This is a genomic window from Amycolatopsis sp. NPDC058986 (assembly GCF_042741125.1).
In the GTDB taxonomy this organism is placed as follows: Bacteria; Actinomycetota; Actinomycetes; order Mycobacteriales; family Pseudonocardiaceae; genus Amycolatopsis.
Genome location: NZ_JBHYJW010000067.1, coordinates 1 through 48,965 on the forward strand (window position 1 = coordinate 1; position 48,965 = coordinate 48,965).

Annotated in this window: 41 protein-coding genes; 26 read left to right on the top strand and 15 right to left on the bottom strand. The window is 69.9% G+C overall.

The features are described from left to right. Window positions 1–210 precede the first annotated feature (210 nt). Window positions 211–963 carry an SDR family NAD(P)-dependent oxidoreductase gene (locus ACFW0G_RS38360; protein WP_378330420.1) on the top strand — a complete coding sequence of 251 codons (753 nt, stop codon included), beginning with the start codon at window positions 211–213 and terminating at the stop codon, window positions 961–963. Here ACFW0G_RS38360 and ACFW0G_RS38365 read toward each other — a convergent pair. Then, window positions 960–2,558, bottom strand: coding sequence for a transposase (locus tag ACFW0G_RS38365; RefSeq protein WP_378330458.1), 1,599 nt, complete (start codon window positions 2,556–2,558; stop codon window positions 960–962). The genes ACFW0G_RS38360 and ACFW0G_RS38365 overlap by 4 nt on opposite strands. Window positions 2,559–2,711: 153 nt before the next feature. Between ACFW0G_RS38365 and ACFW0G_RS38370 the strand changes: the two genes are divergently transcribed. The 3 genes from ACFW0G_RS38370 to ACFW0G_RS38380 all read left to right on the top strand — a co-directional run bounded on the left by ACFW0G_RS38370 (window position 2,712) and on the right by ACFW0G_RS38380 (window position 8,272). Beyond that, entirely contained in the window at window positions 2,712–5,309 is a 2,598-nt protein-coding gene (locus ACFW0G_RS38370; RefSeq protein ID WP_378330421.1) for a bifunctional FO biosynthesis protein CofGH, read from the top strand. 202 nt (window positions 5,310–5,511) lie between these two features. Then, the gene (locus ACFW0G_RS38375; RefSeq protein WP_378330422.1) at window positions 5,512–6,372 is read left to right on the top strand and encodes an arpA protein; all 861 of its coding nucleotides are present in this window, start codon (window positions 5,512–5,514) and stop codon (window positions 6,370–6,372) included. A 112-nt stretch (window positions 6,373–6,484) separates the two neighbouring features. Next, window positions 6,485–8,272, top strand: a complete 1,788-nt coding sequence (locus ACFW0G_RS38380; RefSeq protein ID WP_378330423.1) for a choline/carnitine O-acyltransferase — start codon at window positions 6,485–6,487, stop codon at window positions 8,270–8,272. A 3-nt stretch (window positions 8,273–8,275) separates the two neighbouring features. Here the strand turns inward: ACFW0G_RS38380 and ACFW0G_RS38385 are convergent, their stop codons facing one another. Beyond that, entirely contained in the window at window positions 8,276–9,061 is a 786-nt protein-coding gene (locus tag ACFW0G_RS38385) for a class I SAM-dependent methyltransferase (RefSeq protein WP_378330424.1), read from the bottom strand. A gap of 41 nt (window positions 9,062–9,102) precedes the next feature. Beyond that, the gene (locus tag ACFW0G_RS38390; RefSeq protein ID WP_378330425.1) at window positions 9,103–10,437 is read right to left on the bottom strand and encodes an LVIVD repeat-containing protein; all 1,335 of its coding nucleotides are present in this window, start codon (window positions 10,435–10,437) and stop codon (window positions 9,103–9,105) included. A gap of 94 nt (window positions 10,438–10,531) precedes the next feature. Between ACFW0G_RS38390 and ACFW0G_RS38395 the strand changes: the two genes are divergently transcribed. Next, window positions 10,532–11,992, top strand: a complete 1,461-nt coding sequence (locus ACFW0G_RS38395) for an ABC transporter substrate-binding protein (protein WP_378330426.1) — start codon at window positions 10,532–10,534, stop codon at window positions 11,990–11,992. A 12-nt stretch (window positions 11,993–12,004) separates the two neighbouring features. Here the strand turns inward: ACFW0G_RS38395 and ACFW0G_RS38400 are convergent, their stop codons facing one another. Further along, complete coding sequence (locus tag ACFW0G_RS38400; RefSeq protein WP_378330427.1) at window positions 12,005–12,883, bottom strand: LysR family transcriptional regulator; 879 nt, start codon at window positions 12,881–12,883, stop codon at window positions 12,005–12,007. 70 nt (window positions 12,884–12,953) lie between these two features. Here ACFW0G_RS38400 and ACFW0G_RS38405 point away from each other — a divergent pair, with 70 nt between their 5' ends. After that, window positions 12,954–14,006 (top strand): SDR family oxidoreductase, encoded by a 1,053-nt coding sequence (locus ACFW0G_RS38405; protein WP_378330428.1) that lies wholly within the window; start codon window positions 12,954–12,956, stop codon window positions 14,004–14,006. A gap of 21 nt (window positions 14,007–14,027) precedes the next feature. Here ACFW0G_RS38405 and ACFW0G_RS38410 read toward each other — a convergent pair whose 3' ends face one another. Then, window positions 14,028–14,759, bottom strand: a complete 732-nt coding sequence (locus tag ACFW0G_RS38410) for an SDR family oxidoreductase (RefSeq protein WP_378330429.1) — start codon at window positions 14,757–14,759, stop codon at window positions 14,028–14,030. Between the two features lie 270 nt (window positions 14,760–15,029). On the opposite strand from ACFW0G_RS38410, the gene ACFW0G_RS38415 reads away from it, so the two are divergent. Further along, on the top strand, window positions 15,030–15,443 hold the full coding sequence (locus tag ACFW0G_RS38415) for a DUF1508 domain-containing protein (RefSeq protein ID WP_378330430.1): 414 nt from the start codon (window positions 15,030–15,032) through the stop codon (window positions 15,441–15,443). A 155-nt stretch (window positions 15,444–15,598) separates the two neighbouring features. Beyond that, complete coding sequence (locus tag ACFW0G_RS38420) at window positions 15,599–16,693, top strand: substrate-binding domain-containing protein (protein WP_378330431.1); 1,095 nt, start codon at window positions 15,599–15,601, stop codon at window positions 16,691–16,693. A 109-nt stretch (window positions 16,694–16,802) separates the two neighbouring features. On the opposite strand, the gene ACFW0G_RS38425 is transcribed toward ACFW0G_RS38420, so the two are convergent. The 3 genes from ACFW0G_RS38425 to ACFW0G_RS38435 form a co-directional block, all read right to left on the bottom strand. Beyond that, entirely contained in the window at window positions 16,803–18,707 is a 1,905-nt protein-coding gene (locus ACFW0G_RS38425) for a S8 family serine peptidase (protein WP_378330432.1), read from the bottom strand. A 204-nt stretch (window positions 18,708–18,911) separates the two neighbouring features. After that, window positions 18,912–19,799 carry a sortase gene (locus ACFW0G_RS38430; RefSeq protein ID WP_378330433.1) on the bottom strand — a complete coding sequence of 296 codons (888 nt, stop codon included), beginning with the start codon at window positions 19,797–19,799 and terminating at the stop codon, window positions 18,912–18,914. Further along, window positions 19,796–22,114, bottom strand: coding sequence for a hypothetical protein (locus ACFW0G_RS38435; RefSeq protein ID WP_378330434.1), 2,319 nt, complete (start codon window positions 22,112–22,114; stop codon window positions 19,796–19,798). The genes ACFW0G_RS38430 and ACFW0G_RS38435 overlap by 4 nt, the downstream gene beginning before the upstream one ends. Window positions 22,115–22,372: 258 nt before the next feature. Between ACFW0G_RS38435 and pstC the strand changes: the two genes are divergently transcribed. Genes pstC through ACFW0G_RS38455 form a run of 4 tightly spaced genes read left to right on the top strand, consistent with a single transcriptional unit; the run spans window position 22,373 to window position 26,941 of the window. Then, window positions 22,373–23,347: a phosphate ABC transporter permease subunit PstC gene (gene pstC, locus ACFW0G_RS38440; protein ID WP_378330435.1), complete on the top strand. Its 975-nt coding sequence runs from the start codon at window positions 22,373–22,375 to the stop codon at window positions 23,345–23,347. Beyond that, complete coding sequence (gene pstA / locus ACFW0G_RS38445) at window positions 23,344–24,504, top strand: phosphate ABC transporter permease PstA (protein ID WP_378330436.1); 1,161 nt, start codon at window positions 23,344–23,346, stop codon at window positions 24,502–24,504. The genes pstC and pstA overlap by 4 nt, the downstream gene beginning before the upstream one ends. Before the next feature lie 29 nt (window positions 24,505–24,533). Continuing rightward, the gene (locus ACFW0G_RS38450; protein ID WP_378330459.1) at window positions 24,534–25,364 is read left to right on the top strand and encodes a phosphate ABC transporter ATP-binding protein; all 831 of its coding nucleotides are present in this window, start codon (window positions 24,534–24,536) and stop codon (window positions 25,362–25,364) included. Beyond that, window positions 25,361–26,941: a substrate-binding domain-containing protein gene (locus tag ACFW0G_RS38455; protein ID WP_378330437.1), complete on the top strand. Its 1,581-nt coding sequence runs from the start codon at window positions 25,361–25,363 to the stop codon at window positions 26,939–26,941. The genes ACFW0G_RS38450 and ACFW0G_RS38455 overlap by 4 nt, the downstream gene beginning before the upstream one ends. On the opposite strand, the gene ACFW0G_RS38460 is transcribed toward ACFW0G_RS38455, so the two are convergent. After that, window positions 26,925–27,839: an NADP-dependent oxidoreductase gene (locus tag ACFW0G_RS38460; protein ID WP_378330438.1), complete on the bottom strand. Its 915-nt coding sequence runs from the start codon at window positions 27,837–27,839 to the stop codon at window positions 26,925–26,927. The genes ACFW0G_RS38455 and ACFW0G_RS38460 overlap by 17 nt on opposite strands. A 233-nt stretch (window positions 27,840–28,072) precedes the next feature. Here ACFW0G_RS38460 and ACFW0G_RS38465 point away from each other — a divergent pair, with 233 nt between their 5' ends. Next, complete coding sequence (locus ACFW0G_RS38465) at window positions 28,073–29,344, top strand: DUF222 domain-containing protein (protein WP_378330439.1); 1,272 nt, start codon at window positions 28,073–28,075, stop codon at window positions 29,342–29,344. Between the two features lie 86 nt (window positions 29,345–29,430). Continuing rightward, window positions 29,431–29,961: a GNAT family N-acetyltransferase gene (locus tag ACFW0G_RS38470; RefSeq protein WP_378330440.1), complete on the top strand. Its 531-nt coding sequence runs from the start codon at window positions 29,431–29,433 to the stop codon at window positions 29,959–29,961. Window positions 29,962–30,033: 72 nt separating this feature from the next. Here the strand turns inward: ACFW0G_RS38470 and lpdA are convergent, their stop codons facing one another. The 4 genes from lpdA to pip form a co-directional block, all read right to left on the bottom strand. Continuing rightward, window positions 30,034–31,419, bottom strand: a complete 1,386-nt coding sequence (gene lpdA, locus ACFW0G_RS38475; protein ID WP_378330441.1) for a dihydrolipoyl dehydrogenase — start codon at window positions 31,417–31,419, stop codon at window positions 30,034–30,036. A 64-nt stretch (window positions 31,420–31,483) separates the two neighbouring features. Then, complete coding sequence (locus ACFW0G_RS38480; protein ID WP_378330442.1) at window positions 31,484–32,284, bottom strand: lysophospholipid acyltransferase family protein; 801 nt, start codon at window positions 32,282–32,284, stop codon at window positions 31,484–31,486. A gap of 87 nt (window positions 32,285–32,371) precedes the next feature. Continuing rightward, a complete protein-coding gene (locus ACFW0G_RS38485; RefSeq protein ID WP_378330443.1) occupies window positions 32,372–32,776 on the bottom strand; it encodes a nitroreductase family deazaflavin-dependent oxidoreductase in 405 nt (134 codons plus the stop codon). Window positions 32,777–32,779: 3 nt separating this feature from the next. Further along, window positions 32,780–33,901: a prolyl aminopeptidase gene (gene pip / locus ACFW0G_RS38490; RefSeq protein WP_378330444.1), complete on the bottom strand. Its 1,122-nt coding sequence runs from the start codon at window positions 33,899–33,901 to the stop codon at window positions 32,780–32,782. Between pip and ACFW0G_RS38495 the strand changes: the two genes are divergently transcribed. From ACFW0G_RS38495 to ACFW0G_RS38535, 9 genes are all read left to right on the top strand, one after another. Beyond that, a complete protein-coding gene (locus tag ACFW0G_RS38495) occupies window positions 33,900–34,940 on the top strand; it encodes a LacI family DNA-binding transcriptional regulator (protein ID WP_378330445.1) in 1,041 nt (346 codons plus the stop codon). The two genes, pip and ACFW0G_RS38495, sit on opposite strands and share 2 nt — an antisense overlap. Before the next feature lie 119 nt (window positions 34,941–35,059). Next, window positions 35,060–36,220 (top strand): DUF993 family protein, encoded by a 1,161-nt coding sequence (locus ACFW0G_RS38500; protein ID WP_378330446.1) that lies wholly within the window; start codon window positions 35,060–35,062, stop codon window positions 36,218–36,220. A gap of 5 nt (window positions 36,221–36,225) precedes the next feature. After that, on the top strand, window positions 36,226–37,035 hold the full coding sequence (locus ACFW0G_RS38505; protein WP_378330447.1) for a sugar phosphate isomerase/epimerase family protein: 810 nt from the start codon (window positions 36,226–36,228) through the stop codon (window positions 37,033–37,035). Between the two features lie 377 nt (window positions 37,036–37,412). Then, window positions 37,413–38,132, top strand: a complete 720-nt coding sequence (locus ACFW0G_RS38510) for a response regulator transcription factor (RefSeq protein ID WP_378330448.1) — start codon at window positions 37,413–37,415, stop codon at window positions 38,130–38,132. Window positions 38,133–38,135: 3 nt separating this feature from the next. After that, window positions 38,136–39,452 (top strand): sensor histidine kinase, encoded by a 1,317-nt coding sequence (locus tag ACFW0G_RS38515; RefSeq protein WP_378330449.1) that lies wholly within the window; start codon window positions 38,136–38,138, stop codon window positions 39,450–39,452. A gap of 171 nt (window positions 39,453–39,623) precedes the next feature. Next, the gene (locus tag ACFW0G_RS38520) at window positions 39,624–41,006 is read left to right on the top strand and encodes an amino acid permease (RefSeq protein ID WP_378330460.1); all 1,383 of its coding nucleotides are present in this window, start codon (window positions 39,624–39,626) and stop codon (window positions 41,004–41,006) included. Then, window positions 41,003–41,803, top strand: a complete 801-nt coding sequence (locus ACFW0G_RS38525) for a carbon-nitrogen hydrolase family protein (protein ID WP_378330450.1) — start codon at window positions 41,003–41,005, stop codon at window positions 41,801–41,803. The genes ACFW0G_RS38520 and ACFW0G_RS38525 overlap by 4 nt, the downstream gene beginning before the upstream one ends. Further along, window positions 41,800–43,494 carry a flavin monoamine oxidase family protein gene (locus tag ACFW0G_RS38530; protein ID WP_378330451.1) on the top strand — a complete coding sequence of 565 codons (1,695 nt, stop codon included), beginning with the start codon at window positions 41,800–41,802 and terminating at the stop codon, window positions 43,492–43,494. Before ACFW0G_RS38525 ends, ACFW0G_RS38530 begins: the two co-directional genes overlap by 4 nt. A 121-nt stretch (window positions 43,495–43,615) precedes the next feature. After that, window positions 43,616–44,260 (top strand): TetR/AcrR family transcriptional regulator, encoded by a 645-nt coding sequence (locus ACFW0G_RS38535; protein WP_378330452.1) that lies wholly within the window; start codon window positions 43,616–43,618, stop codon window positions 44,258–44,260. A gap of 94 nt (window positions 44,261–44,354) precedes the next feature. Here ACFW0G_RS38535 and ACFW0G_RS38540 read toward each other — a convergent pair whose 3' ends face one another. Beyond that, the gene (locus ACFW0G_RS38540; RefSeq protein WP_378330453.1) at window positions 44,355–45,098 is read right to left on the bottom strand and encodes a TetR/AcrR family transcriptional regulator; all 744 of its coding nucleotides are present in this window, start codon (window positions 45,096–45,098) and stop codon (window positions 44,355–44,357) included. A 79-nt stretch (window positions 45,099–45,177) separates the two neighbouring features. Here ACFW0G_RS38540 and ACFW0G_RS38545 point away from each other — a divergent pair, with 79 nt between their 5' ends. After that, window positions 45,178–46,053, top strand: a complete 876-nt coding sequence (locus tag ACFW0G_RS38545) for an alpha/beta fold hydrolase (RefSeq protein ID WP_378330454.1) — start codon at window positions 45,178–45,180, stop codon at window positions 46,051–46,053. Window positions 46,054–46,164: 111 nt separating this feature from the next. Further along, window positions 46,165–46,626, top strand: coding sequence for a hypothetical protein (locus tag ACFW0G_RS38550; protein WP_378330455.1), 462 nt, complete (start codon window positions 46,165–46,167; stop codon window positions 46,624–46,626). Here ACFW0G_RS38550 and ACFW0G_RS38555 read toward each other — a convergent pair. Next, complete coding sequence (locus tag ACFW0G_RS38555; RefSeq protein WP_378330456.1) at window positions 46,524–47,813, bottom strand: PucR family transcriptional regulator; 1,290 nt, start codon at window positions 47,811–47,813, stop codon at window positions 46,524–46,526. The genes ACFW0G_RS38550 and ACFW0G_RS38555 overlap by 103 nt on opposite strands. Window positions 47,814–47,931: 118 nt before the next feature. On the opposite strand from ACFW0G_RS38555, the gene ACFW0G_RS38560 reads away from it, so the two are divergent. After that, window positions 47,932–48,792 carry an SGNH/GDSL hydrolase family protein gene (locus ACFW0G_RS38560; RefSeq protein WP_378330457.1) on the top strand — a complete coding sequence of 287 codons (861 nt, stop codon included), beginning with the start codon at window positions 47,932–47,934 and terminating at the stop codon, window positions 48,790–48,792. Window positions 48,793–48,965: the final 173 nt, after the last annotated feature.

Here is a 48,965-nt window from a genome sequence, read left to right on the forward strand (position 1 = left end):
GTCATTCCTAGCAGTTTTTGGTGGAACACCCACTCAATCGCCCTAGGCGAGAGCTTGGTTCGTGTCCCGGTCGGCCGCCCGGTCTCCCTGGCGACGAAGAGAACATTACACGCCCGAAAACAGCCCGGAACAGGGGGGTGCCTTAACAAGATCACCGCAGGTCAGCGGGTATGAAACGACGGACGAGGCCCGGTCGCCTAGCCTGGCGGCATGTCTCAGACCGCATTCGTGACCGGCGCGAGCGCCGGGTTCGGCGCCGCCATCGCGCGCCGGTTCGTCAAAGAGGGCTTCCGGGTCGTCGCGGCCGCCCGGAGCGAGGACAAGCTGACCGCGCTCAAGGCCGAACTCGGCGACGCGGTCCTGCCGGTCGTACTGGACGTGCAGGACCCGGACGCCGTCGAGACGGTGGTCGCGGGACTTCCCGAGGGCTGGCGGGAGATCGACGTCCTGGTCAACAACGCCGGGCTGGCCAAGGGGCTCGAGCCCGCGCACCGGGCCAAGCTCGCCGACTGGGACCAGATGATCGACACGAACATCACGGGGCTTGTCCACCTCACCCGCGCGGTCCTGCCCGGGATGGTCGACCGCGGACGCGGGCACGTGATCAACGTCGGCTCGGTCGCGGGGAAGTACCCCTACCCCGGCGGCAACGTCTACGGCGCGACCAAGGCGTTCGTGCACCAGTTCAGCCTGAACCTGCGCAGTGACCTGCACGGGACCGGCGTGCGGGTCACCGTCGTCGAGCCCGGCCTTGCCGGTGGCACCGACTTCTCGAAGGTCCGGTTCGACGGGGACCAGGGCAAGGCGGACGCCGTGTACGAGGGCACGACTCCGCTGACCGCCGACGACGTGGCCGAGTCCGTGTACTGGGCCTCGGCGCAGCCGGCGCACGTCAACGTCAACGTGATCGAGCTGATGCCGGTGGTCCAGAGCTTCTCCGCGCTCCAGGTCCACCGCGACTAGACGGCGTCGCCGAGTCCGAAGATCTCCCACAGCCGCTGTTGCGCCGGATCCCGGTCGGTCAGGATCCGGCGCGTCCGCGGCCGTCCCCCGGTCGACGGATACCGCAGCACGGTCTCGCCGATCCCGCCGAGCTGCTCCAGCAGTTCCCGCACCGAGAGGTTCATCCCGGCGAGGTCGGCCTCGCGGCGCATGAGGTGGGTGACCGTGGCGGTGAGGACGGAGACGAGCGTGTGCACGGCGATACGCCCGGGCGTCCACTCCCAGCGCGGGGTCGGCCCGGTCACCGCGGGCCCGGTCAGCCAGCGGAACGTCGATTCCAGGTGGGTCCTGGCGCGGTAGGCGGTGACGACCTCGGCGACCGGCCAGTCGTGGTCGGTGACCAGGACCTGCTTGCCGAAGTACTCCTCCTCCAGCCGGGCCACGGCGGCGTCGTCAATGCGCCAGGTCAGCCGGATCTCGCCGGACTTCGACCCGGTCAGCGTCGTCGACAGCGCGCGTTCGACCCGGCGTCCCCTGGTGATCCGGCCGACCTCGGCGTGGATCTGGGACCGGTCGCCGCGATGCGTGCCCGCGGCGAGGGCGGCCGCGAGCCCGTCGAGTTCGCGGGTGGCGGTGCTCAGCTCGTCCGCGAACGCCCGGGACTGCGCGGCGTGCAGGGTCGCGGAGTGGGTCAGGATCACCCTGCGGCGGACGCCGTCGACGACGGCCAGGGTGTCCAATGCGGTCAGTCCGGCGAAGCGTTCGGGGTCGACACGTTTGCGCGCGGAAGCGGGCTGCGCCAGCAGGTCGGAATGTGCTGCCAGCGGCAGGGATCCGACGAAACCGCTACGCGCGCCGAGGTCCAGCTGTGCGGCCTGGCCGGCGTGGAACACGAGCGTGACGTCGGCGGCCGGATACCGCGAGCGGAGGTTTTCGACCAGGTCCGCGAACGTCGGCGTCGCACCGCCGTCCCGGCGATATCCCCGTGACGCCAACGGAATCGCGCCGTCGCGGGTGACGACGAGGCCGAGCCCGGCGAGCGCGTCCTGGCAGGCCGAGGGCAGGGTGCAGTCGGCCGCGGTGAACGAGGCGAACTGCGCGACGTCGACGGCGAGCGCGGCGGTGCCGTCGCCGAGGAGGCCGAGCACGGCTTCGGCGATCGTGCTTTCGACGGCGGTGACGCGCTCCGGCGTCAGTCGCCCCAGTGCCTTCCAGTGCGCCGTCGTGGTCAGCGCCGACCTCGGTGGACGCGGCCGGACGAGGTCTTCCGCCGCCGAGCCCGCCCACCATTCGCCGAGTGGGGCGGCCGGAGCGGTCGCCTGGTGCAGGACGGCGATCGCGAGCCGCGTGCCGAGCGTGGTCTTCGCGCGCTGAGGCCCGAAAACGGCGTCCACCCGGCGAACGAAGTCGAGCCGTCGCAGCGTGGCCCACACCGCGGCGACGTCTCCATAGGAGCGATGCCGTGCGCTGTCCGGGGCGGCGTCACCCGGCACGGCGCGGGCGATCTCCTCGGCCGTGCCGAGGTAACGCTGGGTCACCACACGCGGTGCGCCGTCGACGCGGGCGGACTCCGCGAGGTAGTAGTACGTCCGCCCGCCGATGCGCTTGCCGATCACCGAAGCCACACTTTAGGTAATACCGCCCGGATCGGAGATCGACAACCTTTGCAGGCCCCTGAGCTGGAAAAACGGTGCGGCATCACGTTCGGGTGAGACACCAGGCGATTACGGACTGGCCGGTCGTGGCCCGGCGCTCCTAGCGTGACGGGAATGGCACCCGATGCTGACGTGAACACCCCCACCGCCACGGCGATGCGCCGCGCGCTCGCCCGGGCGCGGGACGGCAAGACCCTCGACGCCGCCGAAGCCACCGTGCTGCTGCACGCGCGCGGCGACGACCTCGTGACGCTGTCCGAGCACGCCTCCCGTGTCCGCGACGCCGGACTCGCCCAGGCCGGCCGCCCCGGCGTCGTCACCTACAGCAAGTCGGTCTTCATCCCGCTGACCCGGCTGTGCCGGGACCGGTGCGGCTACTGCACTTTCGCGACCGTTCCGGGCCGCGTCGAGTCGCCGTTCCTGTCACCGGACGAGGTACTGGACATCGCCCGCAAGGGCGCCGAGCTGGGCGTCAAGGAGGCGCTGTTCACCCTCGGCGATCGCCCCGAAGACCGGTGGAAGGCCGCCAAGGACTGGCTCGACGCGCACGGCTACGACGACACGCTGTCCTACGTCCGCGCGATGGCGATCCGGGTGCTGGAGGAGACCGGCGTGCTGCCGCACCTCAACCCCGGTGTGCTCGGCTGGCAGGACTTCCAGCGGCTCAAGCCGGTTTCCGCGTCGATGGGCATGATGCTGGAGACCACGTCGAAGCGGCTGTTCACCGAGAAGGGCCAGCCGCACTACGGTTCGCCGGACAAGGATCCCGAGGTCCGGCTGCGGGTGCTGGAGGACGCGGGCCGCAGCTCGGTGCCCTTCACGACCGGCATCCTCATCGGCATCGGCGAGACGCACGAGGAGCGCGCCGACGCGTTGTTCGCGATCCGCAAGGTCGCGCGGACCTATGGCAGCGTCCAGGAAGTCATCGTGCAGAACTTCCGCGCCAAGCCGGACACGAAGATGCGCGCCACCCCGGACGCGGACCTCGACGAGCTGGCCGCCACCATCGCGGTCGCGCGGCTGGTGCTCGGGCCGAAGATGCGCATCCAGGCGCCGCCGAACCTGATCGGCCGCCAGTACGAGAAGATGCTGAAGGCCGGGATCGACGACTGGGGCGGGGTGTCGCCGCTGACCCCGGACCACGTAAACCCGGAGATGGCCTGGCCCGGTGTCGACGAGCTGCGCCGGCACACCGAGGAGCTCGGGTTCACGCTGCGCGAACGGTTGCCGGTGTACCCGGAGTACGTCAAGACCGGCGAGCCGTGGCTGGACCCGCGGATCGGCGAGCACCTGGCCGCGCTGACCGAGCCGGAAACCGGGCTCGCACTCGAAGAGGCCATCCCGAAGGGCATCCCCTGGCAGGAACCCGACGGCGGCTGGGAGCAGGCCGGCCGCACCGACCTGCACACCGAAATCGACACGACCGGGCGCACCGAAGACCGTCGAAGCGACTTCGACTCGGTGTACGGCGACTGGAAGGAGATCGGCGCGAACATCAAGTCCGCGCCGGAACGCTTCGACGTCGACGTCCGGGATGCCTTGCGCAGCGCGGAAAAGAACCCGGCCGGGCTGTCCGACGACGAAGCGCTGGCGCTGCTGCACACGGACGGCGCCGAACTCGACGCGTTCGCGAAGATCGCCGACGACCTGCGCCGCGAGACCGTCGGCGACGACGTCACGTTCGTCGTCACACGGAACATCAACTTCACCAACGTCTGCTACACCGGCTGCCGGTTCTGCGCGTTCGCCCAGCGCCGCACCGACGCCGACGCGTACACGCTTTCGCTGGAGCAGGTCGGCGACCGCGTCGACGAGGCGTGGGCCGCGGGCGCGACGGAAATCTGCATGCAGGGCGGGATCCACCCCGATCTGCCCGGCACCGCGTACTTCGACCTGGCGGCCGAGGTGAAGCGTCGGCAGCCGGGCATCCACCTGCACTCCTACAGCCCGATGGAGGTCGTCAACGGCGCCTCGCGGACCAATCTGTCCCTGAAGGACTGGCTGATCCGCGCGAAGGAGGCCGGGGTCGACTCGCTGCCGGGCACGGCGGCGGAAATCCTCGACGACGACGTCCGCTGGGTGCTGACCAAGGGCAAGCTGCCGACGTCGGAGTGGATCAAGGTCGTGACGACCGCGCACGAGGTCGGCCTGCCGACGACGTCGACGATGATGTACGGCCACGTCGACACGCCCGCGCACTGGGTCGCGCACCTGAAGCTGCTGGCGCGGCTGCAGCGCGAAGGCCTGGAGAAACACGGCAAGCGCGGGTTCAGCGAGTTCGTGCTGCTGCCGTTCATCCACCAGAGTTCGCCGATCTACCTCGCCGGGCTCGCTCGCGCGGGTGCGACGCCGCGGGAGAACCGCGCGGTGCACGCGCTGGCCCGGGTACTGCTGCACGGGATGATCGACAACATCCAGTCCTCGTGGGTGAAACTCGGCGAAGAGGGCAGCCGGGCGGTGCTGCAGGGCGGCGTCAACGACATCGGCGGGACGCTGATGGAGGAGACGATCAGCCGGATGGCCGGTGCCGCGAACGGTTCGTACAAGACGATCAGCGACATGCGCGCGATGGTCGAGCCGCTGGGCCGTCCGCTGCGGCAGCGCACCACGGACTACGGCGTCCCCTCGGACGAGAGGATCGCCGCCGCGGCCGCGTCGGACGGGGTGGCGACGGCGGTGCGCAAACCGTTGCTGCCGCTGCTGACGCCGTAAACCTCGGCGCCACCAAGGGCTCCGAAGGCCACCATGAGGGAACTCAAGTCCCTCATGGTGGCCTTCGGAGCTTTCTTGTCACCTCGCGCACACGACGCTGTGTCACCGATCACAAACGACTTCGTGGCCGCGATTCGCCGACATTTTCTGTGCTAAACCCTTCCGAGGTTCACGACAGGTCCCACCCGTCGAGAGGACATCGATGAGCACATCGGAAGCCGTGGCCGCAGCCCAGGTGGTCGACACCGCCCGCTACCCCCTCTCGGACCAGGGGAGCAGAGCCTGGCAGGACATCGTTTCCCGCACCCGCGCCGAACTTCGCGAAACCGGGTGCAGTGTGCTCACCGATTTCATCCGGCCCGAGCTGCGCGCGGTTCTCGAATCCGAATGCGCCCAGATCGCCCCATTGGCGTATTCCCGGGTCGAACTCGTGAACGCTTACAACATCGCCACCGACTCCCCGCTGCCGGACGGACATCCGGGGGCCACGATCATGGAGCGGGGGAACGCTTTCGTCGCCCGCGACCAGATCCCGGTGACCTCGATCATCCAGCAGCTCTACACCAGCCATGAGTTCCAGCGGTTCGTCGCGGACTGCTTCGCGCTGCCGGAACTGCACGAACTGGCCGATCCGCTGTCCGGGCTGACGCTCAACGTGATCGCGCCGGGCCGCGCGCATCCGTGGCATTTCGACGTCAACGAATACACCGTCAGCATGCTCACCCAGGAAGCGGCCGAGGGCGGCGTCTTCGAGTACTGCCCGAACATCCGGTCCGCGACGGAGGAGAACTTCGACGACGTGCGCGCCGTGCTGGCCGGCGAAGGCGAGCGCCTCGTCCGCAGGCTGACCCTGCGCCCCGGTGATCTGCAGCTGTTCCGGGGCCGGTTCTCCTTGCACCGCGTGGGAACCGTGCGCGGGAACGTCGCCCGGCATTCGGCGATCTTCGCCTACAGCGAACGTCCCGGCGTGATCGGCAGCCCGGAACGGACGCGCCAGCTGTTCGGCCGGGTCCTGCCCGAGCACCTCGGCCAGGCCGTCCGGGGCGACCGGCTGCTCGACTGAGCCCCCGTGCTTTCTCCTGTCCAGAGCCGAATGCGGCACTTTGTCGTACGCGACCGCTAGCATCGGCGACGTGTTCGGCGACACACCCTGACCCGCCCCATCGAGATCGAGGATGATCGTGAGCAGCAGTCCGGAATGGTCCACGCGTACCTTCGGCAACGAGGACCGCCTCCCCCGCGTCCCCGTGCCCACGCTGGAAGACAGCTGCCGCGGGTTCCTCGAATGGTGCGCGCCGCTGCTGACTTCCGAGGAGCTGGCGGAGACCGAGGCCGCGGTGCGCGCGTACCTCGCCGAGGACAGTCCGGCGCACGAACTCCAGTCGTTGCTGGAGGCCTACGACTCGGCCGAAGGCGTGCGCAGCTGGCTCGACACGTTCTGGCCGTACCGGTACCTCGGCCGCCGCGACCGGATCGCGCTCAACGCCAACTTCTTCTTCCTGTTCGCCGAATCCGGGCTCGGGCAGGTGGAACGCGCGGCCGAGCTCGTCGCCTCGGCCGTCGACTACAAGCTGCGGCTGGACGACGAGTCGATCCCGCCGATCATCGTGCGCGGACAGCCGCAGTCGATGGTGCAGCACAAGTTCCTGTTCTCCGCCACGCGGATCCCCGGTGCCGAGCTGGACACCGCGCGCACGCCGTACCGCGAAGACTGGCCAGGCCCGTCCACCGCGCGGCACATCGTCGTGTTCCACCAGGACACGCCGTTCCGCTTGGACGTGCTCGCGCCGGACGGCCGCCCGTACGACACCGACCAGCTGATCGCCGGACTGCACACGATCATGAAGACCGGCCGGGCGATCGACGAACCGGCCACCGCCGCCGGGCATTTCACCACCAAGGCCCGCGCGGAGTGGGCGGCGACCCGGCAGGCGCTGATCGACGCCGGGAACGCCGAGGCGCTGGACACGATCGAGACCGCGTTGTTCTGTGTGTGCCTGGAAGATCTCACGCCGAAGGACACGCAGGAAGCGTGTGACCAGCTGCTGCACGGCGACAGCGGTAACCGGTGGTTCGACAAGGCGGTCTCGCTGATCGTGTTCGCCGACGGCACCGCGGGCATCAACGTCGAGCACTGCGAGCTGGACGGGACCACGATCCTCGGCTTCACCGACGCGTTGCTCGCCGGGGAACGCGTGGCGCGGCCGGGCGCCGACGGGGTACCGGCGTTCGAGCGGATCGAGTTCGTCCTCGACGAGGCGCTGCGTGCGGACGCCCGCGCCGCGGCCGCGTCGTTCCAGGCGTACGCCGACGCCACGGCGACGAAGATCCTGTCGTTCGAGGATTTCGGTGCGAGCAGGGCGAAACAGCTCGGGATGTCGCCGGACGGCTTCGCGCAGATGGCGTACCAGCTCGCGCACAAACGAGCCAAGGGGCTGACCGGCGCGACCTACGAGTCGATAGCCACGCGGCAGTTCCAGAACGGCCGCACCGAGGCGATGCGCGTCGTCACGCCGGAGGTGCTGCGGTTCGTCGCGGTGATGGAGGACGAGAACGCCTCCCGCGAGGAACGTCGCGCGGCGTTTCGGGCCGCTGCGGCGAAGCATGTGGCCCGTGCGAAGGAATGTCAGGCCGGTGACGCGCCCGAGCAGCACCTGTGGGAACTGCAGCTGATCCAGAAACGGCGTGGCGGAGACATCGGCCTTCCGCTGTATTCGTCGCCGGGCTGGGTCAAGATGCGCGACGACTACCTGAGCACGAGTTCCGCGCCGTCGGTCAACATCCAGTACTTCGGCTTCGGTTCGACGAGCCCGCAGTGCATCGGCGTCGCGTACGTGCTGCTCCCCGACCGGCTCAACATCTACCTGTGCACGCCGCGGCACGTGGCGCACGAAATGACGCTGTTCGCGGAGGAACTCACCACGGCCGTCCGGGAACTCGAGGAGCTGCTGGCCTCGGAGTAACGATCAGCTCCCCGCCGGGCGGGACACGATCAGCACCAGCGAGCCGTCGAATTCCGCCTGCTCGCGAAGACCGCCGTAGCGCCGTTCCCAGGTGCCGTTGGCGAGATCGCGGCGGAGTTCGGCGGCGAACCGGGCGTGCACCTCGTCGTCGACGAAACTCCACGCCGAACAGGACAGCCGTGCGTCCGGATCGAGCAGCCGTTCCGGCCGGGCGTAGTAGGCCTCGTTGAACCCGTCCGTGCAGTCGATCGGCACCGGGACGCCGATGACCTGGGTGTCACCGCCCAGCCCGTCGGCGATGTCCTCGACCGGCGGGTAGCGCCGTGCCTCGGTGCCGATGACCTCGGGCGCGTAGTCGGCGAGCCAGAACCTGCGCAGCAGCAACGGATCGCAGGTCAGCACCGCGACCGGGCCGCGGGTGACCCGGCGCAGCTCGGCCAGTCCCGCGCCCAGGTCCTTCCACTGGTGCACGCTGAACGTCGTCATCGCGCCCTCGAACGACCGATCGCCGAACGGCAGCTTCTCGGCGACCGCGTCGACCGCGGGCGGAAGGTGCGCGGGACGTTTCTCGCGCATCGACGCGGACGGCTCGACGGCGGTGACCTCGCGATCGGCCGGTTCGTACGCGCCGGCTCCGGCGCCGACGTTGAGCACGGTCCGCGCGTCGCCCAGCGCGTCCAGGATGTGCGCGCCGATCCTCGGGTCCGGCTTGCGGTAGTCGGTGTAGACACCACCGATCGCGGCGTAGTCCGCATCCCCCGCGCTGCCGTCGGCGCGTCGCTGCATCATGCCGTCACCGTACCGACGGCGCCGCAGCGATGGGGGCGGGTTTACTGAGCCGTCAGCTTCAGGATGTCGATCCCCCGCTTGTTGTCGGCGACGTAGACGTGGCCGCGGTGCCAGTAGGGCGCCCACGACGCCGCGTCGGCGGGCCGGAAGTAGGCGATCTGCTTCGGGTTCGTCGGGTCGCTGATGTCCAGGAACCGGGTGCCCTGCGCGTAGAACGACTGGACGAGCACCTTGTCCTGGATGTCGAAGTAGTGCGCGGAGCAGTCGTCGGACTTCGGGTCGCTGCCCTCCTGCCCCGCCACGCCCCAGGTACCGACGGTGCGCAGGCGGAACGGCTTGTCCGGGCTCGACTTCCAGCCCTCGCCGCCGTACGAGCCTTCGAGTGAGGAAATCGTCAGCACGCCGTCACCGGCACAGCCGTCGACGAAGCTTTCCTCGGTGGCGTAGACGAGATCGTGGCCACGCCAAGCGCCGTCGTCGTGGCGGTTCGCCGGGTGGAAGCTGTTGTGCATGAACTTCGACGGCGCCGCCGTTTCGGCGACCCCGCCGCCCGCGTAGGGCACCGGCGCGTACGCGGTGGCGCGCCGCATCTTGCCCTGCACCGGATCGCGGTGCACGCCGTCGGTCCAGTACCCGCGGACACCGCCGCGGCCGGACACCCACGCGACGTCGTTCTTGTCGACCTGGACGTCGTGCACATAGTCGGTCTTGCCGTCGTTGCGGGCAAGTTCGATCGGCTGCGGGGAAACCTTCGGGTTACGCGGATCGCGGACGTCGGTGACCCAGATCGGCCTGCCGCCCCAGTCGGCGGGCTGGTTGTCGGCCTTGGCGGGACCGCCGGTCCACAGGTAGCGGCAGTCGTTGATGCAGCTGGTGGTGTGCCCCGCCGGGACCTTGACGTAGCTCAGCTGCACCGGTTTCTCCGGTGTCGACACGTCGACCACGTAGATGCCGGACTCACCGTTGTGCGTGTTCCCGCCGAAAGCACGCGGGTCACGCGAGAGGAACACCAGCTTGCGCACGGGATCGACCTCGGTGTCCTCGGTCTCCCACAGACCGGGCATGTTCAGCTGCCCGACCAGTTTCGGCGCGGCCGGATTTTCGGTGAGGTCGTAGAGCTTCAGGCCGAACTGGCCCGACACGGCCATCACGTCCCGGTGACCGTACGGCAGGAAGGCGAGGGAGATCGCGCCCTGCGCGTCCGGGAGGTTGCCCACGGAACGGACGTTCTTCACCGCGCCCGGCTCGCCGGTGACGTGGGCCGCGGCGGCGGGCTTGTCGTCTTCGCCGCAGGCGGCGGCGGGCAGGGCCGTGGCGGCGAGCGTCGCGGCGACGGTGGTGACGGCCAGGCACGAACGGACCCACCAGTTACGCACAGAGACCTCCCAGTGAACGTACTCCCGAACTCTATGACCGCCCCAACCCGGACACAACCGTCTTTCGTCCGGTTCCTGACTGGTAGGAAGAGGCATGCGCTCGCGTGTCCTCCTCGTCCTGTTCGCCGTCTTCGGGCTCGTCGCGGCGGGCTGTTCCGGCTCCGATACCCCGGCAGCACCCGGCGTACTCAGCGTCGGCCTGCACGAACCCGCGACGCTGCTGCCCGCCGACGTGCAGGAACAGTCGGGGCGGCTGGTGACCAGCGCCCTGTGGACCCCGCTCGCCGACTACGACGCGGCGAGCGGCAAGGTCACCGAACGCGCGGCGGAGTCCATCACCAGCACCGACCGGAAGCAGTGGACCGTCCGGCTGCGGCCCGCGCGGTTCCACGACGGCACCCCGGTCACCGCTCAGTCCTATGTGGACACCTGGCGGGTGGTCGCCGGGCAGCCGTGGGCGGCGGCCCCGGTACTGAACCGGCTGCTGCGCGCCACCTCCATCACCGCGCCCGACGACGCCACCATCCGGATCGACCTGGACCGCCCCGCCGGTCAGGTCCCGGTCTGGCTGTCCGCGCCGGGACTCGTGCCGCTGCCACGCTCGGTCCTCGACTCGCGTGACTGGAACGCCTTCGCGCGGGCACCGATCGGCAACGGGCCGTTCCGGCTGGACGGCCCGTGGCGGCCGGGCAGCGGCGGGAAGCTGGTGCGGGTCACCGACGCGCCCGGCAAGGCCAGGGAAATCGACCTGCGGGTCGGTGAACCGGCCGCACACTACGACGCGGTGAAGGCGGGCAAGCTCGACCTCGCCGCCGAGGTTCCCGGTGACCGGCACGAATCCATGCACCACGACTTCGCCGACCGGCACCTGTCCTGGCCACTGCCCGAAGCCGGGTACCTCACCTTTCCCATGGCGGACAAGCGGTTCTCCGATCCGACCGTGCGACACGCCTTCGCCTTCGGCGTCGACAGGGCCGCGCTGGAGGCCGGTCCGCTGCAACATCAGGTCGATCCGGCGAAGGCGCTCCTGCCGCCCTCCGACGCCCCTGGCGAGCGATCCGGCATCTGCCGTGCCTGCGCGTTCGACGCCGCGGCCGGGAAAGCACTGCTCGCCCAGGCCTCGTTCGCCGGGCCGGTGACCGTCTACTCCGGACCCCGGTCGGAAAGCTGGACCAAGCCGCTGGCCGACGGCCTCGCGAGCGCGCTCGGGGTCCAGACCACCTCGAAGCCGTTGCCCGCCACCGGATCGCCGGACGGCCCGGCCACCCTGCTCGTCAAGCTCGGCACCGCGAGCCCCGGCGAACTGCTGACCGGCCTCGCCGAGGCGGCCGGGTACACCGACGACGTGTTCAAGCAGAACCTCGCGGACGCGGAGGCGGCGGCGACCCCGCAGGAGGCGGGCGAGTTGTACCGGCTCGTGGAGAACCAGTTGCTGCGAGACCTCCCCGTGGCACCGCTGTGGACCACGCACGGCCACTCGGTGTGGGGCAGCCGCGCGCACGACGTCAAGGCGACCCCGTTCGCCGGCGTCGACCTCGCCGCCGTCGCGATGTGACGGGGGCGCAGGTCAGACCCTGGCGTGCTTCACCAGGACGTCGATGAACGCGGCGGTCAGCGGGTCGGGGCTGGTGCGGCAGTAGGCGGTGAGCGTGCGGCGGATCGCCGGGTCGGGTCGCAGCACCCGGCCGTCGAAGCGGGCGGGCAGGACGTTGGCCGGGACCAGAGCCGGGCCGAGACCGGCGGCGGCGAGGATCGGGGCCGCGGCGGTCTGCTCGGTCCGGACCGCCGCTCGGGGCCGGAACCCGGCGGCGCCGCAGGCGCGGTCGACCAGCTCGGCGAGCCCGTTGCCCGGCGCGTAGTGCACCCACGCGCAGTCGGCGAGAGTGCTCAGGTCGACGCGCCCAGATCCGGTGTCCTCCCTCGCGCCGTCGACGGGCAGGACGACCACGAAGTCTTCGACACCCAGCGGACGCACCGGGCCGCTCCAGCCCTCGGGCGCGGGCCCGATCGCGACATCGGCCTCGCCCGCGCTCATCGCGTCGCGCAGTTCGTCGGCGTGCCGGTATTCGGACAGCTGGACGTCGACGTCCGGCCGTTCGCGCCGCCACACCCGCAGCGCCGGCGGCAGCGCCCCGAGACTCACCGAGTACACCGTGGCCACCTGCAGCTCCCCCGCCTCCAGCCCGGACGCCTGGCGCGCGGCGCAGCGGGCGCGTTCCGCGTCGGCCAGCGCGGCCCGCGCGTGCGGCAGCATCGCCCGGCCCATTGGTGTCAGCCGCACCGAGCGTGGCAGCCGTTCCAGCAGCGGCCCGCCGACCGCGTGCTCCAGCGCCCGCATCTGGTGCGACAGCGCGGGTTGCGTCACGTGCAGTGCCTCGGCAGCACGGGTGAAGGAACCGGTGTCGACCACGGTGACCAGGTACTCCAGCTGCCGCAGACTCGTCATGAACACAGCTTATGCCTGCGGTGATTCTTATGCCTTGGATTTATCCTTTGGCGCCGGACAGGATCGAAGCATGAGCACAGCACGCAACCTCGCCCTGGTCGCCGGAGCGAACGGGATCATCGGCCGGACCCTCGTCGACCACCTCGCGCGGCAGGAGGGATGGGACGTCGTCGGCCTGTCCCGCCGTCCGGGCGACGGGAACACCCGCCACATCGCCGTCGACCTCCTCGACCCCGCCGACACGCGGGCCAAGCTCGGCGGGCTCACCGACGTCACGCACGTGTTCTACGCGGCGTACCAGGACAAGCCGACCTGGGCCGAACTCGTGCCGCCCAACCTCGGGATGCTGACCAACCTCGTCGACGCCGTCGAGCCCGCCGCCCCCGGCCTACGGCACGTCAGCCTGATGCAGGGCTACAAGGTCTACGGCGCGCATCTCGGCCCGTTCAAGACCCCGGCGAGGGAGACCGACGCCGGGCACATGCCGCCCGAGTTCAATGTGGACCAGCAGCAGTTCCTGGAACGCCGCCAGGCGGGCAAGGCGTGGATGTGGTCGGCGATCCGGCCCTCGGTGGTCGGCGGGACGGCGCTGGGCAACCCGATGAACCTGGCGCTGGTCATCGCGGTCTACGCGTCGATCTCGAAGGAACTCGGCCTGCCGCTGCGTTTTCCCGGGAAGCCCGGCGCCTACGACAGCCTGCTGGAGGTGACCGATTCCGGTCTGCTCGCGAAGGCGACGGTGTGGGCGGCCACCGACGACCGGACGGGCAACGAGGCGTTCAACATCGCCAACGGCGACCTGTTCCGCTGGAGCGAGCTGTGGCCGAAGATCGCGGGCTACTTCGGCCTCGAAACCGCGCCGCCGCTGCCGATGTCGCTCGACGTCGTGATGGCGGACAAGGCTCCATTGTGGACTTCGATGGCGGAAAAGCACGGGCTCGAAGTGTCCTATGCGGACGTTTCGGCTTCGTGGCGGTTCGCCGACTTCGTGTTCTCGTGGGACTACGACGTCTTCGCGGACACCTCGAAATCCCGCCGCCACGGATTCCACGAGTACGTCTCCACCGAGGAGATGTTCTTCCGGCTGTTCGACCAGTTCCGCAAGGACGGCGTCATCCCGTGACGCCCGGCGGTCCCCGCGGGCTCAGCCGCGGCCGACGAACGGCATCGTGGTCGCGGTGATGGTCAGGAACTGCACGTTCGCGTCCAGCGGCAGCGCGGCCATGTAGCGGACGGCGTCGGCGACGTGCCGCGCGTCGAAGGTGGGCTCGGCGGCGATCCGGCCGTCGGCCTGCGGGATCCCCGCCGCCATCCGCTCCGTCATCTCGGTGGCCGCGTTGCCGATGTCGATCTGTCCACACGCGACGTTCCAGGCCCGGCCGTCCAGCGAGATCGACCGGGTCAGCCCGGTGATCGCGTGCTTGGTCGCCGTGTAGGCCACGCTGGCCGGACGCGGCGAATGCGCCGAGATGGAGCCGTTGTTGATGATCCGGCCACCGCGGGGATCCTGCGCCTTCATCAGCCGCACCGCCTGCTGCGCGCACAGGAACATCCCGGTGAGGTTGGTGTCCACGCTGCGGCGCCAGTCCTCGACGGACAGCTCGTCGACGGCGCCGCCGAGCGACACGCCCGCGTTGTTCACCAGCAGGTCCAGCCTGCCCCAGCGGTCACGGACGGCGTCGAACAAGGCGGCGACCGACGCGGGATCGGCGACGTCGGTGGGCACGGCCAGCGCCGAGTCGTGCCCACCGGCGGTCTCGTCCAGCGCGCCCGCCCGGCGCCCGGCGAGCGCGACCTGGTACCCGTCGGCCAGCAGCGCGCGGGCGATCTCCCGCCCCAGCCCGGAGCCCGCCCCGGTGACCACCGCGATCCCCATCCGTCGTCCTCCTTGCCGATCACCTGCCGCGCACCGGATTCGTCGGCACGCACGCGCGGCACCACCGTATCCGGCGACATCGCGAGGCGGGACGACCGGGCCGGTCAGGGCAACGCTGGGAAAGCGCTTGCTGACAGCGTGCCGTTCTTCGCCGGTTACCCGCGGCCGTTCGGAGTAGCGTGTCCAGTCCCGAACGCGATGTTCACCGCCACGCCGTCGGGCCTTCACCGGATTCGGTAACCCCCTCGGTTATTCGCCGATCACCAAGGTGTGTCCCGGGGGAAGAAACCACGATTCCAACTCGTCCAGACCGGTTCCGAAACACTCCGCTGGCGGCTGCTGGGCGGCAACAACACCTCGCTCGGCACGAGCGCGCTCGATTACCACCGAACGGAGGAGTGTCTCGCCTCCATTTCCTGGCTCGGCGTCCATCTGGACGAACTGACCGCGGAATTCGGCCACGCGGGCGGCGGCCGGTGGCGCTGGCGACTGCGCAGCGGCACGGAAGCCGTCGCCGTGGCAGCACACGCTTATGGCCGCAGAATCGAGGCACAACGCGGTCTCGATCGATTTCGCGCGGCGACGGGGGAAGCGATGACCGACGGTCGAATAGAGACGGTCACCGACTGGCGCAAGAAGTACCGCATGAATTCCCAGGAGAATTCCGAACGCCGGAATCGGTGATCGGCAATCACGGAAAGTACGTTTCCCGCCGGTTAACCACCAAGCCGTCGGGCGGGAACGCTGAGCACCCGAGCCGGTCAGTCCGATACGAGGAGATGAGACCTGTCACGGGATCCCGTGACGTCATGGGGACTAGCAGAAAGAGTGCTGACACAATGCGTGCTCGTATTACCCGGCTTCTCGGCGTGACCGCGGCCGCGGCAGGCGCCTGTCTGGTCATGACCGGGACGGCCGCCGCCGTCCCGCCCGCCAACGGCATCGCGGAGGTCATTCCCGCCGCGGGCTCGGACACCATCTTCGACGTCACCAACGCGGTGTTCGCCGACGCGAACGCGGCGAGCGGCACCTGGAACACCGACCCCGACAACTACGTGAACATCCCGCCGGTGCTCAAGGGGACCGCGTCCTTCACCGTGCCCGCCGACCCGTGGTCGCCCGGCGCCACCTACAACGCGAGCAACCCGCCGCCGGACGGTTCGTCCGCCGGCAAGGCCGCCCTCAACGCCTCCGCGGCCGCGGGTGACGGCAAGTTCGAGATCGCGCGCTCCTCCTCCGGCCGCGGCAGCAGCGACCCGGCGTCGTTCCGGTACTTCGGTTTCGCCCGTGACGGCGTCACCTGGTCCTCGTCGGCCACCGGCGCGGGCGCGGGGCTGTCCCTCACGCTGGCGCAGCTGCGCGGTGTCTACGACGGCTCGATCACCAACTGGAACCAGGTCGGCGGTGCCAACGCGGCCATCAAGGTGTACCTGCCGCAGGTCGGTTCGGGCACCCTGAGCTTCTTCACCGGCACGGTGCTCGGCTTCGACCCGACCACCAAGCCGGTCACCATCAACCGCTTCCAGGAAAACGACGCCACGTCGATCCAGGCGGCCGACCAGAACGCCGCGATCGCGCCGTTCTCGATCGCCCAGTGGGTCGCCCAGGGCAACGGCGTCACCGCCGACAAGCGGGCCGGCTTCACCGTCAACACGCTCACCGGTGCGGGCTCCGACGGCGCTCCCGTCACCGGTTCCGCCGGGTCCTACGCCCCGGCGTTCGCGGACTCGTTCCTCGGTTCGCGTGTCGTGTACTACGTCCTCGACACCCGCACCCCGCGCTACGACCAGGCCCGGCGTGCCGTGGGCTTCGACTCCGGCGACACCGCCGCGACCGCCAGCCCGCTGTGCGGTGGCAAGCTCGCCGGCACCATCACGAAGTACGGCTTCAAGACGGTCGCCGGTACCGGCGGCCTGACCTGCGTCACGGCCTGACCCCCGAGCCGCGACAGCCACGAAACACCGCCAAGAAACGACGACGGCCCGGCGCGTGGGTACGCCGGGCCGTCGCCCTTCGGATCTTCGGTGTTCTCGCGCTGCCTGGTTACTTCGCCGGGACGCCGAGCGCGGCCAGCGCCGGGCCCGCCATGATGACGCCCTTGCCGGTGACCGCGTCGAACCCGGGCGCACCGAGGTCGATCGCGCTGGATTCCAGCGCGGTCCGGATCTCCGCCGGGGTGGCGGTCGGCTTGCCGGACAGCAGCAGCGCCGCGATGGCCGCCGCGTGCGGGGCCGCCGCCGAGGTGCCGTAGAACGGCTGGAACCCGCTCACGGACGTCGCGACGCCGTCGGCGGCGGTGATGTCCGGCTTGGCGCGGGTGGTGCCGCCGGTCGAGGACACGTTGCCCGGGGTGACCGCGGTGCCGTCGGCGTTGTAGAACTGGTGCCGCTGACCGTCGGAGCTGAACCGCTCCCACTTGCTGCTCGCGGTGAACAGGCCGGGGTACGGGCCCGCCGGGTTGGCCGGGTCGCCCTGTTCGAGCGGGCGGCCGAACGCGGTGGCCGCCGGGGCCGCCGCCACGCTGAACGCGTCCTTGGCGGCCGAGTGCCCCGAGGTGACACCCGCGGTGCTGAACGCCTTGAGCGAACCGGAATCGACGAACCGGCCGCGGATCACGTTGAGCGCGATGAACCGGTCCTCACCGGAGTACTTGACCACGGCGACCTTGTAGCCGGAGCCGCTGCTCGGCACCGAGGCGATCTCGTACGGGTTCTGCGTGCCGTTCTGCGGGTTCTCGCTGGAGGCGACGACACTGCCGGAGGAGTTCAGGATGAACAGGTCGTAGTCGCTGGTCGCCTTGCCCCACGGGTCGGACCAGAACAACGTCACCGGCTTGCCGAGCGAGCCCGCCGAGAGCGCGTCGAAGACCTGCGTGCCGTTCGGGTCGAAGTTGTGCGGGGTACCGGTGATGCCGGGGATGGTGGTCGAGGCGCCGCGGAAGTCGCCCTCGTAGTAGCCGCTCGTGCCGTCGGTCAGGTTGCCCGAGTTCCCGGCGGAGGAGAAGTACAGCGCGCCCGCCGCGGTCACGTCGTTGACGGCCTGCGCGACCGGGCCGTCCTGGAACGGCGACTCGTCGAAGTAGGAGACGTCGTCGACGATCACGGTGCACTTGCCGGTGTTCCGCAGCGCGCGGATGTTGTCGGCGAAGCTCTGCTCGCTGGTGAACGCGGTGGCGAAGCCGAGCGTCGCGTTCGGCGCGAGGTCGTGGACGATCTCGAGCATCGCGGTGCCCTCGTCGCCGCTGCCCTTCTGGCCCGCCAGGACATCGACGGTGGGCAGCTCACCCGCGGTCTGCGACTTCGACAGCGAGTCGACGCCGTCCGAGAGCACGCACACCTTGATGCCGGAGCCGTCGACCCCGTACTTCGTGCGGGCCGTGTCGGCGCCGTGCGTCTTGTCCCCCTCGGACACCTGCGTCGCGGCGACCGCCTTGGTGGCCAGCTGCCTGCGGGCCGGGCTGGCGGTGTCGCTGTTTTCCTTCCACGTCATCGCCTGCGCGGCGGGCTTGACCGAGCTGACGTCCGCGCGGCCGGCGATCGCGTCGACCGCGGCCAGCGGCAGGTCCGCGCGGACGGCGCCACCCGAGGCGTAGCGCACGGTGCCGCCCGCGGCCCGCACCGCGTCGGCCACCTTCTGGTCCTTGCCCCAGATGTCGACCGCAACGGCGCCCTTGTCGTTCACGGCGACGCCGGAGCGGTAGTCGGGCAGCTTCGCGGCGAGGCCCTTGTCGGCGCGTAGCCGCTTTTCGACCACGAGCTGGCTGGCCTGCTTGGCCTCTGCGGCGGTGAGCGACTTCTTGATGCTCTGCAGCGCGCTGATCCCCGCCTGGGTCCGTGCGGTGGCGGTATCGGCGGCCGAGGGCTGCGCGACCGCCGCGGCGCCGGACAGCAGGAGCGCGCCGACCGTCACCGGAACCGAGTATGCGGCGACCCGGTTGAATCTCACCATGGATTTCTCCCTGTCGTAGCGCGCCCCGACGCACGCTGATGAGGACGTGACACCCGAAGTGGCCGTTAAAGAGACTAACTCGAACGGATGACCCCTGACCGGGTGTAGTGAAGAGAATCTAAGGAGCGACCGGCCGCCGTGCCACCCACCAAAGTCGGGAACGCCGGTGCGTCCACTTGGCGGAACGAGAGGTACGCGCCCCGTTCACGCCCAGGCCGGGAACAACCGCCACAACGCGAGCGCGGCCAGCGCGGACAACGTCACCAGCACCGGGCCGGTGATCACATACGTGGACACGGGCCGCCATCGCCGATAAAGGACCGTCGCGCCCGCGGCCGCCACCACGAATCCGCCGAACGCCAGCACCAGACCGGTCCACGCGCCGCTGTCGCCGGTCCGGCCGTCCTGCGCGTCCGCCCTGCCGTTCTGCGGTACCGGACGGAACGGCTTCCCTTCCAGCACGGCGGTCACCACCGTCGCGTTCCGCGAAGCCAGCGGCCACCATGAGGAGGACGTCACGAGGGTGAGCCGGTCGTTGTCCGTCTTGCCGTAGTCCGCCGCCTCGTCGAGTGGCCGCGCGGCGGTTTCGGTGACCCGGTAGACCGACCGGCCCTGAGTCGTCGCGACCACGATCTCGTCGCCGTTCACGAGTGTGGACAACGATCCGAACGGCGCTCCATAGCCCGAGTACCGGCCCACGATCGCGGCGTTCCCCGGCTGTCCCAGCCCCGCGGTCCCCGGCACGTGCCCCGGACCGGACGCGGTCTCACCGCTGGCGACGCCCTCCAGGACGACCTGCTGGAGTTTCAGTTTCGGGATCTCCAGTACCGCGACCGGGGCGCCGAATTCGACCGGTTTGGCCGCGGACTGGGCACCGAACAGGCTCTGGCTCGCGCCGTACGCGCGGTCCATTTCGGTACGGATCCGGCTCAGCGCGTCCCGCTGATCACTCGCCTGCAGCATCGGCCCGAGCGCGTAGACGACCAAGGACAACGCCACGACCGTGGTGACCAGCCAGGCGAACACCGTCGCGGCGACCCAGCCGGGCGTGATCCGGAGGAACTGGCCGGCCGGGTCTGCTTCGGTGCTCATCCGCGCTGCCCCCGGAACCGTGCGACGAGACCGGAAACCACGTTCACGACCGCCGCGGCCACCCTGCTGAGCCACGGCGGAACGGGTCGTCCCGCCGTCACATACGCCGTCCCCGAGGGGAGCGCCGCGAGAATCACCAAGGCCAGCAAGGGAATCAGCGCGCCGAGCACTCCCGCCCCGAGAAACGTCGGAATCCGCACCGAGTCGGCCAGGTTCTTCGCCGCCTGCACGCTGTCGCGGGTCGGGGCGGCCGTCTTCTCGGGAGCCGCCATCGGCGTCCCGCTCGACGTCGCCGCGTTGACAGCGTTGGCCACCGCGGGCGTCCCGCCGGAGCCGGGACCGGCGGCCCCCGGTGGTGGCGGGTTCTTCGCCTCCTCCTTCTCCTTGCAGGCCGCGTCGACAGTGCCGGTGCCGATCTTCGCCGCCCGGTCGGCCGCCGTCCCCGCCAGATCCGGGGTCAACGGAGCCAGCCCCGGTGCGAGAGCGCTCTGCCCGCCGTTCACCACCATCTGGGCGAACGTCTTGAGCTGTTGCTGTTTCGCCTGCTGTGGCCGGCAGTTCGCGTCGATCAGCGGGTTGACCGGAACCGTGAGGTATTCGGCGAAGGTCAGCGGGTAGGCCCCGGCTCCCGAAGCCGTCCCGGGCCGCAGAGTCCCGTCCGCACCCGGCGTCATCGTCGCCGCTGCGGCCTGGAGGCTCTGCTTCGTGGGGGCGACGTAGCCTCCCTTCCCGTCCGGCAGCGCCACCGGCGTCCAGCCGTAGGCCCGCGCGGTCGCCAGATCCGTGATCACCCAGTTGAGACAGCCGTTGGTGCATTCGCTCCCGGTGCCGACCGTGACGGCGTCCACGACCTTGCGCACCGCGAACTGCCCCACCTTGGCGTCGATGTTGTGCTGCTGGTACTTGCCGGGATCCAGGGCACCGAATTCGCTGATCACCCCGGGGGACTTCCCGCTGAGCCCGCCGTAGTAGTCGGCGCCCAGATTCGGGAACACCCAGTCCCCGGCGCCGCCGCTCGCCAGCAGCGAACTGAGCGCGAACGGCACCGTCCCCGTGCCCGCTTCGCCGGTGACGCCGAAGAAACCGCTGTTCGCGTCCGCGGTTCCGGCCCTGGCGTAGGCGTTGAGGTTGGGACTGTCGGTCTGGCCGGTGATCTTCCCCAGCACCGGATTGCGGAGCACGAGCGGCGAGCCGTCCTTGAAGATGCCGCCCCGGCCGGAGGCATCCGGTTGCTGCCCGCCCTTGGTCAGCATGTTCGCCAGTTCGCCGTAGGTGAAGGAAAGGGTGTCGGTGACGCGTGAACTGAGCGATCCGCCGGCATCGTTCCTGTCCGTCGGTGCCCAGCCCACCGCCGCGACGACCACCGCGTTCAGCCCGACCGGGACGTACTCACGGCTCCGGACGGCCTGCGGCGCGAGCACCCCTCCCGACCCGGTCACCGTGACGTCCGAATCCCCGGTGTCGAACGCCTTCAGGCCGGTGTCCTCGGTTTCGCTGACAATGTTCGCCGGCTGTTCGGCCTTGGTCGGCGCGCACAGCAGCTGGTTCCACGCCACGGCGGTGCGGCCGAACCGCTGCGGCATGCTCGCGGTGAGGGAGGCCTGCCCGACGCCTCCGCAGCCCCGCACCGCGAGGCCGGGCGCGGCGGGTGTGATCGTCAGCGAGTCGTCGATCCACGTGGTCGCGCCGACGCTGATTTCCACCGCGAGCATGCACGGATGGTTCTCGTCGCACGAATACGCGAAGATCCGTTGCCGGATCTTCCCGCCCTGGGGGTCGGTCGAGACGACGGGATTGTTCGCCCAGGGGAAGACGGGGTTCTTGTCGGCCGAGGTGTAGTCCGGGTCCAGCGTCACGTAATGCGGGGTGGCCGCGCCACGTGGCATCGCCGTGTCGAACACGATCTCACCGGTCGTCGCGCTCCGCGTCCGCGGCATCAGGTGCGCGCCCGCCGCGCGGCCGGTCAGCTCGTCGCCGAACGGTCCGTTGCAGTAGGCACGGACGCGCGCCACCAGATCGTGCTCGGGCACCCACTGCGGGACACCGTTGACGACCGCCCGCTTCAGCAGGTTGTCCCGCAGCTCCCTCGGGCACAGGACGAGCCGCGCCGTCGCCCCCGCGGGCAGGCCGGACAGGGTGACCTTCACCGGGTCGCCGTCCTGCACCGCCGCCAGTGAGGCCGGTTCCGTTTTCAGCGTGTAGGGCGGACGTGGCTGATCCGCGGCGCCTGCCACCGGAACGGCCAGCACGCCCAGCACCGCCAGGACACCACAGGCGAACACGATACCGATACGTCTTGCGAGGGCGAAGAACACGAACACTCCCGAGCACAGGGGACCGCGGCACGTCCCGGTCCGAGACCTGCCGAGCCCCAACGTCCCCGGCCGGGCGCGTCCGGTCAACGGCCCGGAGCGGGCGGGCGGCGGTGATTCACCGGCGCCCCGTCGGGCGTTTCCCGCGCGGACACCTTCGGCGCCGCGCGGCCGCACATACTGGCCGGGCCGAGGGGAACCGGCCGTGTCGCGCTGCCCCCTGCCCGGCGAATTCCCGCCCGTACCAAGGAAAGGCAGCACGTGACCGTCGCGCTCCCCCGGCCCGATCCGCCACCGCGGCGGATCGTGACCGAAGTCCTCTCCCGGGCCGACCGCGCGTTCCGCCGGGTGACCACCGGCGCCGGGCTCGCCATGCTGGCGATCCTCGTCGTCATCGGGTTCTTCCTGATCTACCGCGCGGGCCCGGCGTTCGGGACCAGCGGGTTCGGGTTCTTCACCACGATCCGGTTCGACGCGGCGAGCGGAGTACTCGGCGTGCTCGGCCTGCTCTACGGGACCGTCGTCGTCGCGCTGATCGCGATCGGCATCGCGGTGCCGCTGAGCGTGCTCGCCGCGCTGTACATCACCGAGTACTCCAGCGGGCGGCTGCGCGGATTCCTCACCGGGCTGGTCGACCTGCTCGCCGCCATTCCCAGCCTGCTCTACGGCCTGTGGGGATTCAGCTTCGTCGGGCCGAAGATAGCGCCGGTGTCGGAGTGGCTCACCGGCAATTTCGGCTGGTTCCCGCTGTTCGCGCACAAGGACAACGCGCTGTTCATCAACTCGATGTTCATCGCCGGGCTGATCGTGTCCCTGATGGTGCTGCCCATCACGACGTCGGTGATCCGCGAGGTGTTCGCGCAGACCCCGCCCGGGGAGAAGGAGGCCGCGCTGGCGCTGGGCAGCACCCGCTGGGGCATGGTGCGGACGGTCATGCTGCCCTTCGGCCGTGGCGGGATCATCGGCGGCTCGATGCTCGGGCTGGGCCGCGCGCTCGGCGAGACCATCGCGGTTTCCCTGCTGCTGCCGCAGGTTCCGGAGATCAGCACGCACATCCTCCAGTTCGGCGGTTCGACGATTTCGGGGTACATCGCCAACAACTCCGGTGCCTCGGGGCTGGCACTGAGCGGGCTGATGGCAGCGGGACTGGTGCTGTTCGTATTCACCCTCGCGACGAACTTCACCGCGTCGGTGATCATCTCGCGCAGCCGGTCCGGAGCGGGGGTCGACGCATGACCATGACCGTGCCGAGGCCCTCGGTCACGCGGCCGCGCCCGCTGCTGAAACGACGTCCGTCCTCGACGACTCCGGCCGACCGTCTGGCCGCGCTCGGCTGCGCGGTTTCCGCGACGCTGCTGACCTGGTTCGTCATGCACCTGCTGCTGACTTCGCCCGGCTGGCTCGCCGATCTGCTCGTCGCGTATGTGCTGTACCTGGGCATGCTGTACGTGGTCACGCGGGACCGTCTCGGCAGGCTCGCCGCGGCCGACCGGCTCGTCTCGACGATCGTCGTCACCGGTGCGCTGGGGTTGCTGATACCGCTGCTGCTCCTGCTCGGCTACATCGTTTTCGCGGGCGCGCCGTACCTGCGCTGGGGTTTCTTCACGCACGACATGTCCGCCGTCGGGCCGACCGATCCGGTGTCGGCCACCGGCGGGCTGCACGCGATCGTCGGGACGCTGGAGCAGACCGCGCTGACGCTCGTGTTCGTCGTCCCGCTCGGGTTGCTCACCGCGATCTTCCTCAACGAAACGCGGTCCCGGTTCCGCCGCCCGGTGCGCATCATGGTGGACGCGATGAGCGGGCTACCGTCCATTGTGGCCGGTCTGTTCGTGTACGCGGCGCTGATCATCCCCGGCATCCAGGCCGGGGTGGGACTGTTCAGCTACAACGGGCTGATGGCGACGTTCGCGCTCACCATGGTCATGCTGCCGACGGTGACCCGCACCGTCGACGTCGTCCTCCGGCTCGTGCCGGACGGCCTCCGCGAGGCGTCGCTGGCGCTCGGCGCGAGCCGTGCGCGGACGGTGTGGTCGGTGGTCCTGCCCACCGCGCGGACCGGGGTGACCACCGCGGTGATCCTCGGTATCGCGCGGGTCGCCGGGGAAACCGCACCGCTGCTGTTCACAGCCTTCGGCTCGATCAGCATGAACGCCAACCCGTTCTCCGGCCCGCAGGAGAGCATCCCCCTCTTCGTCTATCACTACGTCAAGCAACCGCTGAGCAATGTCCAGCAACGTGGCTACGTCGGCGCCCTGGTGCTGATCCTGCTCATCTTCGCGTTGTTCGCCCTCGCCCGGCTGGTCGGCCGTGACCGGTCGAAACGGCGGGCACGCCGCGCCGTCCCGAAAACCGCTCCTGCTTCAGCACAGACCGCACGGGAGAACCGGTGACCGACACCGTCGCAACACCCACCACCGAGATGTCCACTGTGGAGCTACCGCGCACACGGGAGGTGACACTGACCGGCGGCCCGCCACCGGGCGCGGCGGAGCTCGAAGCCCGCGAGGTCGGTGCCTGGTTCGGGGATCGCCTCGTCCTCGAAGGGGTGTCGCTGCGCATGCCCGCGCGGGAGGTGACCGCGCTGATCGGGCCGTCCGGCTGCGGGAAGTCGACGTTCCTGCGCATCCTCAACCGGATGCACGAGCTGGTGCCCTCGGCCAGCCTGTCCGGCGAAGTGCTGCTGGACGGCCAGGACATCTACGCCGAGGGCACCCGGGCCCAGCAGGTGCGGCTGCGGATCGGGATGGTGTTCCAGAAGCCGAACCCGTTCCCCGCGATGTCCATTCGCGACAACGTGCTCGCCGGGCTGAAACTGGCCGGGGTGCGCTGTTCCGACAAGGACGCGCTGGTCGAGCAGAGCCTCGAGCGCGCGGGACTGTGGCGCGAGGTGCGGGACCGGCTCGGTTCGCCCGGCGGCGCGCTCTCCGGTGGCCAGCAACAGCGGTTGTGCATCGCGCGGTCGCTCGCGGTGCGGCCGAACGTGCTGTTGATGGACGAGCCCTGTTCGGCGCTCGACCCGACATCGACCCGGCGGATCGAGCAGACCATCGCCGAGATCGGGCACGAGGTGACGGTCGTGATCGTCACGCACAACATGCAGCAGGCACAACGGGTTTCGGACCACTGCGCGTTCTTCCTCGCCGAGGAGAACGAACCGGGACGAGTCGTCGAACACGGGCCGACCGAGAGGATCTTCGGCTCCCCCGAGGACGAACGGACCCACGACTACGTCAACGGGCGGTTCGGATGAGGACCTTTCCGCTTCTTCGCAAGCCGAGCGCGCTGGGCGGCGTCCTCGCGCTGCTGCTCGGCGCGCAGTTCGCCACGGCCCCCGGCGCGTCGGCCGCCGTCGCGCTCACCGGCTCCGGCTCCAGCTATGTCGGCCCGGCGATGAACGACTGGCAGAACGGCGCCGGTTCCCGCGGGATCCAGGTCAACTACAGCGCGTTCAGCTCACCCAGCGGCGTCAACCAGTACGGCGACCGCACGGTCGACTTCGCCGGGACCGAAGCCGAGGTCACCTCGCTCACCGCGGCGGGCGCGGGCGGGCAGTCGGCACAGCAGCGCGGCTACCAGTACGTCCCGGACGTCGCGGGGGCGGTGGCGGTGATGTACAACGTCACCGACGCGGGGGGCAAGCAGGTCGACTACCTGCACCTGACGCGGCAGACGATCGGCCGGATCTTCAGCCGCGACATCACCCGGTGGAACGATCCGGCGATCACCGCGACCAATGGCGGGAAGGCCCTGCCGGACCAGCCGATCACCTTGCTGGGCCGGACCGCGCAGTCGGGGACGACGGCGTTGTTCTACGACTTCGTCGCGCAGACCGCCCCGGGGCCGTACCAGGCCTTCGTGTCCCGCAACGCGGGGAACGGGATGGGCAGCCTCCCCTCGGGAGTGCGGCCGATCCAGCTGCCCACCACCGGTCCCGACGCCGACTGGTACAAGCTGTTCGGGGATTCGGAGCAGATCGCGACGGCGGTGGCGAAGGGCAACGTCCCGTTTTCGATCGGCTATGACGAATTCGCCTACGCACTACGGTTCGGCGCGCCCACGGTGTGGGTCGAAAACGAAAGCGGGCAGTACACCAAGCCGTACGCGGAGAACATCGCCGCGGCGCTGACGAAGGCGGAACTGCGGCCGGACCTGAGCCAGAAACTCGACGGCGTGTACGCGAACCGGGATCCCAAGACGTACCCCATCTCGGCGTACTCGTACATCATGATGCCGTGCACCAACGGCCGCGACACGTGTCACGGTGGCTACGACGATCCGGGGAAGACCGCGACCATCACCGCGTTCCTCGAGCACATCGCCTGCGACGGGCAGATCAACATGGCGCGGATCGGGTACTCCCCGCTGCCGCCGAACCTCTCGCAGGAGATGATGAACTCGAACGCGCGGCTGACCGGTCAACCCGCGAAGCAGCTGAACGCGGGCAACTGCGCGAACCCGACGTTCCACGGCAGCCTGGGCGCGGGCGCGTCGAGTCCGCCGGACCCGTTCGAAAAGCTGGGCGGTGTCGACAAGTTGACCAAGGGCACGGCCAAGGCCTCGGGCACCGCCACCGCCGATTCCGGCCCCTCGAACGCCGGGACGGCCACGGCGACCGCGGACCCGGACACCGAGCTGGCCAACGGTGGCTCGAAGAACTGGCGCGAGGCCGATCCCGCCGCGTACGAGCACGGCGGGATCGGCGGATTCGGCGGCTGGGCGGCGCTGGTGCTGCTGACCGCGATCGCGGCGCCGCTGGTGATCCGCGGGGTACTCGCGAGAATCAAGCGAGGCAGAATCAGACAAGACAGGGTCAGGCGGGGAACGTGAGCACGATCTTTCCCCGTCCGTGCCCTGTTTCGATCTCCCGATGCGCCTGCGCTGCCTCCGTGTACGGATAGGTGCGACGCACGTGGAACTTCAGGTCCCCCTTGGCGTGGAGCGCGGCGAGGTCGGCCAGCCGTTCGGCGGACCGGGTCCCGACGGTGAGCCGGACGCCGAGGTCCGCCGCCTTGTCGTGCTCCACGAGGGTGAGAATGCGGTCGCGGTTCTCGACGAGTTCGAGTGAGACGTCGAGCGCTTCACCACCCGCGCCGTCGATCACGGCATCCACCCCACCGGGCGCGGCGGCGCGGATCCGGTCGATCAGGCCTTCGCCGTAGACGAGCGGCGTGGCACCGAGCGAACGGACGTAGTCCTGGTTGACCGCGCTCGCGGTGCCGAGCACGGTGGCCCCGCGCAGCGCGGCGAGCTGGACCGCGGCCGTGCCCACCGACCCGGCCGCCGCGTGGACGAGCACCGTGTCGCCCTCGCCGACCCCGAGATTGTCGAGCGCGATAGTGGCCGTCTGGGTGCCCGCGGTGAACCCGCCCGCGACCTCCCACGGCATTTCGGCGGGCTTCGCGGTGACGTTGCCCGCGGGCACGACGACGTATTCGGCGTAGGCACCCAGCACCGTGAAGCCCAGGACTTCCGCTCCCGGGCCGACTTCGGTCACCCCGTCGCCCACTTCGTCGACGACGCCGGCGAATTCGTTGCCCACCACGCGCGGCCAGCGCAGTTCGGCCCCTGCCGGTTCCCATCCAGCCCGCACGGCCGCGTCGAAGGGCTGGACCCCGGCGACCCTGACCCGCACCCGGACCTGACCGGGCCCGGGGTGAGGATCGTCCAATTCCATCGGACGAAGTACCTCCGGAGCACCGATCTCGGTGAACGCCGCCGCTTTCATGTTTCCTCCACTTGGTCATCGGCTGTCCCGACCCAGCGTGATCTCTCCAGCTGACTGGAGGTCAAGCCCGCGACCGCCGTGACGCGGGCCATATCGGCCACGTTCGCCGTGTCTGCCGTCTGCCACGATCCGGCCGGCGTCGGGATCATTTTCTGTGCGTATACCTGGGCACTCGTCCGGGCCCCGTCCTCACCGAGCGCTTTTTGTCGGTGGCTGTCTGTACCGTCCCCGGCATGAACGCAACCGAGCTGCTCAGCGACCTGATCGACCGCAACACCCAGGAGGTGATCCACGGAATACTTGGCACGCAACGCGCGCTTCGTGTGTCGGCGAAACAGATCGACCGGATGCCCGACCACGCCGTCGTCCGTGTCCTGCGCGGCGCCGAAAGCGAGATGGCGCGCCTGCAGGCAATGCAGGTGCGCTGCATGGCCACGCTCGAGCGACGAAGACGAAATCCGCGAAGTACCCACGCCGAGGTGGCGTTGGCCTTGTGCGTCACGGAAAAATACGCGGGCAAGGTCGTAACGACCGCGCAGGCGCTCACCACGCGGCTGCCGCGCACCCTGGAACTCATGGAGCGCGGTCAGCTCGATCTGTACCGTGCCAGGAAAGTAGCCGAGGCCACTGCCTGGCTCTCCGACGAAAAGGCACGCGAGGTCGACGAAGTACTGGCCTCGCGGCTACCGGGGAAGAACGCGGTGCAGGTACGCCGAGCCGCGGCCTACGCGGCGTTGAAGGCCGATCCCGAGGGAGGTGCCCGGCGCGCCGAGCAAAGGCTCCGGGAACGGCGCCTGAAACTGCACCACCGCGAGGCGGGCATCGCGGATCTGGTCCTCGAAAAGGCTCCTGTCGAGAAGGCCTCCGCGGCATATGCCCGCATCGACCGCGCGGCAAGAGCATTGCGGAGTCGCGACGATCCCCGGACCCTCGACCAGTTGCGTGCCGACGTCGCCGTCGACCTCCTGCTCGGCGGCCACCACGGCGGTCCCCCGCGCGCCGAGGTCTTCCTGTACCTCGACATGAACACTTTCCTGCGGTTGAACGAAAATCCGGCCGAACTCGCCGGGCACGGACCTGTTCCCGCCGAGGTGGCCCGGCGTATCGTCGCGGGTCCGGACACGGTGCTCCGGCGGATTCTCACCGATCCGGTCACCGGCCAGGTCCTCCACCTCGGCCGCACCCGCTACCGGCCGACAGCGGCGCTGGACGAGTTCGTCCGGGTGCGGGACCGCGAATGCCGTCAGCCGGGCTGCTGCCGCCCGGCGCAGGCCGGCGAACTCGACCACGCGGTGCCGTGGCAGCACGGTGGCCCCACGAGCAGCGATTCGCTGGCTGCCTACTGCGGCAATCACCATCATCTCAAGGACGAACCCGGCTGGGTCTACCAGCTGGACGACGACGGAACTCTGACCATCAGGACACCGGCCGACCATCTGTACTTCAGTGCACCGCCGCCGTTGCACGAGCCCCGTGAGGAGGAACCACCGGACGACGAAAACTGAGGTGGACATCCACGGTCGCCAGTCAGCGACGACAGGGCCGATACGTCCGTGTGGGATTGTCGGTCCCCGCCGTTAGCGTCTCGATCATGGAGACGACCCGGAGCAATGGCACCACCAGCGCTGGCATCACCATCAGCAGAGCTGTCCCCGAGCAGGCCGAGACGCTGACCACGCTCATGCACGCCTCGTCGGCGTATCGCGGCGACTACGCCTCGATTCTCGACGGCTATGCGGTCACGGCTGCTTACATACGATCGCATCCGGTCTTCGTCGCGACCTCCGCGGACCGCATCGTGGGCTTCGCCGCCCTGCTCACCGACAACCCGGAACTCGACCTGCTTTTCGTCGCCGACGACACGCAGGGCCTCGGTGTGGGCGCACGCCTGGTGGCCCACGTGCTCGAGCACGCCAAAACCCTCGACATCGCCACCGTCCGCGTCGTCGCCCATCCGCCCGCCCTGGCCTTCTACGAACGAAGGGGAGCCCGTCGTGTCGGCACCGTCCCGCCGAAACCGCCGAAGATCACTTGGGAACGCCCGGAACTCGTTTTCGAACTGACGCGCTCGGGGGAAAGAGACAATCAGAGGACCCACCGCGAGCAAGTGTCCACAAAGTAGGAGTCCACAATAGACACGAAAGACCCGTCCCGAGCCGGTGGCCTCCGGTCCGGGACGGGCCCATCGCCCACCTCACATGTTGATCATGTGTCCGGCAAGACCGTGGATCGCTTCCTTGACCGCCTCGCCCAGGGTCGGATGCGCGTGCACATTGCGGCCGACCTCGTGCACCGTCAGATCCCACTGCTGCGCCAACGTCAGTTCCGGCAGCAGTTCGGTGACCTCCGGGCCGATCAGGTGCGCGCCGAGCAGCTCCCCGTGGGTGGCGTCGCTCAGGATCTTCACGAACCCGACAGCGTCTCCGAGGCCGTGTGCCTTTCCGTTGGCACTGAAGGGGAACTTCGCCACCTGGACGTCGTAGCCGAGCTCCCGCGCCTGCGCTTCGGTGTAGCCGAAGCTGGCGATCTGCGGCTGGCAGTAGGTCGCGCGCGGGATCATCACGAAGTCGAGTTCCATGGTCTCCGCACCGGCGATGGTCTCTGCCGCGACCACACCCATGGACTCCGACGCGTGCGCGAGCATCAGCTTCGCCGTCACATCACCGATCGCGAAGATGTGCGGCACGTTCGTGCGGCCACGAGCGTCCACGGCGATCGCGCCGCGTTCGGTCAGCGCGACACCGGTGTTCTCCAGGCCGTAGCCCTCGACGCGCGGCTGGAAACCGATCGCCTGCAGCACCTTGTCCGCTTCGAGCACCTGCTGCTGCCCGTTCTGCGACACCGTCACCCGCACCTTGGCAGCGGAGTCGTCGATGGACTCCACCTTGGTCGAGGTCAGCACCTTGATCCCGAGCTTGCGATAGCGCCGCGCGAGTTCGGCCGACACCTCGGCGTCCTCGAGCGGCACCATGCGGTCCAGGAATTCCACGATGGTCACGTCGACGCCGTAGTTGTGCAGTACGTAGGCGAACTCGACGCCGATCGCCCCGGCCCCCGCGATGACGATGCTGCCAGGCAGCTCGCTCTCCAGGATCTGCTGTTCGTAGGTGACGACCCGGTCACTGCGCGAGGTCCCCGGCAGCAGCCGCGCCGTCGCACCGGTCGCGATCACGCAGTGGCCGAAGGTGATCCGCTCGCCGTTGACCTCGATCGTGTTCGCGTCGACGAAGGTGCCGTGCCCGTCGTACTCGGTGATCTTGTTCTTCTTCATCAGGAAGTGCACGCCCTTGACGCGCCCGTCCGCGACCTTCCGGCTCCGCTCGTAGGCGGCGGTGTAGTCGAACCGGACCTGCCCCTCGGCCTGGATGCCGTAGGACTTGGCTTCCTGCGTGAAGATGTGCGCCAGCTCGGCGTTGCGCAGCAGCGCCTTCGACGGAATGCATCCGACGTTCAGGCAGACCCCGCCCCAGTATTTCTCCTCCACCACCGCGGCGGTCAGGCCGAGCTGCGAAGCGCGGATCGCCGCCACGTAGCCCCCGACGCCGGCGCCCAGCACCACGACATCAAAATGTGCACTCATAAGCCGAAACCTACCCCCATCCGGGTTACCCGGCAGGTGACGCTCCGCACGAGGCGTGGCAGGCTCAGCCGCGGGTTCGGGCAGCGGGCGGAACCTCACCCCGGACACCGCCGAGCAACGCGGTCACGGCGGCCATGATCCGCGCGGTGGCCTCGTCGAGGACCTCGCGGGTGATCGGCAGCCCCGCGAGATCGGACAGATCGACCGGCGGCCCGGCGAGGAGATCGATCGTCTTGCGCGGAACGCCGCGCGGCACTCGCGCCGTCGCGGGCAGCAAGTGATGGGTGCCCCAGTTGGCCAGCGGGATCACCGGCACTCCTGTTTCCAGAGCGATCCGCGCGATGCCGGTTTTGCCCTTCATGGGCCATCCCCCGGGGTCCGACGAGAACGTCGCCTCCGGGAAGACGACCACGCACTCGCCCGAACGCACCGCGGCCACCGCGTCCCGGTACGCCTCGACCGCCGTGGCGGCGCCCCGGTGGACCGGGATGTGCCGCCCGGAACGCATCACCGCCCCGACCACCGGGACATTCCACAAATCGGCCTTCGCCAGGTAACGCGGCACCCGACCGGCGGCCAGGCAGTAAGCGGTCACCGTGGTGGGATCGGCGAACGACAGGTGGTTGGACGCCACGAGCACGCCGCCGGACGACGGGATGTGCTCGGCTCCGCGCACCCGGAACCGGCTGGACAGCACGAGGAACCGCCAGACGACCTCGATCGCGAGGCTGTACCAGAACCCCCGGCCGGCGCGGGCGAAGCGCCGGCCGAAGGCCAGCATCTGACGCCGGGTGAGCGGCTCGGTGCCGGTGTCCAGCGGAGTCCAGCGATCGCGTGTCCGGTACGGCAGGGCCATGGTGGTCATTCGTAGCCGACGACCACCCCGCACGGCCCCGTCCGGTCGCCGATCGCGGCGGAGATCACACCGGGTGCCGCCGCACCCCGCGCCGGATCACACGCGCTCGAGCACCACCACGGGGATCTCCCGGTCGGTCTTCTTCTGGTACTCGTTGTAGTCCGGCCACACCGCGGCCAGCTTCTCCCAGAGCTTGGCCCGCTCCTCGCCCTCGGCGGTGCGCGCCCGCGCGGTGAAGCGGTCCGCCTTCACCTGGACCTTCACCTCCGGGTCGGCGATCAGGTTGAGGTACCAGCCCGGGTGGTTCGGCGCGCCGCCCTTCGAAGCGACGATCACGTGGTTCCCGTCGACCTCCTGGTAGATCAGCGCGAACTTGCGGTCCTCGCCGGTCTTGCGGCCCTTGGTGGTCAGCACCAGGATCGGCGCGCCCTTCTCCCAGTCGTGCCCGACCTCGCCGTCGGTCTCCTCGTAGCGGCGGACGTGCTCGTCACCGAAAAGCATGAATCAGTTCCTTTCGCGTTCATCGGTCGTTCCCGACGCTCCGGCCGGGTCCTCCCCTGCCCAGCCTGCCGCGAATCGGTCGGTCGCGCTGACCAGCTCCCGGAGCGTGCCCGGCTCGTCGAAGGCGTGCCCGGCATCCCCGATCATGATCAGCTCGGCACCGGGCAGCACCTGGGCGAGCTCCCACGCGGTGGTGGCGGGGGTGACCACGTCGTAGCGTCCCTGGACCAGAACGCACGGGATCCCGGCGAGCTTCCCGGCGTCGCGGATCAGTTGGTCTTCGGCGAACCACCCGCCGTTGCGGAAATAGTGGTTCTCGATCCGGGCGATCGCCAGCGCGAAGCGGGGATCGGTGAACGCGGCGACGACGTCGGCGCGGGGCGCGAACTTCACGGTCTCGCCCTCCCATCTGCTCCACGCGATCGCGGCCGGCAGATGGACGTCCGGGTCGGAGTGGTTCAGCAGTTCGTAGTAGACCTCGATCAGGTCCTCGCCCCGCCGCGACTGCGGGACGGGTTCGAGAAAGCGGGACCACGCCTCGGGAAACAGGTATCCCGCGCCACCGCCGTAAAGCCATTGGAGTTCCTTGGGGCGTAACGTCGCTACACCCCGCAGGACCAGTTCCGTCACTCGTTCGGGGTAAGTTTCGGCATACGCCAGAGCGAGTACGCTTCCCCAGGAACCCCCGAACACCAGCCACCGTTCTATTCCCCGTGCCCCACGCAACCGCTCGATATCGGCGACCAGATGCCAGGTGGTGTTTACCGCGAGATCGACGCCGGGACTACCGCAATGCGGAGTACTGCGTCCGCAACCACGCTGATCGAACACGACGATCCGATATCGTGCGGGGTCGAAAAGCCGTCGGTGGCGCGGCGTCGCTCCACTACCGGGTCCGCCGTGCAGGAACACAACCGGCTTCCCTTGCGGGTTCCCGCACTCCTCCCAGTAGATTGCATTGCCATCACCCACCGGCAGCATCCCGCGATCGTAGGGTTCGATTTCCGGATACAGACCGATCATGTGCGCCACTATGCCCGAGAACACCAGGCCCGAGAACATCGCCCGAGAAACCGCAGCTCCAGAAACCCTGACCCGAGAACCAAAACCTTGGAGGAAGCCCATGAAGTCCCGGCCGCACGTCACTCTCGAGGACGTGGCACGCAGCGCGAATGTTTCCCTCGCGACCGCGTCCCGAGTTCTGAACGGCACCGCGTCGGTGCGCACAGACCTGCGCGATCGCGTGGTTTCGGCGGCGGCCGAGCTGGCATACGCTCCCAACGCTCACGCGCAAGCGCTGGCGGGCGGCTCCCATCGCACGGTCGGCGTGATCTGCCACGACGTCAGCGATCCGTATTTCTCCGCCATCGCCGGCGGCGTGATGCGGGTCGCCACCGACAACGGACTGCTGGTCATGCTGGCCGGAACGTTCCGTGACCCGGACCGGGAGGTTGCCTACGTGTCGATGCTTCGGGCCCAGCGCGCCTCGGCGATCGTGTTGATCGGTTCGGCTTTCGAGGACCGTGCCTGGGAACGTGCCATGGCGGCGGAACTGGAGCCGTACCGTCGTGGTGGCGGGCAGGTCGCGGCCGTCAGCAGACACCGCGGGCTCAAGATCGACTCCGTGCAGCCGGACAACCGCGGTGGCGCGGCCGAACTCGCGAAGTCCTTGTTCGGCATGGGACATCGGCGTTTCGCGGTACTTTCCGGCCCCCGGCAGCTGACCACCGTGCTCGACCGGCTGAGCGGTTTTTCCACCGCGCTGGCCGAACTCGGCGTCACGCTGCGCGAGGAGGACGTGGTTGACGGCGCTTTCACCAGGGAGGGTGGGTACGAGGCCATGCGGACGGTGCTGGCCCGCTCGAAGCGGAAGCTGCCGACCTGCGTGTTCGCGGTCACCGACATCATGGCGATGGGCGCGCTGACAGCGCTTCGCGAGGCCGGGCTGTCGGCGCCGGACGACATTTCCGTCGCCGGTTTCAACGACATCCCGGTCGTCCGCGACCTCACTCCGAAGCTCAGTACGGTAGCGCTTCCTCTGGAGCAATTGGGTGAACGCGCCATGGATCTGGCACTGAAGGGTTCCTCCGGCGGCAGGCCCCGGGTGGTGCGAATGTCGGGTCAGGTCATGCTCCGGGAGAGCACCGGGCGGCCGCGCCGCTGAGCGGGAGGGCCTTGTCGCTTTGCGGCAACGGCCCTACCGTGACTGAGAAAGCGCTTTCAACAATCGACTTCTCGCCCACGGAACTGTTGATTTTTCATACATCGACGGAGGCCACCGGAATGTCCGCGTTCGAGCTGCCCACCGATGCCGGGACGGCGAAGTGGTCACCTTCCGGGCGAACTCCGCCGAAACCGCCAACGACACCGCCATCCGCGCGAATCGCCTATGCGGCCGCGCACATTGTCACAGATCCACTGAAACCGGACAATCACCCCGGACCGGCACTCGATTGGGACGCCACGCTCGCTTTCCGCGAGTACCTCTGGTCATGCGGGCTCGGGGTCGCCGAGGCGATGGACACCGCCCAGCGCGGGATGGGCCTGGACTGGGCGGCCACCCGCGAACTCGTGCGCCGGACCGGGGACGTCGCGGCCGGGCGGGCCTGGGTGGCCGGTGCCGGCACCGATCAGCTCCCGCCCGGCCCCGCCGGGCTTCCGGCCGTGGTGGACGCCTGGCGGGAGCAGCTCGACCTGGTCGTCGCCGCGGGCGCCGTGCCGGTGGTGATGGCCAGCCGGGCGCTCGCCGCGGCCGCGGACGGCCCCGGCGACTATCACGCGGCCTACGGCAAGCTGCTCTCCTCGGCGCCCGGCCCGGTGCTGCTGCACTGGCTCGGCGCCCAGTTCGACCCCGCACTGTCCGGTTATTGGGGCCATGACGACTTGAGGGCCTGCGCCCGCGAACTCGCCGCGCTGTGCGCCGAGCATCGTGACGTGGTCGCCGGCGTCAAGGTCTCCGTGCTGGACGCCGACCTCGAAATCGAGTTCCGGCGGTCGCTCCCCGACGACGTCGCCTGCTACACCGGCGACGACTTCCACTACCCGGCGCTGATCGCCGGCGACACGGGCGGGCCCGGCGAGAAGAGACACAGCGAGGCGCTGCTGGGGATCTTCGACCCGATCGCCCCGGTGGCGGGCGCCGCGCTCGCCCGGCTGGATGCCGGGGACACCGCGGGGTTCCACGCGCTTCTCGACCCGACCGTCGCGCTGGCCCGCGAGATCTTCCGGGCCCCGACCCGCCACTACAAGACCGGCGTCGTGTTCCTCGCCTACCTGAACGGGCACCAGCGGCATTTCCGGATGGTCGGCGGCCACGAGTCCGCGCGGTCGATCACCCACCTGGCGCAGCTGCTCCGGCTGGCGGACGCCGCCGGAGTGCTGACCGATCCCGATCTCGCGATGGCCAGGATGCGCCCACTGCTCGCCGCCTCGGGTCTGTGGTGAACGGGATGGACCGGCTGAGTCTCAACCAGATCACCACCAAGAGCTGGAGCCTGCCGGAGGCAGTGGCGGGCTGCGCCGCGGCCGGGGTGGGCTGGATCGGCCTGTGGCGGGACAAGGTCGCCGAAGTCGGCGCCTGCCGGACGGCCCGGCTGCTCAAGGACTACGGCGTCCGGGTGTCCTCCCTGTGCCGTGGTGGGTTTTTCACCGGCATCGAGCCCGATGGGTCCGAAGTGGACGGGCTGGCACGGACCCGGGAGGCGATCGACGAAGCCGCGTTGCTCGGGGCGGACGTGCTCGTGCTGGTGGTCGGCGGGATCGGCGCCGACGGGCTCGCGGCGTCGCGGCAGCGGGTCGCCGACGCGGTGGGCGAACTGGCTCCCTATGCCGGGGAGCGTGGTATCCGGCTGGGGCTGGAACCGCTGCACCCGATGCAGTGCGCGGAACGGTCCGTACTGTCCACTGTGGACCAGGCGCTGGCGATCGCGCGCGAGCATCCGCATGAGCAGGTGGGCGTGATCGTCGACGAGTTCCATGTCTGGTGGGACCCGCGGATCGAGGAGTCGATCGCCGCGGCGGCGGGCCGCATCGCCGGGTTCCACGTGTGCGACCAGCTTGTCCCGTTGACCGACACCCTGCTCGGCCGCGCCCTGCCCGGCGACGGGCCGATCCCGCACCGCAGGCTGCGTTCCTGCGTGGACGCGGCGGGCTACACCGGCCCGATCGAGGTCGAGGTGTTCAACGCCGAGCTGTGGCGGCGACCCGGCGCCGACGTCCTCGCCGACGTCGTCACCGCCTACCGCGACCATGTCGCCTGAAGAAGCGCGTCGCCCGAAGAAGCACGCCGCCCAAGGAAACATGTCGCCCGAAGAAGCAGAGTGCGGGAAAACCATGTCCCCTGACACGCGCATCCGGCACACTTGCCCACCTCGGCACTATCGGGTTGGCTGTGCACCCGCGGTCACCGGACGGCCCGGCGAACGCCGGTGTGACATTGTTCGCAACCGGCGTCCGGTACCGGCGGCGCCGCCCGTGTGGCGGTGGGCGTCCGGCACCCACCACGGCGGTGCCGGACGGAGCGAACGAAGCGGAAACACGGAGGAAAACCGGGCCGGTGAAGATCACGGACGCGCACCCTGCACCTAGCCGATTCCCACATAGTGCGAGACATCCTTCGTTGGTTACAGTGCCGAACATGCCGAACCTGCTGGTGGTGGAAGACGACGCGGCCATCGGCAGCGTGCTCGAGTCGACCCTGCGACTACACGGTTACCAGGTGCATTGGCGGCGGGACGGCCGCAGCGCGCTCAAGGTCGCCGAAGCGGGTGACATCGACCTGGTCCTGCTCGATCTCGGGCTCCCCGACCTCGACGGTGTCGAGGCCTGCCGCCGGATCCGGGCGTGCCTGCCCTCGGCGGTGCTGGTCATCCTCACTGCCCGTCAGGACGAGATGGACGTCGTCGTCGGGCTGGACGCCGGGGCGGACGACTACCTCACCAAACCCATCCGGCTCGGGGAACTGCTGGCGCGGCTGCGGGCGCATCTGCGCCGGGGCACCGCCGTGCCGCAGCAGCAGAAGGCACCGATCACCGTCGGCGAACTGCTCGTGGACACCGCCAGCCGCCGGGTCAGCCTGGCAGGCGAGGAACTCGTGCTGCGGGCCAAGGAGTTCGACCTGCTCGCCCGGCTCGCCGAGCAGCCGGGCGTGGCGGTCAGCAGGGAAACGCTGATGGCCGAGGTCTGGGACGCGCACTGGTACGGCTCCACCAAGACGCTCGACGTGCACATCGCCGCGTTGCGCCGCAAACTCGCCGCGACCGGCGTCGCCTCCGCCCTCATCCCCCGGATCGCCACCCTGCGCGGGCACGGCTACCGGCTGGAGGATCCGGCGGACTCCGGCGCCGCGGACGGGTAACGCGTGCGCCGTCGGATCGTGACGCTCACCGTCCTCGCGGCGGTGCTGGCGACCACGCTGTTCGGCCTGCCCCTGGCGATCGTCGCGGCGGAGACCTTCGGCGACGACACCGTCGCCGACCTGGAACGAGCCGCCGACGCCGTCGCCGTCGTGGTTTCGAAACCGCTCGCCAACGGCCAGCCCGTCCCACCGCCGGTGGTGGGCCCTGGTGACGACGAGGCCGAGGCCCGGATCAAGGTCGGCGTCTACAGCCCGGACGGCAGGCGGCTGGCGGGGCACGGCCCGCCGGTGGCCGACGAGGTCACCCGCAGGGTCGCGGGAACGACCAAGGACATGGTCAACGGCTCGCTCGGGGACGAGGAGGTCCTCGCCGTGCCGGTGCTGAGCGGGGACCGGCTGACCGGCGTCATCCGCGCGGCGCTGCCCCGCTCGGAGCTGAACCACCGGATCGCACTGGCGTGGCTGGCCATGGCGGGCTGCGCGGCACTGGCGGTGACCGGCAGCTGGCTGCTGGCCCGGTGGATCGCGGCCCGGCTGACCCGGCCGCTCGAGGAGCTCGCCGCGGCGGCCGGGCGGCTCGGCGACGGCGATTTCACCGTCCGCTCGCCGCGCCCCGGCATTCCCGAGATCGACAAGGTCGGCTCGGCGCTCGACACCACCGCCGAACGAATCGGCGAGACGCTGGAGCGTGAGCGGGCGTTCTCCGCCGACGCCTCCCACCAGCTCCGCACCCCGCTGACCGGGCTTCGCCTGCAACTGGAGGCGGCGCTGGAGAACCCGGGGCAGGACCCGCGCAGCGCGATCGAGGCCGGGCTCGGCTCGGTCGACCGGCTCGAACGCACCATCGAGGACCTGCTCGCGCTGGCCCGGCAGAGCCGCGCGCCGCGGGCGCCGCTCGACCTGGACACGCTGCTCGACGAGCTCCGGCAGACGTGGCAACCCGTGCTCGCCGGGCAGGGCCGTGAGCTGGTGGTCCGTGCCGAGGACGCCCCGCCCGCGCGGGCGGCGGCCGCGGCGATCCGCCAGGTGCTGAGCGTGCTGGTGGACAACGCCGTCACGCACGGCAGCGGCACGGTGACCGTGGTGACCCGCGACGCCGGGGACACCCTGGCGATCGACGTCGTCGACGAGGGACCGGACCTCGGCGAGGCCGATCCGTTCACGCTGGATCACACCCAGGCCACCGGGCACGGGATCGGCCTGCGGCTGGCCCGTAGCCTTGCCGAGGCCGAGGACGGCCGGTTGCGGCTGAGCAAGCCGGATCCGCCGACGTTCACGCTGCTGCTGCCCGCGGCCACCGGAACGAATCCTCACGACTAGGCCCGAAGGCGCAATGAAGTACCGCACATCCAGCAAAACTCACAATGATTCGCCGTTCTGCGGTCGCAACGCGACCGATACCGTGGCTCGCGATCCACACGGACCTCAGCGAGGAGGAGCCAGGTGAAACCGGCGACCAGCACACCACCGCGAACGGGACTGCGAGCCGCGATGCTGCGGCGCAAGCCCGTCGCGGACCTGATCGCCGAGGGCGATCACGGGAAGCTGAAGCGGTCGCTCGGGCTCGGCCAGCTGACCATGCTCAGCATCGGCGCGACGCTGGGCAGCGGGATCTTCGTGGTCCTCGGCGAGGCGGTGCCGGTCGCCGGCCCGGCGGTGATCCTCTCGTTCGTCCTCGCCGGTGTCACCGCGCTGTTCTCGGCGCTGTCCTACGCCGAACTCGCCGGGATGATTCCGCTTTCCGGCTCTTCCTACTCCTACGCTTACGCCACGCTCGGCGAACTCGTCGCGTGGGTGTGCGGCTGGTGTCTCGTCCTCGAGTACGGCGTCTCGGTGGCCTCCGTAGCCGTCGGATGGGGGCAATACCTCAACGAACTCCTGCGGGCGGCCTTCGGTTTCACCATCCCGGACGCGCTGAGCCAGCCACCCGGCGGCGGCGGGATCGTGAACGTCCCGGCCATCGTCGTCGTGCTGCTCGCGATGGTGCTGCTGCTGGCCGGCGCGAAGGAAAGCGCGAGGGCCAACGCGATCATGGTCGTCATCAAGATCGGCACGCTGGTGTTGTTCTGCGCGATCGCGTTCACCGCGGTGCAGGCGAAGAACTTCACCCCGTTCCTGCCGCTGGGTCTGGCGGGGCTGAGCGCGGGCGGGGCGAAACTGTTCTTCTCCTACATCGGCTTCGACGCGGCGTCGACCGCGGGCGAGGAGGCGAAGAACCCGCAGCGCGACTTGCCGAGGGCGATCCTGCTCTCTCTCGGCATCGTCACGGTGCTGTACTGCCTTGTCGCGGTCGCCGCGGTCGGCGCGCTGCCGTGGCAGCAATTCGGCGATCAGCAGGCGGCGCTCTCACACGTGCTGACCTCGATCCTGGACAACGAGTTCTGGGCCGCGCTGCTCGCCGTCGGCGCGATCGTGGCGATCTCCAGCGTCGTCCTGACAGTCCTCTATGGACAGACCAGGATCCTGTTCGCGATGTCGCGGGACGGGCTGGTGCCCGCCGCACTGTCCACTGTGGATGCCAAAACCGGGACGCCGAGGACGAACACGCTGGTGGTGTCCGGTTTCGTCGCCGTGCTGGCCGCCTTCGTGCCGCTCGGCAAACTCGCCGACGCGACCAGCATCGGCACGCTGTTCGCGTTCGCGCTGGTCAACATCGCGGTGCTGGTGCTGCGCAGGCGCAGGCCGGAGCAGCCGCGCACGTTCCGGGTCCCGCTCGCACCGGTCACCCCGGTCATCGGCATCGGCTGCTGCGCGCTGCTGATGTTCAGCCTCGACACGGCGACCTGGATCGTCTTCGGCGGCTGGATGCTGCTCGGCCTCGCGATCTACTTCGGCTACAGCGTGCGCCGCGCGCGGCTGGCGGGACCGCGATGATCGTCGCCGTCCACCAGGGACCGTACGACGCGCTCCCGGTGGCCGCCATGGCCGCGGCAGGATCCGGCGCGCGGCTGCTCGTCGCGGCCGAGATGATCACCACCGGCTACCACATCGGCGCGGCCTCCCACGAGCTCGCCGAACCGGCGGACGGGCCGACCGCCCGCCGGATGAGCGAACTGGCCGCCGACGCCGGGATCGCGCTCGTCTACGGCTATCCCGAACGCGAGGGCGAGTACGTCTACAACAGCGTCCAGCTGATCGGCGCGACCGGCGAGCGGCTCGCGAACTACCGCAAGGCGCATCTGTTCGGCGACCTCGACCGCGCGTGGTTCACCCCTGGCTCGGCGGCCGTGGTGCAGGCGGAGCTGGACGGGCTGCGCGTCGGGCTGCTGATCTGCTACGACGTCGAATTCCCCGAGCAGGTCCGGGCACACGCCCTCGCGGGCACCGATCTGCTGGTCGTGCCGACCGCGCTGATGAGCCCGTACGAACTGGTCGCCGACACCCTGGTACCCACGCGGGCCTACGAAAGCCAGCTCTACGTCGTCTACGCCAACCGCTGTGACAGCGAACAGGAACTGACCTACTGCGGCCGGTCCGCGATCGTCGCCCCGACCGGCGAAGTGCTCGCGCGGGCGGGCACGCGGCCGGCGATGCTCAGCGCGCGGGTCGACCCCGCGGTGCTGGCCGCGTCCCGCGCCGAGAACACCCACCTCGCCGACCGGCGCCCCGAGCTCTACCGAGCGCTGCTCGACCGGCAAGACCCGCGTGACCCCGAAGGACCCCGCGCATGACCTCCGCCGTTCCCACCGCGATCCATCACGACGAACCGGCGGGCCGCCCGATCACCATGTTCGGCCCCGATTTCCCGTTCGCCTACGACGATTATCTCGCCCATCCGGCCGGGCTCGGCTCGATCCCGGCGGACCGCCACGGCACCGAGGTCGCCGTGATCGGTGGCGGGCTGTCCGGCATCGTCACCGCCTACGAGCTGATGAAACTGGGCCTGCGCCCGGTGGTGTACGAGATCGCCGAGATCGGCGGGCGGCTGCGCACGGTGCGGTTCCCCGGCTGTCCCGACGACGTCGTGGCGGAAATGGGTGCGATGCGGTTCCCGCCCGCCTCGACCACGCTGTTCCACTACATCGACAAGGTCGGTCTCCGGACCACGCCGTTCCCGAACCCGCTCGCCCCGGCCACCCCGAGCACCGTCGTCGACCTCAAGGGCCGCAGCCACTACGCGCGCACCGCCGCGGACCTGCCCGAGGTGTTCGGCGGAGTCGCCGCGGCCTGGGAGCGCACGCTCGAAGAGCACGCGAGTTTCAGTTCGATGCAGACCGCCATCCGCGACCGGGACACGAAGACGATCAAGAAACTGTGGAACGAACTCGTGCCACGGCTGGACAACCAGACGTTCTACGGATTTCTCTGTGACTCACCCGCGTTCTCGTCCTTCCGGGACCGTGAGATCTTCGGGCAGGTCGGTTTCGGCACCGGCGGCTGGGACACCGACTTCCCGAACTCGATCCTGGAAATCCTGCGAGTGGTCTACACCGGCGCCGACGACGAGCACCGCAGCATCGTCGGCGGCAGCAGGCAGCTGCCGCTCCGGCTGTGGGAACACGCCCCCGAACGCCTCGCGCACTGGCCCGCCGGTACGAGCCTCGGCTCGCTGCACGAGAGCGGCAAGCCGCGCCCCGGTGTCGTCCGGCTGCACCGCACCGCGCCGGCCAACGTCACCGTGACCGACGAGAGCGGGCACATCCACACCTATCCCGCGGCGGTGTTCACCGCGCAGAGCTGGCTGCTGCTGTCGAAGATCGCGTGCGACGAGGCGTTGTTCCCGATCGACCACTGGACGGCGATCGAGCGCACCCACTACATGGAGTCGTCGAAGGTCTTCGTCCCGGTCGACCGTCCGTTCTGGCTCGACCCTGACCCGGTGACCGGACGCGACACCATGAGCATGACACTCACCGACCGCATGCCGCGCGGGACGTACCTGCTCGGCACCGACCCGGATTCGCCCGCGGTGATCTGCCTTTCCTACACGTGGGCCGACGATTCGCTGAAGTGGCTGCCGCTGACGGTCGCGGAGCGCGTCGAGGTGATGCTGCAGTCGCTGCGCGAGATCTATCCCGGGGTGGACGTGCGGCGGCACGTCATCGGCGACCCGGTGACGGTGTCCTGGGAAGCCGAGCCCCATTTCATGGGCGCGTTCAAGGCCAATCTCCCCGGCCACTACCGCTATCAGGAACGCCTTTTCACCCATTTCGCGCAGCATCGGCTCGAACCGCGGTTCCGCGGGGTTTTCCTTGCCGGGGACGACGTCTCGTGGACGGCGGGCTGGGCCGAAGGCGCGGTCCAGACCGCGCTGAACGCGGTGTGGGGCGTCCAGCGGCACTTCGGCGGCGCGACCGATCCGGCGAACCCCGGGCCGGGCGACCTGTTCGACGACATTGCCCCGATCGTGCTGCCGGATTGAGCCGGGAATACGCCGTACCGTACGCCGGTCACTACGAATCGCGCTGGTTTCCCGGCGGTAACTTTGCGACATCGGGCTGTTCGACCGTCAGAACTGAACCGATCATGCGACGATGGGGAGCATGACCACCGAGCCGGCCCCGCGATGGCGCAGACTGGAACCGGACGCCCGGAAGGAACAGATCTACGCGTGCGCGGCGCGGCTGTTCGGTGAGCGGCCGTACTCCGAGGTGTCCACTTCGGACATCGCGGCGGCGGCGGGAGTGGCACGAGGACTGATCAACCACTACTTCGGCACGAAGCGCGAGCTGTACCTGGAAATCATCAGGAGAGCGCTCACCGTGCCGAGGCTCGCGGTGGAAATCCTTCCGGAGGGGCCGCTCGAACTGCGGGCCGACGTGGCGATCGACTGGTTTCTGGACATGGTCACCAGCCAGGAACGGATGTGGCTGGCCGCGATCGCGCCCGAGGGCATCGGCCGGGACCTGGAGGTCGAGCGCATCCTGGAGGAAGCCGACCAGGAATCCGCCGACCGGGTGCTGGAAGCCGTCGGGCTCTCCCGCGACAGCGCGCACGGGCCCGAGCTGAACGCACTCGTCCGCGCGTTCGGCGGCATGGTGAAGGCCGCCGGACGGGAATGGCTGGTCCGCGGCGCGCTCGACCGGTCGCAGGTGCACACGTTGCTCAGCAAGTCGCTGGTCACCCTGGTCGGTGAGGTCTTCCCGGTGATCCAGGGGCATCCGGCGGGCAACTCCGCGCCCGGCTGACACCCCCGGTTTACTAATCCGACCAAAAGCAGGCGGACACGGGCCGCAGCCGACCCGCTCGTAGGTACCGGTTTCCGCCGTGACCGTGGTCGGGTTAGCAACGAACGGCACAGCAGTTCCGCTCGCCGGTGGCCAGCCGGGTGAGCCGGCACGCGAGCCCGTCGAGGCAGCGTTCGACGGCGTAGTCGTAGAGCCGGGCGAAATACCCGGACGCCTTGTCCGGATCGGACACCAGTTCGTGCATCGCCCTGCCGTGCGCGGCCATGCCGGGCAGGTCACCACGATCGCGATAGGCGGCGTACTCCTCGGTAATGCTCGAACCCAGCTCGGGATCACCATCCCGTTCGTCCTCCATCGCGACGAACTGGCAGGCGTTGGCGAGCAGCAGGTTGTACGCGAGGGCGCTTTCCTCCCCGAACCCGGCAGCCATCAGGACCCGGACACCCGCGTCGATGGTGCGCGTCGCGGCGCTCACCGATGGTCCGAACAACGCGAGCCGCCGCGCCGATCCGGGGTAACGTCGCAGCACCACGCGAAGCTCGGCGAGCAACGCCGCGAACCAGGTACGCCACGGCAAGGTGTCCCCCGGCAGCGTCAGCTCCCCGACGACCCGGTCGATGACGGCGTTGACGACCGCGTCGCGATCCCCGACGTGGTGGTAGACGACGGCGGGATAGGCGTCGACCTCGCCCGCGAGCTGGCGCAGTGTCCAGCTGTCCAGTCCCCGTTCCGCCGTCAGCTTCAGCGCGGCGTCGACGATCCGCTCCGCGGTGACCGCCGGCAGTCCGGCGGCGGCCCTCGACCGCGGCCGGTTGCCCGTTCCCGGGGACGATGCCATGCGAAGTACGTTATCCGCATCTTTCGGTGGTACCGGCGTCCGGTGGTGTCACCGTGGGGGATTCGGGCAAGATCGGGGCATGCCACGCGCACAGGCCAACGGCCTCGAACTGGAATACGACACCTTCGGGGATCCGGGTGACGCTCCGCTGGTGCTCGTCATGGGGCTCGGCGCCCAGATGATCACCTGGGAGGCGGGGCTGTGCGAGCTGCTGGCCGCGCGGGGATTCCACGTGGTGCGGTTCGACAACCGGGACATCGGCCTGTCGACCTACCTCGACCACCTGCCCGCCCCCGATCTCACCGCGCTCATTTCGGGTGACCTCGCGACCGTGCCGTATCTGCTGTCGGACATGGCGGACGACGCCGTCGGCCTCTTCGACGCGCTCGGCTTCGCAAAGGCGCACGTGGTGGGCGCGTCGATGGGCGGGATGATCGTGCAGCAGCTCGCGATCGACCATCCGGACCGGCTGCTGAGCGTCACCTCGATCATGTCCACGACCGGCGACCGCGCGGTCGGCCAGGCCGAGCCCAGCGCGCTGGCCGTGCTGACGCGTCCGCCCGCCGCGACGCGCGAACAGGCGATCGACGAGGGTGTGGTCGCTTTCCGCGCTCTCGGCTCCCCCGGCTACCCGGCGACGGAGGAGTACCTGCGGACGAAGACGGCGACGCACTACGACCGCGCCGTGCATCCCGAAGGGACACTGCGTCAGACAGCGGCCATCGTCGCCTCGGGCGACCGCACGGAACGGCTGCGCGAAGTCCGGCTGCCCGTCGCGGTCATCCACGGCGACGCCGACCCGCTGATCAACGTCAGCGGCGGCAAGGCGACCGCCGAAGCGATCCCGGACGCCGAACTCGTGGTGATCCCCGGCATGGGCCACGACCTGCCGCACGCGCTCTGGCCGGAATTCGCCGACGTCATCGCGCGCACGGCCGCGCGCGCCAACGGCTGAATCTGCTCTCTCCCGCACCCTGGTCAAGGAAGCGTCAAGAAGCCGAGCGGGCCCGTACAGAACACGGCAGCGAGCCTTACCCGCCGAGCGGAAGTGAGCTGGACTGGGCCGATGAGGGCCAGGACGACGCGCGAAGGACGGATTCCCGGCGGTTTCGGCTTCCCCCTCGGCTGTGTGGCGCTGGTCGTGGCCGCACTCGCCGCGGCGGTGGCGGGTGCCGGCGCGCATCCCGCCTACGCACTCGTCGCGTTCGTCCCGGTCGTCCTCGCGATCGGCTTCTCCACCACCGTCTTCGCCGCCGCGGGAACCGCGGTGATCGCCTGGGCCGTCTACTCCGGGTTCGTCCTCGGACGTGCCGGCGGCCTGGTGTTCGACGCCGCCGCCGGCCGGGCCGCGCTGGTGCTCGGCGCCGCGCTGGTGACAGGTCTCGGCGGTGGCCTCCTCGTCCGGGCGGTGCGCAACGCCCGGACTCACCTTCTCGGCGCCGACGTCCCCGCGCCGCGCCGGTCCGTGGACCCGCCGGCGCGGCGGGCGGCCAGCGCGGCGATGATGCGCGGCAAGCCCGCGGGCTGAACCGGGTCGATGCCGGTCAGCTCCCGCACCCGGCGCAGCCGGTAGTCCACCGTGTTGGGGTGGATGTGCAGTGAGGCGGCCGTGCGCCTGCGGTTGCCTTCGCTGGCGAGATAGCAGTCGAGCGTTTCGAACAGATCGGGATGCGGTTCCAGGGGCGCGACCACCGCCGCGAGCCGGTCGCGCGCGGCGCCGGGCCGGGTCAGCTGGAACTCCATGAGCACGTCGTCGAGGCGGTACAGCCCGGGCTCGCGGCCGAACCAGCGGACGACGTCGAGCACCGCGCTCGCCTGCTCCGCCGCGACACGGACTCCGGACGGCGGCGCGGTTTCCGCGGCGACGGTCACGGTCGCGCCCGCCGCGCGCCCGGCGTGCCCGGCCAGCTCCCGCCATCCGCCGACGTCCACTTCGGACAGCCGGCCGCCCAGCGGCACCAGCACCACACCGCCGCTGCCGTCGACCGAGGCGAGCACGCCCTCCCCGCACTGCTGCTCGAACGTGCCGAGGAACCGGCGCAGCTTGCGGCGGACCGCGATGGTCGCGTCGACACCCGGCCGTTCCTCGTCGGGATGGCGGCCCAGTTCGACGCACAGCACGAGATAGCAGGCGGGCAGCGTGATCCCGGTGGCCAGTGCCGCCGCGTCGATCGCGCCGCCGTCCAGCAACGCCGAAAGCAGCGACCGCCGCGCCGTGTGCTCCTGCCCGACCTTGGTGCGCAACTGGTCGAGGTAACCGCTCGTCACCGCCCCGGTGACCGCCGAGACGAACCGCAGCACGCGATCGACGATCTCCGCGAGATCGTCGACGTCGCCTTCGCCCGCTCCTGCCGCGGCGGTACGGAAGATCTCCCTTGCTCCAACGTGATACGCCTCCAGCACGGCTTCGAGTGGGAAACCTTCCTCCGCCCGCCGGGCAGCGGACCCGCCGATCTGCCGGAGCTCGGCGTCGTTGAGCGGACGATCCTCACGGAGGCTCCGCGCGAAGGCCCGTAAGGCGTCCTGCGTGATCGCCGCGATGTCACCGCGGATCTCCTCGACGGGCAGCCGCCGGTAATCGGCGACCTCGGCCTGGATCCGCCGGAGCACGCGAACCCGGAGTTCGGCCTCCTCGACGCTGAGCCGCTCGTGCACGGGACGTCCGCCGAGCGACAGCGCCCGCCCTGCCACCCCGTCCGTCCTGTGCTCGGTCACAACCGGCCTCCTCGATCTCTGCCCGTGTTCCCAGTCAACGGGCCGGTGATCGCTGCCGATGATGTCACGAAGACCAGAAGCGGCAAGCCCGCGGAACACAGACCCAGAGGAGGACGGCATGCGGATCGGCGGACGGACGACGGCGTTGGCCGCCATCACGGCGATCACCCTCACCACGCTCGCGGGACCGGCGTCGGCCGTGACCGCGACCGACTACGTGGCACTCGGCGATTCCGCGGCGGCGGGCCCGCTGATCCCGCCGCAGGATCCGGCGTCCTACGGCTGTCTTCGCTCACTGGTGGACTATCCGCACGTGGTGGCGAAGAAGATCGGCGCGGCGAACCTCACCGACGTCACCTGCTCCGGCGCGAAGACCGTCGACCTGACCGGTTCGCAGCCGACGTTCACCGGACCGGCGGCGCCCCAGCTCGACGCTCTGAGCAGCAGGACCTCGGTCGTCACGCTCACCATCGGCGCCAACGACGTCGGCCTGGTCCCTGCCGTGCTGAGCTGCCTCAACCTGGCGCCCGGCACCCAGCCCGACTGCGTCGACCGATACACCGCGGGCGGGCACGACCAGCTCGCCGAGAGCATCGCCGGCTTCGAGCCGAAGTGGGGTGCGGCGATCGCCGCCATCGCGAAACGGGCGCCGAAGGCACGAATTTCCGTCGTCGGTTACGGAACGTATCTCCCGCACAACGGGTGCTGGCCGGTCGCGCCGCTCTCGGCGCGGGATGCTGACTACATCCAGAAGACCATCGGCGAACTCAACGCCGCCCTCGCGCGCCAGGCCGCCGCACACGGCGCCCGCTTCCTCGACATCCGCGGCGTGACCAGCGGACACGACGTCTGCCAGGCGCCCGGGGTGAAGTGGTACGAGAGCCTCGTGCCGACCGCGGTCGCGGCCCCGTTGCACCCGAACGAGGCAGGCATGGCGGGCATCGGCGCCTATGTCGCGGGCAAGCTCGCCCGGAGCTGAAACGCCGAGCGGGAACCTGGGCGAAACCCGGGGCCGGGCCTGCGCCGACGGGCCGGGTTCGTTCTCCCCCCACGCGAGAACGATCCCGGCCGCCGACGCCGCGACGCCGGCTCCGGTGTTCCCGCCCGTACCCCTCTGACGAGCGGGAACACCGGTCCGCGCCTGGCCCGCCG

Coding starts and splice junctions, on each gene's coding strand:
- ACFW0G_RS38395 (WP_378330426.1), top strand. CDS start 10,532: ATGCGCTCGCGTGTCCTCCTCGTCCTGTTCGCCGTCTTCGGGCTCGTC.
- ACFW0G_RS38545 (WP_378330454.1), top strand. CDS start 45,178: ATGCCACGCGCACAGGCCAACGGCCTCGAACTGGAATACGACACCTTC.
- ACFW0G_RS38360 (WP_378330420.1), top strand. CDS start 211: ATGTCTCAGACCGCATTCGTGACCGGCGCGAGCGCCGGGTTCGGCGCC.
- ACFW0G_RS38455 (WP_378330437.1), top strand. CDS start 25,361: ATGAGGACCTTTCCGCTTCTTCGCAAGCCGAGCGCGCTGGGCGGCGTC.
- ACFW0G_RS38385 (WP_378330424.1), bottom strand. CDS start 9,061: ATGATGCAGCGACGCGCCGACGGCAGCGCGGGGGATGCGGACTACGCC.
- ACFW0G_RS38405 (WP_378330428.1), top strand. CDS start 12,954: ATGAGCACAGCACGCAACCTCGCCCTGGTCGCCGGAGCGAACGGGATC.
- ACFW0G_RS38520 (WP_378330460.1), top strand. CDS start 39,624: ATGCTGCGGCGCAAGCCCGTCGCGGACCTGATCGCCGAGGGCGATCAC.
- ACFW0G_RS38525 (WP_378330450.1), top strand. CDS start 41,003: ATGATCGTCGCCGTCCACCAGGGACCGTACGACGCGCTCCCGGTGGCC.
- ACFW0G_RS38465 (WP_378330439.1), top strand. CDS start 28,073: ATGAACGCAACCGAGCTGCTCAGCGACCTGATCGACCGCAACACCCAG.
- ACFW0G_RS38375 (WP_378330422.1), top strand. CDS start 5,512: ATGAGCACATCGGAAGCCGTGGCCGCAGCCCAGGTGGTCGACACCGCC.
- ACFW0G_RS38370 (WP_378330421.1), top strand. CDS start 2,712: ATGGCACCCGATGCTGACGTGAACACCCCCACCGCCACGGCGATGCGC.
- lpdA (WP_378330441.1), bottom strand. CDS start 31,419: ATGAGTGCACATTTTGATGTCGTGGTGCTGGGCGCCGGCGTCGGGGGC.
- ACFW0G_RS38510 (WP_378330448.1), top strand. CDS start 37,413: ATGCCGAACCTGCTGGTGGTGGAAGACGACGCGGCCATCGGCAGCGTG.
- ACFW0G_RS38380 (WP_378330423.1), top strand. CDS start 6,485: ATGATCGTGAGCAGCAGTCCGGAATGGTCCACGCGTACCTTCGGCAAC.
- pip (WP_378330444.1), bottom strand. CDS start 33,901: ATGGGCTTCCTCCAAGGTTTTGGTTCTCGGGTCAGGGTTTCTGGAGCT.
- ACFW0G_RS38560 (WP_378330457.1), top strand. CDS start 47,932: ATGCGGATCGGCGGACGGACGACGGCGTTGGCCGCCATCACGGCGATC.
- ACFW0G_RS38530 (WP_378330451.1), top strand. CDS start 41,800: ATGACCTCCGCCGTTCCCACCGCGATCCATCACGACGAACCGGCGGGC.
- ACFW0G_RS38535 (WP_378330452.1), top strand. CDS start 43,616: ATGACCACCGAGCCGGCCCCGCGATGGCGCAGACTGGAACCGGACGCC.
- pstA (WP_378330436.1), top strand. CDS start 23,344: ATGACCATGACCGTGCCGAGGCCCTCGGTCACGCGGCCGCGCCCGCTG.
- ACFW0G_RS38400 (WP_378330427.1), bottom strand. CDS start 12,883: ATGACGAGTCTGCGGCAGCTGGAGTACCTGGTCACCGTGGTCGACACC.
- ACFW0G_RS38485 (WP_378330443.1), bottom strand. CDS start 32,776: ATGCTTTTCGGTGACGAGCACGTCCGCCGCTACGAGGAGACCGACGGC.
- ACFW0G_RS38540 (WP_378330453.1), bottom strand. CDS start 45,098: ATGGCATCGTCCCCGGGAACGGGCAACCGGCCGCGGTCGAGGGCCGCC.
- ACFW0G_RS38470 (WP_378330440.1), top strand. CDS start 29,431: ATGGAGACGACCCGGAGCAATGGCACCACCAGCGCTGGCATCACCATC.
- ACFW0G_RS38430 (WP_378330433.1), bottom strand. CDS start 19,799: ATGAGCACCGAAGCAGACCCGGCCGGCCAGTTCCTCCGGATCACGCCC.
- ACFW0G_RS38460 (WP_378330438.1), bottom strand. CDS start 27,839: ATGAAAGCGGCGGCGTTCACCGAGATCGGTGCTCCGGAGGTACTTCGT.
- ACFW0G_RS38480 (WP_378330442.1), bottom strand. CDS start 32,284: ATGACCACCATGGCCCTGCCGTACCGGACACGCGATCGCTGGACTCCG.
- ACFW0G_RS38495 (WP_378330445.1), top strand. CDS start 33,900: ATGAAGTCCCGGCCGCACGTCACTCTCGAGGACGTGGCACGCAGCGCG.
- ACFW0G_RS38505 (WP_378330447.1), top strand. CDS start 36,226: ATGGACCGGCTGAGTCTCAACCAGATCACCACCAAGAGCTGGAGCCTG.
- ACFW0G_RS38450 (WP_378330459.1), top strand. CDS start 24,534: ATGTCCACTGTGGAGCTACCGCGCACACGGGAGGTGACACTGACCGGC.
- ACFW0G_RS38500 (WP_378330446.1), top strand. CDS start 35,060: ATGTCCGCGTTCGAGCTGCCCACCGATGCCGGGACGGCGAAGTGGTCA.
- ACFW0G_RS38425 (WP_378330432.1), bottom strand. CDS start 18,707: ATGGTGAGATTCAACCGGGTCGCCGCATACTCGGTTCCGGTGACGGTC.
- ACFW0G_RS38550 (WP_378330455.1), top strand. CDS start 46,165: ATGAGGGCCAGGACGACGCGCGAAGGACGGATTCCCGGCGGTTTCGGC.
- ACFW0G_RS38420 (WP_378330431.1), top strand. CDS start 15,599: ATGCGTGCTCGTATTACCCGGCTTCTCGGCGTGACCGCGGCCGCGGCA.
- ACFW0G_RS38410 (WP_378330429.1), bottom strand. CDS start 14,759: ATGGGGATCGCGGTGGTCACCGGGGCGGGCTCCGGGCTGGGGCGGGAG.